The organism is Pseudomonas sp. H26/SER47-MNA-CIBAN-0231, from assembly GCF_040310465.1.
In the GTDB taxonomy this organism is placed as follows: Bacteria; Pseudomonadota; Gammaproteobacteria; order Pseudomonadales; family Pseudomonadaceae; genus Aquipseudomonas; species Aquipseudomonas atacamensis.
In genome coordinates, this window is record NZ_JBEOPW010000026.1 from 1 (window position 1) to 47296 (window position 47296).

The following is a 47296-nucleotide window of genomic DNA, read 5'->3' on the forward strand; positions in this document are numbered from 1 at the left end:
GTGAGCACAAAAGCAAACGCCCCGAACAAGTCGGGGCGTTTGCTGGAACCGCCGTCAGTGCGTTTTCACACAGTCTGCGATCCGGCGGGTTTTTTTATGCCAGCAGAAAAGGTCGCCGCACTACATATGTACCGCCACCGACCCTGCCCTGCCTTTGATACTCGCCGCTCGATGCTTATCAGCCGCCAGGGAGGCGCAGATGAACGACACACCGGTACATGAACAGACGCTGATCCACAATCTCATCGCAGAATTGACCGCCGTACCGGTGGTCACCGCCGCCACGCCGGCGCGCACGCTGGAGGTTCCTCGTCCATGCCTGCTGCGCGAATGGATGGAGCTTTACTGGACCGCCCTCGAACGCCCTGAGTTTCTCGACTGGGCCAGTGGCTTTCACATCGACCTGGATACCTTGCAAATCAAAGGCGACATTCTGCAAGCGCGCACACCAGCGAATGGCACCTCCGACGTACGCACCTTCACCCTGGAGGACGACTCTGGCTGGTGGCAGGTGGCGCCGATGCTGCAATCGATTTCCCAACGCATCGACCCTGCCGGGTTGGGCCTGCCTTATATCGGCGGCAAGTCCGCCAACCCGCTGTATCGCTTTCCACGGCAAGTGGTGCTGGCGTTCTACGGTTACCCGGAACCGCAAAACCAGATTCAGGCCCGCGTCATCCTCACCGAACTGAAGAAAAGCGGGCTGGCTGCCATCGATGAAAACGGCCACAGCACGTCGGCTGTGGTGAAGGAACGCAACGCGCAACTGGAGGATTTCAGGGCGATCGCCGATCGAATCGATGCGGTGTTGCTGGCGAGCGATCCGTTCGAGCAACGAGGCTTTCTCGATACGCCGGTAACGCTTGCTTCGGCGTCTGTTTCCGCTCCTGTCAGAGGCCCGCGCCTGAAATTGGGCGAGCTGCTGCGTCGCTATGAATTTGCGCTGCCGGAAGATGCGGGACAAGCCAGAGCGCTTGCGCAACGCCTGCGACAGCACAGTTGGCCTGAGCTGCCCTACGTCAGTGATTACGTGCAGACCGGCACCCCCATCCGCAGCTATCGCGAAGACTTCGGCGATCTGGAGGACGCCCGGCATATTGTGCGACGCCTGGAAGTTTTGAGCTGGAACAAGGCACCCAAAGCCAGAATCGATTACGAGGAATTCAGCGAGCCCCATCCGCATTCCACGCTCGCGGTGCAGATGGCGCTGGGCCAGGAGCGCTTGCAGATATTCAGCTCCAATGCGGATTTTCAAGCCATCTTGCAACAGCACGGGTTACCCGCCGACAGTCAATTGCTGGTGACCGAGTCCGGCCATGTCGGCACGGCCAGCGCCAAAGGCTGGGTCAACCTGACGACTGAGGTGGAAAAACATTCCGATCTGAAACTTCATCGCGACCAGCTTAAAGCTCAGGCAGGCGAAGCCGGCGGCGCCCTGCGCTCGAGCGGTAAAGTCACCCTCGGGCAGATGTTGCGTTTCTACGAGCTACCGTTGCCAAAAACTGTCGAGCAAGCCCTCTCCCTGGCGAAATGGGACAAGATCAATCTGCACATGCGTCCCGGGCACATGAATCAGTGGTATCTGCTGGGTCAACCCTGGACGAAGACCGAGCGGTTCACCGCGCAGCAACGTCAGAGCATCATCGACACCACCCAGGCTTTTTTGCCCGAAGACTCGCCGCCACTGATCGACTACCTCAGTGAAGGGGTCGACACCGATCTGCCGCTCAATACCCTCAAGGCAAAAGCCGACTACCTGATCAGTCGTATCCTGATCACGTCGCGCGCACGGACGCTGGGCAATCAGTTGGTGAAGAACCTCGGAGCGCCGTCTCACAAAAAACGCCTTCTGGCCACCAACCGCGAACGGCTGTTGCTCGCTGCATTGATTCTCAACCTGGAACCGAGCGCCGGTGAGGATATAAACCGAATCGTCGCCCAGCGCCTGGAGGGCAGTGATTTCTGGGGCGACAGTTATGACGAAGTGCGCCGGTTCATCGACCGGCAACCCCAACTCGCACTGGTCAAGAACAAGACATTGGCGACCCACCTGTTATTGTCCGGCATCTCGCCGGAGTTTCTCCTCCGGGGCATTCCTCGATCACTGCCTTATATGAGTTGCCTGCGCTGGGTGAGGCTGAAACAGGTCGTGCTGTATATCGAAAGACGCCTGCCGGGCGCGGCGCGCTTGATGACCTACGAGCAATTGCGCGAGCTGACGAAAGGCCCGGCGCCGGCTGATTTCTACAAGTTTCTGCGCGAGGAGCCGTGTGCCTCGGTCGTAGTGGACTGGGCGGTTGCACGAGGGCTGATCCAGCGCGATGCCGATTTTCAAGTCACGGTCTATGACGCCGGCACGCTCAAGCAAGCCGATCTGCTCTTTCGCAACCACAATCGTCTGATTTACGATTTTTACCGCCGGGCCTTCCTGTCGTCACCGCCCACCCCCGCCACTATTGCCCTCGCGGATCTGCGCAAGATCTTCGCTGATTCCCCTCACCTGACAGAGAAGGCACTGTTTGTTCCAGCCTCGGACGCTGATACAACCGGACCACATTATTCCCTGAGCCAATTACACATCGCCGGCAAGCTAACGGGTGACATGCAGGGATGGCAATCGAGCAATGCACAATTGCAACTGCCATCGATGATTGCCTCGCTGCCCAGACTGAACAACGTGGCAAGCGCTTTTCATGCAACGCTGGCGGCGCGCCTCAAGCATATGAAGGACGCGCATGTCGCGATTCTCAAGGAAGCATTCTGCCGGTTGCCGTTGGCGCAACGGCTCGACCTCGAAGACAACACGCTGGAATTGCTCGCCCTGCGGCCAGTATCGGCAGCCACGGACAAACTTGCCAAGGCCGGCACGGCGCCGTTTGGCATATTGGCACTGCTGCATGGGCGGCCAACCAGAGTCTTCGAGATTTTCACCAGCAGAGATGAAGTGGTGCTGCGTCGCGATATCGACATTGCATTACTCAAACCCTCGGTGGCGAAAGAAGCGGCGAAAACGCTGCCCCTCGACGCCGAAGCCTATAAAAACGGCTCGCAGCCTCGCTTGAACGCCACCTGCAAGGCGTTCATTACTCGCCTCGATATTGAGGGCGCACCACTGGCGCAACAGGCACGCACCGCCGTGCCCGATACCTTCGCCTCCAACACAGTCAACGCCATTGCCAGCACCGCCGTCCGGCATCTGTTCGATGCTTATGAAGCGAAAGCCTTGCAAGACGCGTTGCGCATGCCCGAACTCGAGGATGCCGCGGCCAGTCACGAGAAGTGGCTGGCGTTCTACCAGAAGCTGAGCCCGCCCAAGCGCTGAGCACTGGCGAATCCGGCGATGAATCGGCTGACGCCTTCGCGAGCAGGCTCGCTCCCACAGAGATGGTGCTGAACTGAAAAATCCTCCGCGCCATCGAAACCTGTGGGAGCGAGCCTGCTCGCGAAGACATTCGACCAGCCAGCATCAAATTGCCTGACCCACCGCCATCGCGAGCAAGCCCGCTCCCACGGGATTCAAGGGAGTCTGTGGGAGCTGGCTCGCCCGCGATGGTGCCGGTGCTAACAGCCTTTCAGAGCTTGCTTGTGCGCATACATCGCGCCATCCGCATCGGCGAGCAGCCGATCAACGGTTTCGTGGCGCGTGGGGTCGTATTCGATCTGGCCGACGCTGAAACGAATCGCGTAACCACGGTGCAGCGTGGCGTTGCGCTCTTCGAGGATTTCCTTGAGCCGCGCCATGATCCGCGTGGTTTCAACGTGGCTGGAGCCAGTCAGCAATGCGACGAACTCATCGCCGCCCAGGCGTCCGACCACGTCGCTTTCGCGAAAGGCAATGCGCAGCACATCGGCGAAGGTCTTCAGCGCACTGTCGCCTTCGGCATGGCCGTACAGATCGTTGATCTGCTTGAAGTCGTTGAGGTCGAAAAACAGTAGCGTCGCCGGCCGGTTCAAGCGCGCGCACGCATCCAGTGCATGCTGGGCCAGTTGCTTGAAACCACGGCGATTGGACAACAGCGTCAACTCATCCATGCTCGCCATCTGCACCGCCATCAACTCTTGCTCGGCCATCTCCGCGAGGTCACGCAGCAGCGCGCGCTCTTCGTCATCAAGATGGCGAGGTTTGGTATCAATCAGGCATAAGGTGCCCATTTTGTTACCGTCCGGCACGGTCAGTGGGTACCCGGCGTAAAAGCGAATATTCGGCGCACCGGTAACCAGCGGATTGTCATGGAAGCGCAGATCTTCCAGCGCATCGGGCACCAGCATCAGCTCGTTCTGCAGAATCGCATGACCGCAGAACGAGACATCGCGGGACGTCTCGCTGACATCCAGACCCACACAGGACTTGAACCACTGGCGATCCGTGTCGACCAGCGTGACCAGGGCGATCGGCACGTTGAACAAGCGCTTGGCCAGCCGCGTCAGACGATCGAAGCGCTCCTCCGGCGCCGAGTCGAGGTTGAGGCCATGCAGCGCGTCGATACGTGCAGCTTCATTGGCAGGTTTTCCGGGCACCAGCATGCGCACACTCCGTAGACAGTCATGCGTTCAGCGTAGCGCTTAATCGTCGGGGCATCACATTTGCGCCACCGGACACGGCCCGCCGGCATCGGCCCAGAGTTTGAATTGCGCGACGAAAATATCGTGCGGCACTGGCACCGGTGCGCGCCCTGCCCCGGGATTCCAGCCCCAGAGCACCAGTTTGTCTTCGCTGACGTGTTTTAACAGCGCGGCGAAATCCCGGTCGCCATTGCTCGCGCGGTCCTTGATCATCGCGCAGAGCTTGTCCGAGGGCAGGCCGATCCAGGCCATTTTGTGCGCCGCCGGCGGCAGGCTCCAGTGCGGCGCACCCGGCGGCGCGTGAGGGCCGTAACTGGCCGGCGGGTTGCTTTCGGCGTGGCAGGTCGCGCAAGGCAAACCGGCGGCGCCCTTGCCGTCCATGCCGCGCACCACGCTCATCGCGTGGGGGATGCCGGCGGCGAACTGCAACGGCGAATCGCCGGGAATGTGGCAATTCTGGCAGCGCGGGCTCTGAAAGACTTTCTGCACCGTGCCAAAGGCTTTCAGAGCTTCCTGATCCTCGGCAAACAGGTCCGAGGCGTAGCCACCGAGACCGAGCAACACGACGGTGCCCAACACAAGATGTCGTTTCATCTCACACCCCCGACAGTTGCAGCGGCAGTTCGCGCAGGCGTTGCCCGGTCAAGGCGAACACGGCGTTGGCCACGGCCGGCGCGGTCGGTGGCACACCGGGCTCACCGATGCCGCCGGGTTTCTCGCTGCTGGGGACGATATGCACTTCCACCACCGGCATTTCGTTGAGCCGCAACACCTGATAATCGTGATAGTTGGACTGCACGACGCCGCCGTCCTTGACGGTGAGTTTGCTGTGCAAGGCCATGCCGAGACCGAAGGTGATGCACGATTCCATCTGCGCGGCGATGCTCTGCGGATTCACTGCAATGCCGCAGTCCACCGCGCAGACCACCCGATGCACGCGGATCGCCAGATTGTCCTGAGAAACCTCCGCCACTTGCGCCACGTAGCTGCCGAACGACTCGTGCACCGCCACGCCCAGAGCATGCCCGTCCGGCAACGGCGCGCCCCAGTTGGCCTTCTCCACCGCCAGATTGAGCACGCCAAGGTGGCGCGGGTGCGCCTTTAGCAACGTTCGCCGGTACTCCACCGGATCCTTGCCCGCCGCCGTCGCCAGTTCATCGATCAGCGATTCCATGACGAAACCCGTGTGGGTATGGCCCACCGAACGCAGCCACAACACATTGATGCCGGTCTGCGGCGAATGCAGGTCGACCTGATGATGAGGCAGATCCTTGATGTACGGACTGTCGGCCACGCCCTCGACCGAGGTGGCATCGATGCCGTTCTTGACCATCGTCGCCTCAAGCATCGTCCCGGCCATGATCGACTGGCCGACCAGCATATGCTGCCAGCTCATCGGCAAACCATCAGCGCCCAGTCCGACCTGCGCCTTGTGCAGGTACATCGAGCGGTAGTAGCCGCCGCGAATGTCATCTTCGCGCGCCCACACGGTTTTCACCGGCAGGCCCGCCGCTTTCGCCACTTGCACGGCTTCGGCGACGAAATCCGAAGTCGGATTGGCGCGGCGACCGAAACCACCGCCGAGGAATTCGGTGTGTATCTCGACCTGTTCGGGCTTGAGCCCGGTAATCTTGCTGGCGACCATTTGGTCCAGCGTCTGAAATTGCGTGCCAGTCCAGATCTCGCATTTGCCGGCGCTGATTTTCACCGTGCAATTGAGCGGTTCCATCGGCGCGTGGGCCAGATACGGCACGCTGTATTCGACCTCGATTTTCTTCGCGGATTTGCCGAAATTGGCCTTGGCGTCCCCCGCCTGCGTAGCGGAAGTGCCCGGCGTCGCCGCCAGTTTGCGGAAACTCTCCAGCAGTTTTTCACTGCTCATGTCGGCCAGCGGCCCAAGATCCCAGTCAACCTTGAGCGCATCACGGCCCAGCTTCGCCGCCCAGAAATGCTCGGCCACCACCGCCACGCCGCTGGGCACCTGCACCACCTTGTGCACGCCGGGAATCGCCAGCGCTGCGGCGCCTTCGAAGGATTTCACCGTGGCACCGAACACCGGGGCGCGGGCGACCATCGCGGTCATCAGGCCCTCGAACTGCACGTCCATGCCGAACCTGGCGCGGCCGGTGATCTTTTCCGGGGTGTCGAGGCGCTTGGTCGGTTTGCCGATGACTTTCCAGTCCTTGGCTTCCTTGAAGGTAATGGTTTTCGGATCCGGCACCGGCAGTTGCCCGGCGGCATCGGCCAGTTCGCCGTAGGTCGCGCGTTGGTCTCCGGCGATGACCACGCCGGACTCCGTGCGAATCGCCGAGGGCGCGACGTCGAAACGTTTCGCCGCCGCTTCCACCAGCATCTGCCGCGCCGTCGCTCCGGCGAGTCGATAACGGTCGAATTCCATCCAGGTCGAGGTCGAGCCACCGGTGATCTGCATGCCGCCAAATGCCGGCAAGCCGTAATCGGCCGCCGAGGCTGGCGAGTGCTCAACGCGGATTTTCGACCAGTCGGCGTCCAGTTCTTCGGCGATCAGCATGGTCAGGCCGGTCCAGATGCCCTGGCCCATTTCCGAATGGCCGAGCAGCACGGTGACGCTGTTGTCCGCCGCGATGCGCAGGAACGCGTTGGGCGCGAAGGTCTTGTTCTGATTTTCTGCCGCGCGGGCAAAGCGATTGGCCCCGGGCACCACGAACGCCACCATCAAGCCGCCGCTTAACAGTGCGCTGCCCTTGAGAAACCCGCGACGCGATACGGGACTGTTCATCGTTCCTCTCCCAGAGAATGACTCAGCCGATTTCGGCGGCGCGTTTGACCGCAGCGCGTATGCGCGGATAGGTGCCGCAGCGGCAGATATTGCCGGAGAGCGCCTGATCGATATCGCTGTCGGTGGGCTTGGGAATTTTCGCCAGCAACGCGGCGGCGGACATGATCTGCCCGGACTGACAGTAACCGCACTGCACCACGTCCAGCTCGGCCCAGGCCTGCTGCACCGGGTGCGAGCCATCACTGGACAAGCCCTCGATGGTGAGGATTTTCTGCCCGTGGGCGACCGCAGTCGCCGGGGTGATACAGGAACGTAATGGCGCGCCGTCGACGTGAACGGTGCAGGCGCCGCACTGGGCCATGCCACAACCGAACTTGGTCCCGGTCAGGTGCGCGACGTCGCGCAGAACCCAGAGCAGCGGCATGTCGGCGGGGACATCGAGCTCCTGATCCTTGCCATTGATATTCAGGGTCAGCATCGGCGGATTTCCTCAGGCTCACGGTGGTGCGAAGGGACGTCGCTGTGATCGCAAAAACCTACGGACGCCCGCGCTTATCCCTTTCAGCAAAGCCTAATTTGCGCTTGAAGCCAGACGTTGTGACCAGCGGTCATGCAGACCCCGGCATTGCTCCTACAGTTGATAACGGCTCGCACTGAGTCGTCGTACCTCTGCGCAAACGGTCCGCGTACATCGCGGTTGTCCATCACAGGTCAGGAGTAACGAATATGGGCTTTGTCACCACTCGAGACGGCGTCGATATCTTCTACAAGGACTGGGGCCCGCGCGACGCGCCGGTGATCCACTTCCACCACGGCTGGCCGCTCAGTTCCGATGACTGGGATGCGCAGATGCTGTTCTTTCTCGCGCAGGGCTTTCGGGTGATTGCCCATGATCGACGTGGACACGGGCGCTCCAGCCAGGTCTGGGATGGCCACGACATGGACCATTACGCCGACGATGTGCTGGCGGTGGTCAATCATCTGGGTACGAGCAACGTGGTGCATGTCGGCCATTCCACCGGCGGCGGCGAAGTGATCCATTACATCGCCCGACATGGTCAGGACAAGGTCAGCAAAGCCGTCTTGATCAGCGCCGTGCCACCGTTGATGGTGCAGACCGAAAGCAACCCCGGCGGTTTGCCGAAATCGGTGTTCGATGGCTTTCAAGCGCAGTTGGCGGCGAATCGCGCGCAGTTCTATCGCGATGTGCCGAGCGGACCTTTCTACGGCTATAACCGCCCGGGCGCCGAGCCGGCGGAAGGGATCATCGCCAACTGGTGGCGCCAGGGCATGATCGGCGGCGCCAAGGCGCATTACGACGGCATCGTCGCGTTCTCGCAGACCGACTTCACCGAAGACCTGAAAAAAGTCACCGTGCCGGTGCTGGTCATGCACGGCGAGGATGACCAGATCGTGCCCTACACCAACTCCGGACCGTTATCGGCGAAACTGCTGCCCAACGGCACGCTGAAGTCGTATCCCGGCTTCCCGCATGGCATGCCGACGACGCAGGCTGAAACCATCAATGCGGATTTGTTGGCGTTTATTCGCGGCTGACAGAGCTGAGGATGTACCCATAGCAGCGGATACCACAAAACAAATTGTGGGAGCGAGCCTGCTCGCGAAAGCGTTCGTTCAGCCACTTACGTATTGACTGACCCAACGCCTTCGCGAGCAGGCTCGCTCCCACAGTTGAAATTGGGTATATCCGCCAGAGACCAGTCGGCTGGAAGGCCGCCATCACTGGCAAGCCAGCTCCCACAGGGGTCAAGGTAGATCCGCTATTCATTCGTATCTTTGAGATAGCTATCGCGAGCAGACTCGCCCCCACAGAAATCGCAAGCGTGCTGAAGGCTGAATCAATCCCCTACCCCTCTGCCCGCCCTTTGCCTTCACGATCACCACGGTAATGCCTGGCCAGCGGAAAATCCGGCAGCCACGATTCACGCCGCACAATCCAGCTCTCATAGGTCGGCTTCAACTGATCCGGCGCATCCAGCGCGCCGAGGTTCACCTCGACCTCATCACCACTGCGGTTGAACACCGAAGAACCACAGCGCGGACAAAAGTGCCGCCCCTGGTACTCATGGGTTTCGCCGGTAATCGTCACCGCGTCTGCAGGAAAAATCGCCGAGGCATGAAACAGCGCACCGTGGACGTTGCGACAGTCCAGGCAATGGCACAGCCCGACCCGGTAAGGCTCGCCAGAGGCTTGAAAACGCACATCGCCGCACAGGCATCCGCCGGTAAATGCAGTCATGGTTCAGCTCCATCGCGCTCGTGGTGTCACGCCCCCAGAGCCTATAACAGTCGGTGCTGCAATGCAGGCGATGTTTCAGATGAAAAAGCTTGATGTGGCGACACTGCAACGGGCATTCGCTGGCCAGAGCTAATACACTCAGGGCGCTGACCTGCCGGGACGATCACGATGAAACACGCCACAGCGAAAAACCCCGAGAAAGCCCCGCGCTTCTGGCGCGACGACGCCCTGCCCTTCATCGAGGCGCGGGCCATCGCGGATGGGCGTGAAGTCTGTTATGCGCGGCATTCCCATGCGCACTTTTCCATCGGCGCAATCACCGCCGGGCGCAGTACCTATGTGCATGAGCAAGCGCAGTATGAAGTGGCGGCCGGCACCGTGGTGCTGATGAATCCCGGCGATGTGCACGCCTGCAATCCGATCGATGATCAGCCTTGGTCGTATGTGATGTTGTATGTCGAAACGCCGTGGCTGACGGATTTGCAGCATCAACTGGGGTTTGCCGGGGAGCTGGAATTCCGGCGATTTTCCGACACGCATCTGGCTGATGCCGAGCTGTTCGGCAAGTTGATGGGGTTGTATGAGGTTCTGCTCGACGACCAGTTGGAGGCGCTGGCGAAACACAGCGCAGCGGTTGAGTTTTTCAGTGATTTGCAGGGGCGCCTGAATCCGGCGGACGAGCCCGTTGCCGAGCCGAATTTCAAGCTGGAGCGCGCCGCTGATTTCATCCGTGGACATTGCACCGAAGTGCTGAGCCTCGAGGCAATTTGCGCGGCGGCGCAGCTATCGCCGTCATACCTGATTCGTGCGTTCAGGCAGCGTTACGGGATGACGCCCCATGCCTTCCTGGTCAACCAGCGCATCCAGTTCGCCCGCGAGCGCTTGCGCAGTGGCCAGTTGATTGCCGATGTCGCGCTCCAGGCCGGGTTTGCCGATCAGGCGCATTTTCAGCGAGCGTTCAAACAACATCTGGCGGCAACGCCGGGGCAGTATCGCGGCTGACTTTTATCTCCCGTACATGCAAACCCCTGCACTCGTCAGCTCCTACAGCAAATCAGGTGATCAGCAGATAACCCGCACTCACCGCCAGCAACAACGCCATCAACCGGTTGAACCAGCGCATCCCCGCTGCATTGCTCAGATACCCGCGCAAAAACGTCCCGGCATACGCCCAGCAGCCCACCGACACATAGCAGATCACCAGATACACCGCCGCAAATTGCCAGACCAGCCGCGCCTCGCCGTCGGCGACAAATGCGCCCATTCCGGCCACGCATGCCAGCCAGGCCTTGGGGTTGAGCCATTGCATCACCGCGCCATAGAGCATCGACGGCGCGCGGCCGGATTCGCTGGTGTTCAACTGGCCGTCATCGCTGGCCAGTTTCCAGGCCATGAACAACAGAAACGCCACCCCGGCCCATTGCACCACGCGGGTCATGAATGGCCACAACTGCAAGACCTCATGCAGGCCCAGGCCCATCAGCACCAGCAACAGCACAAAACCCAGCGTCGCCCCGGCGACATGCCGTTGGCTGGCGCGGAAACCGTACTGCGCGCCTGAACTCAAGGCGACGATATTGACCGGCCCGGGGGTGATGGATGCGGCGAGGGCAAACGCCGCCATGGAAAGAATCAGACTCATTGCACACCTGCTTCAAACGAGGAACGAGGTGGCTACGGTAGCGAGCGGGGGATTTGCGGTATTGAAGAAAATGACCCTGAGGCTGCGAATCTGATCGTTCCCACGCTCTGCGTGGGAATGCAGCCCGGGACGCTCTGCGTCCCATTCAGAGCGTGGGAACGATCGAAACCTACAAGGGGCACTCAGGCCAGGCGCGGCACGGTGAAGCGGAATTCGCTGCCCTGCCCCGGCTCGCTCTCGGCGACGATCTGTCCGCCGTGGGCTTCGACGATGCCTTGGGTGATGTACAAACCCAGGCCCGTTCCGGTCGGGTTGCCTTCCTTCATCGTCCAATAACGATCAAACACATGCGGCAAGTGCTCCTTGGGAATGCCTTCGCCACTGTCACGCACGATAAACACGATCTCGTCGCCCACCGATTTAGCGTGTACGCCGACGGTGCCCATGCGCGGGGTGAATTTGATGGCGTTGCCGACCAGGTTCGACAGCACCTGAAACAGCCGCTCGGGGTCGGCGTGGATGCGCAGGTCAGGATCGGCCTGGAAGGAAATGCTGATATCCTTGTCATGGGCCAGAGGCGACAGCAACGCTTGGGCCTCTTCAAAGATGTGCCCGACCACCAGCGCCTGCGGGGTGATGGAGTAACGTCCGGCATCGATTTTCGAGGTATCGAGCAGGTCCTCCAGCAGCGTATTCATCCGCGCCGTGGCCTGCTGCATGGTGTCGATCGCCGTGGAAATCCGCCGCGAAGTGTGCGCGCCCTCCGAGCTAAAGGCTTTCTGCATCATGCCGCAGAGCATGGAAATCACCGTCATCGGGTTGCGCAGGTCATGGGAAACCACCGCTACCAGATCATCGCGCGCCTGCACCGCCTCCTGTTCACGACGTACCTGACGGGCCAGATCGTTTTCCAGCGCCGAACGGCGCAGATCGTTGGCGGCGAACCGGTCACCGTGGCTCCACTTGGTGGAGATCCCGGCCATCTCGACTTTCCAGATTTCGAACGAGGTACGCGGACGCAGGCGCATCCCGGCGTCGGAGTTTTCCAGATCCAGCGGCTTGCGCGGGTCACCGCTCCAATTGATGTTTTCCTTCACTTCCGGACGGAACCACAGCACGCCGTTGTCCACCGGTTTCGGCAGGCTCATGGCAAGCACACCACTGGCTACCGACTGATACTGCGCCGCCGGCGGGTAAACGCTGGACAGGTGATGGCTGGCAAACACCGGCTCGCCGCGCGCCTGCAACCACTTGTGCAATGCACGGATCGCTTCCGGCTCGGGGCAGTTGCCATAACGGTGCAATTGCTTGTCTTCGATGATCGCGATGCCGCCGGCATTGACCAGCGCCATCAGCGTTGCTGGCTGCTGGGCAAGGCCGTCGAAAACGTTTTGCGGCGAATCGACCATCGCCTGATTGAGCCGCGCCAGCGCTTCGACCTTCTCTTCACGCTGGCGGGTCAGTTCAAGGGTTTCCATGGCACTGATCTGCAGCGACAGAACCTGGCCGATGGTCTGACAAGCCATGCGCAATTCATGCGGCACGTGCAGCGGCTGGCGATTGCCGCAGCTGATCAGGCCCCAGAGCTTGTCGCCCTTGAGCAGGGAAATGCTCATCGACGAGAGCACGCCCATGTTCTTCATGTACTGGCAGTGAATCGGCGAGACGCTGCGCAGCGTGGCGAAACTGAGGTCCAGCGGCGTCTGCGTGTCCGGGCGCAGCTTCGGCACCAGTGGCACCGGCTGATAATCGGCGTTGGGGATGATCCGCAGCCAATTGGTGCGGTACAGCTCGCGCGCCTGCTCGGGAATGTCCGAAGCAGGGAAAAACAGACCGTTGAACACTTCCATCGACGGATCGGACGCTTCGGCGATGACCTGACCGTGGCCCTCTTCCTCGAAACGATAGATCAGCACCCGGTCGTAACCGGTCATCGCCTGGATTTCCTTGACGCTGATGTCGTACAGGGCCTGCAGCGTGGTCGCCGCTTGCAGGCGCTGGAGCATGCGACCCAAGTGAGTGCTGACCCCGGCGACGTTGCGCGGCTGGAAATTCTTCACATGAATTTCCAGCTCGAGAATCAGCACGCCCTGATGGCGGTGCAGCAAACCTTCGAATTCAGTGCCGTTGAGCTCGAATCGCAGCGGCGCCGCCTCGGAAAACGCTGCCTGCTGCAAGGCTTCGAGCACGTGCGCGGTATGTTCGGCGCCGATCAGGCTGTGCAGCGGCTGGCCGATCAAGGATTCGGGCGCGCGGGCCAACAGGGTTGCAACGTTGGCGCTGACCTGAATGATCTGCAGCGCAGGCTCGGTCAGGGTCAGCAGCAGACCATGGGGCTGGATCGCGCCGGGAAAGCGGATCGGCTCGTCGGCACAGTTGGCCAGCAGTTCTTCAAAGGCTTGTGGGTCTTGCGGGTTCATGCCAGTACCTCCTGGCGCTCGAGCCACTGCTCGAAACAGCTGAATGTGGTTTGTGCTGCGCTGACCACGGCCGCGCGTTCGCTGGCCGCCATGGGCCGGTTGCTCAGGTATTCGATGAACTCGCGCCAGCGCCGCCCGGTGGCCGCGCCGTAGACATCGAGGAAGGCAGCGCCATTGTCGGCGTCCAGATTCAGCCGCGCGGCGATCTCCCGACGCAGGATCTGCCCGCCGAGAGTCGCGCCTTCGAGTACGTACAAAACGCCGAGACTAGCGGCGCTGGAGTCAATGACTGGCAGATCTTCACACAGCGGCAAATCATCAGCGGTTGCCCCCAGTGCGCGCAGGTCGGCGCGCAGGGTGTCAGCCTTCAGACGAGGCAGCAGATTGAAATCGTCCGGGACCGCGCCACTGGCGAGCAAAGCCTGTTCGAGTGGCTGATAGAACCCGTAATAGGCCTGCATCAAGCGCTCGAAAGCGGGGGTATCGAGGGTGTCGGAGAAAAAAGGAAGGCGTTTTTCCAGTGCGATGTGCAGTTCGGCTGTGCCGGCCCGCAGATCTTGCAGCACCGGTGGCACATAAACCTCACGGGCCTTTGCTTGCATGTAGATCGCTCTTGGTGGGACCCGGCAGGGGCCATTCTGGGTGGGCTCGACGTGGGGGGAATTTATCACGCCACGCAGCTTTTTCTGCCTGCCGAAGCGTTTTTTCTGTCGAACTGCGACCCTATGACAGGTTCAGAGTGGCGCCGGATCAGAAAAGTTCGACCGACGCCATTATCCTGCCACTGCTGACCACCTCAATCAGCGCCGTCGTTCTGCACCGATGGATCGCCGTTGGCCGGTACGCTGCTGTCGACAACGGGTTTCGAAGGATTGTTTTTTTCGGCGCCGGGATAACCGGGCAGACCGCGGGTATCGTCCGGCGTCATGACATCTTCGTTGTCACGGCTGACATCCCAGTCGGTGGTGGCGTTGGGGTCTTCATCACGCCCGGCCGTGCCGATGGCGAAGCCGTCGTCGTTGGGATTGACGGTTTGGTTAAGCGCTTTGTCGTTGCTGGATGGGTTGCTCATGTGTGCCTCCAGAACACGTTGATCGGACTTGTTTGGAAACGCCCCGGCCGCTCAAGTGCAATGTACAAGACCAACGGTGCATTCGCGGGGCACTGGTCGCCCGGCGTGAACCACCGCAACGGCGGACGGTTCTCAAGAGAAACACTTGCTCGAGCACTGTCATGAGCCACCCGCGATTCGGCATTGAGGAAGAGTACTTTCTCACTGACCTGCAGAGCCTGCGCATGGTCGGCAGTCCGCCGCCACAGGCCATCGAGGCTTGCCGGGCGGCGCTGGGTGTGTGGTTTGCCACAGAGATGTTTCAGGGCCAGATCGAGGTGGCTTCGCCGGTATTCAGCGATTTCGAACACGCCAGTGATTTTCTGCGTGGCAGCCGTCAGGCCTTGCGCACGGCCCTGGAGCCATTTGCTCTGGGCATGCTCAGCGCCGGCAGTCATCCGCTGGCCGACTGGCGCGAGCAGGTTCCGACCGACGAGGAACACTTCCGGTATCTGTTCGAACGCTACGGCCATGTCGCCCGCCGCAGCGTGTTGTCGGGCCTGCATGTGCACGTCGAGGTGGCAGAGCCGCTGGATCGCATCGCCGTGATGAACGAAGTGCTGCCCTGGACGCCGCTGCTGTTGGCGCTGAGCTGTTCGTCGCCGATCTGGGATGGCGCCGCCAGCGGCTTCATGAGCTATCGGCAGACCGCGTGTGACGAGTGGCCACGCATGGGCATCCCGCCGCTGTTTGCCGATCAGCGCCATTACGACGAACACTTGGCGTTTCTCATGCGCATCGGCGCGATCAGCCAGCCCGGCGAGTGCTGGTGGGGCATGCGCCCGGCGGCGCGTTTTCCGACCCTGGAACTGCGCATGACCGACGCTTGCCCTCGGGTCGATGATGCGCTGACCCTGGCGGCGTTTTTCCGCGTATTGGTGGCTCATGCCAGTGCGCAGCGGCGGCCCGGTTTGTTGTACGACCAGACCGCGCGTTCGATGCTGGAGGAAAATCGCTGGCGCGCCAAACATCAGGGGATTCATGCGCGCTTTTTGGTCGAAGGCATCGACGGCGACTGTTCGCTCGCGCAGTGGCTGGGGCTGGCCGAGCAGCGCTTTGCCGAGACGGCGCAGACACTGGGCGCGGCGCAGTTGTTCGAACGTGCCCGGGCGATGATCGACAGCGGCACCAGCGCCGATCGGCAACTGGCGCTGTTCCATCTGGCGTCTGAACAAGCGCAAAACGGCCGCTCGGCTCTGGCGCAAGTCACCGAGCTGCTGCTTCAGGAAACCGCTGGCTGATCGCTCTCGGACGGGCCTTTGAGTTCGACCTGATTGCCGTCCGGGTCGAAACAGTAAAGCGACAAGCCGTAACCCTCGGCGCCGAAACGCCTGGCGGCTTGTTCAACGGTCAGCCCGAACGATTGCAGATGGGCGATGAGCGCGGCTTCGTCGAACGGTTCTATGCGCAGACAGAAGTGATCGACGTTGCGCTTGTGCGCATCAGCGGCGCCGCCGCCCTTGCGCCCGAGTTCGCCCGCCAAATCGACGAGATCGATCATCGACGTACCGGCCCGCAGGTGCACCAGCCCCAGCGGCTGGTTATGCCTGACCACTTCGGCGCCGAACACCTTGGCGTAGAAATCGATGCTGCGTTGCAGGTCGGCGACGCGCAGAACGATGTGATCGATGCGCTGAATGGAAAACGGATGCATGGGTTGGCTTCCTCGAAAGCGGCGACCCGCCCATTGTGCTGCACAAGGGAAAAAATTCACTGTCGATTTTTCGGTGGAGCCATCGACAAAGCGGATTTACTCTCTGGCCATGAACATACCAGCCGCTGTCCTGCCGCCCCACGCCGAAATGGTTCGCGCCATGCTCGAGCGCGACACTGCCTATGAAGGCGTGTTCTTCACCGCCGTGAAAACCACCGGGATCTTTTGCCGCCCCAGTTGCACGGCGCGTAAGCCGAAACCGGAGAACGTCGAATTCTTCGCCCACGCCGACGATTGCCTGTGCGCCGGTTACCGCGCCTGCCTGCGCTGCAAACCGCTGGACGCAGCAGCCATCGCCCCGGACTGGGTGCAGCGCCTGCTCAATGCGGTGGACGCCGATCCCGAACGGCGCTGGAGCGATGCGCAGTTGCTCGCCGAGGGCATCGAACCGCTGAAACTGCGGCGCTGGTTCAAGCAGCATTTTGGCATGACCTTCCACGCCTGGCTGCGCACACGGCGCCTCGGCATGGCTCTGGGCGGGATCAGGCAAGGCACGTCGATCGATCACGCGGCGTTCGACTCCGGCTACGAGTCGCTCAGCGGTTTTCGCGATGCGTTTCAGAAGTCCTTCCACATCACCCCGGGCCGCGCGGCCAATAGTGAACCGTTGCTGTTCACTCGCCTGACCACGCCGCTGGGGCCGATGATCGCCATGGCCGAGCGTCGTGGCCTGGTGTTGTTGGAATTTCTCGATCGCCCGGCGCTGACCCGTGAAGTCGAAGCGCTGCAGAACCGTTATGGCTACGCGGTTGCGCCGGGTCACAACGCCCACTTGCAGCAGATCGAGGTGCAACTGGCGGATTACTTTGCCGGCAAACTCACTCAGTTCAGCGTGCCGCTGCACCTGCCCGGCAGCGCTTTTGCCCGTGAGGTGTGGGCGGCGCTGCTGCAAATCCCCTATGGCCACACCAGCACGTACGGCGCCATCGCGGCAGGCCTGGGCAAACCCGGCGCCAGCCGTGCCGTCGGCCTGGCCAACGGGCACAATCGCCTGTCGATCGTGGTCCCGTGCCACCGAGTGATCGGCGCAGACGGCTCGCTGACCGGTTATGGTGGCGGACAACCGCGCAAGGCGTTCCTGCTCAGGCTGGAAAACGCCGCGCTGCAAATGACTCAACAATTGGCTTTTTGAGCCATGCGATCCAACGCGCAAACAGGGATTTCGATGAGTACGTCCGTATCACCGCAACATGGCTGACACGTATGAGATGGCCAGCGCTTTTCTGGCCGCGATAGACGCTGATTGGCTGCGCCATGTCAGCGCCGTCGGCCCGTGCCTGCATCAGCCACATCCGGCGCGCGATCCCTATGAATCGCTGGTCCGGGCGATTGCCTATCAGCAACTGCACGCCAAGGCCGGCGATGCGATCCTTGGGCGTTTAGTGGGGTTGTTTCCCGGCCAGGCGTTTCCGCGTCCGCAGCAGATTCTGGCTACCGAGGTCGAGCGACTGCGTGCTTGTGGCTTTTCAGCGAGCAAGATCGCGACGATTCAAGGGATTGCCCAGGCGACGCTGGACGGCGTGGTGCCCGATTACCCGACTGCACGGGCGATGGACGATGAAACCCTGATCGAACGCCTGACCAGTTTGCGCGGCGTCGGCCGCTGGACCGTGGAGATGCTGTTGATCTACAGCCTCGAACGCATGGACATCCTGCCGGCGGATGATTTTGGCGTGCGTGAGGGATATCGGCGCTTGAAGGGACTGGAGGTGCAGCCGACGCGCAAACAGATGATCGAGATTGGCCAGGCGTGGAAGCCTTATCGGACGGTCGCGGCCTGGTATCTGTGGCGCGTGGCCAAGGCTTAGACCGCATTATCGTTCTTCGCGAGCAGGCTCGCTCCCACACTGAATCAGCGTTCGGCGCTCTGTTTCCGCGCTTCTGGGGTGAGGGGGAAATCGAACTGGCGCTGCAAATCTTCCGCCTTGAGAATCTCGAACAGCGCCTGCGCCGCCGCCGACAGTTCATTGCCCGGCTCGGTCAACACGCCAATCGCCCGCTCCACAGAATCATTCAAGGTCAGGCAATGCGCGCCCAGCTCACGCATTTGCCCCGCGCACAATGCCGGCACCGCGCTGACCCCAAGCCCGCTGGCAACCATTCGCCCGACCGTCGCCAATTGATGGCTCTCGAATTCCACCGGCAACTTCATTCCGCGCGCCTGCAAATGCTCTTCCAGCATCACCCGCACCGTTGATGGCCGCTGCAGGGTGATGAACGGTTCCTGCAGCAAAGTCTGCCAATCGATGTCGGCGCGACCGGCCAGCGCTGAATCGGCCGGCACCACGGCGACAAAGCGATCGACATACAAAGGGGTGAATGTCATCGACGTGCTCTGCATCGGCGCGAACGCCACACCGAGTTCAACCTGACGATCGCGGACCATTTCCAGCACTTGCTCGTTGATCACGTCGTTGACCGTGACGTTGACGTTCGGATAACGCGCGCGGAAGCTCTTGAGAATCGGCGGCAGCAGATTGCCGGCAAATGACGGCATCGCCGCCAGCGTCACGCGTCCGCGTTGCAGGCTGAAACGCTGGCGCATCTCGTCTTCGGCGTTGTCCCAATCGGCGATCAAGCGGCGCGCCAGCGGCAGCAGGGACTCGCCTTCCGGGGTCAACGCCACGTTACGCGTGTTGCGGCTGAACAGGCGCCCGCCCAGGCCCTCTTCCAGCGCTTTGATGGTCAGGCTCAGCGCTGACTGCGACAGGTGCAGACGCTCGCAGGCCACGGCGAAGCTCAGGCTATGGGCCACGGCGAGAAAGGCACGGATCTGTTTGATGGTCATGGTCGCTTTGCTCCAGTTGCAAGCTGCATGCGTCAAGCTGCAAGCCGTGATGCGATGGCCCTGATCGTTCCCACGCTCCTGCGTGGGAATGCAGCCCGTGACGCTCCGCGTCACTGGACGCGGAGCGTCCCTGGAGGCATTCCCACGCAGAGCGTGGGAACGATCATCGCCGAACGCGTATTAGTGAGCTTTATCAATCAATCAACCGTAAAAATCAACTTAACAAATATATTCCGCAGAGAGACACTCCAGTCATTCGGCTAGCCAGCCGCCCGCAAATAATAAAAGAGGTGCCTATGGCAGGTTTCGACAAGCGTGTGTATTCCTACGAGGAAGCGATGGCCGGGCTGGAAGACGGCATGACCGTCATCGCCGGCGGCTTTGGTCTGTGCGGCATTCCGGAAAACCTGATCGCCGAGATCAAGCGCAAGGGCACGCGTGACCTCACCGTGGTTTCCAACAACTGCGGCGTTGATGGTTTCGGCCTTGGCGTGCTGCTCACCGACCGCCAGATCAGCAAGGTCATCGCCTCTTACGTTGGCGAGAACAAGTTGTTCGAAGAGCAACTGCTCAAGGGCGAGATCGAAGTCATCCTCACCCCGCAAGGCACCTTGGCCGAAAAAATGCGCGCGGGCGGCGCTGGCATTCCGGCGTTCTTCACCGCCACTGGCGTTGGCACCCCGGTTGCTGAAGGCAAGGAAGTGCGCGAGTTCAAGGGCCGCAAGTACCTGATGGAAGAATCCATCACCGGCGACTTCGCCATCGTCAAAGGCTGGAAGGCCGACCATTTCGGTAACGTCGTTTACCGTCACACCGCGCAGAACTTCAATCCACTGGCCGCTACCGCCGGCAAGATCACCGTGGTCGAAGTCGAAGAAATCGTCGAGCCCGGCGAACTCGACCCGACGCAGATCCACACCCCGGGCATCTACGTCGACCGGGTCATTTGCGGCACGTTCGAAAAACGCATCGAACAGCGCACCATCCGCAAATAATTCAGGCCTACGGAGAACAACAACATGGCACTTACCCGCGAACAAATGGCTCAGCGCGTCGCCCGCGAAATGCAGGACGGCTACTACGTGAACCTCGGCATCGGCATTCCGACCCTGGTCGCCAACTACATCCCCGAAGGCATGGAAGTCATGCTGCAATCGGAAAACGGCCTGCTCGGCATGGGCCCGTTCCCGACCGAAGAAACCATCGATGCCGACATGATCAACGCCGGTAAACAAACGGTGACGGCTCGGATCGGCGCGTCGATCTTCAATTCCGCCGAATCCTTCGCGATGATCCGCGGCGGCCATGTCGACCTGACCGTCCTTGGTGCCTTTGAAGTGGATGTTGAAGGCAACATCGCTTCGTGGATGATCCCCGGCAAACTGGTCAAGGGCATGGGCGGCGCGATGGATCTGGTGGCCGGCGCCGACAACATCATTGTCATCATGACCCACGCGTCCAAGGACGGTGAGTCCAAGCTGCTGGCCAAATGCAGCCTGCCGCTGACCGGTGCCGGCTGCATCAAGCGCGTGCTGACCGACCTCGCCTATCTGGAAATCGAAAATGGCGCTTTTGTCCTCAAGGAACGCGCACCTGGCGTCAGTGTTGAGGAAATCGTCGCCAAAACCGCTGGTAAACTGATCGTCCCGGATCACGTACCGGAAATGCAGTTCGCTGCCCAGTGAGGAATTCGCACATGCAAGACGTCGTCATTGTTGCCGCCACGCGTACCGCGATCGGCAGTTTTCAGGGCTCCCTGGCCAATGTATCCGCAGTAGACCTGGGCGCGGCGGTGATCCGCCAATTGCTCGAGCAGACCGGTCTGGACGGTGCGCAGGTCGATGAAGTGATCATGGGCCAGGTGCTCACCGCTGGCGCCGGCCAGAACCCGGCACGTCAGGCCGCGATCAAGGCTGGCCTGCCCCATGCCGTACCGGCCATGACCCTGAACAAGGTTTGCGGTTCGGGCCTCAAGGCTCTGCACCTGGGCGCGCAAGCGATCCGTTGCGGCGACGCCGAGGTGATCATCGCCGGCGGTCAGGAAAACATGAGCCTGTCCAACTACATCATGCCGGGCGCGCGCACCGGTCTGCGCATGGGCCACGCGCAAATCGTCGACACCATGATCAGCGATGGCCTGTGGGATGCGTTCAACGATTACCACATGGGCATCACTGCCGAGAATCTGGTCGAACAGTATGAGATCAGCCGCGAACAGCAGGACGCCTTTGCTGCCGCTTCCCAGCAGAAAGCTGCCGCTGCGATCGAGGCCGGGCGCTTCGTTGATGAAATCACGCCGATCCTGATCCCGCAGCGCAAAGGCGATCCTGTCGCGTTCAAGGTCGACGAGCAGCCACGCGGCGATACCACCGCAGAATCCTTGGCGAAACTGCGTCCGGCGTTCAAAAAGGACGGCAGCGTCACCGCTGGCAACGCCTCGTCGCTGAACGACGGTGCCGCCGCTGTGATTCTGATGAGTGCCGAGAAAGCCAAAGCGCTGGGCCTGCCGGTTCTGGCCAGGATTGCTGCCTACGCCAACGCTGGCGTCGACCCGGCGATCATGGGCATCGGCCCGGTATCGGCGACCCGCCGCTGCCTCGATAAGGCCGGCTGGAACATCGACCAGCTCGACCTGATCGAAGCCAACGAAGCGTTCGCTGCGCAATCGCTGGCCGTGGCCAAGGACCTGCAATGGGATCTGGACAAGGTCAACGTCAACGGCGGCGCCATCGCCCTCGGCCACCCGATCGGCGCATCAGGTTGCCGGGTACTGGTGACATTGCTGCACGAAATGCTCAAGCGCGATGCCAAGAAAGGTCTGGCGACCTTGTGCATCGGCGGCGGTCAGGGCGTGGCATTGGCGCTGGAACGCGCCTGATACGGAGTTCAAGGTTGACGGCGGATCCACGACATCCGCTGTTGGCTGGCAACAAAAAACCCGGTGCGATTTGCGTTGCACCGGGTTTCTTTTTGCCTGTCTACAATCGGTGGTGAATGTTCTGACTCCTTCGCGAGCAGGCTCGCTCCCACATTCTGCAACGCATTTCCCTGTGGGAGCGAGCCTGCTCGCGAAAGCGATTGTTCAGGCGCCAACCACTCAAGGCTTGCGTAACAGATAGGTATCCATAATCCACCCATGCTCCGCCCGCGCCGCTTTGCGCACCCGTTCGATCTCATCGGCGACATCCGCCAGCCGGCCGCTGAGCAGAATCTCATCCGACGTGCCCAGGTAAGCGCCCCAGAAAATCTCGGTCTGCCGATCCGCCACCCGCTGGTAGGAATCCTCGGCATCCAGCATCACCACCAGACTGTCCGCTTCACCCACCTGCCCCGCCGCCAATCGCCGGCCTGTGGTGATTTCTACTGAGCGACCAATCGTGTTCAAAGGTATTTTGTGCTGCGCAGCCAGGGCCTGAACGCTGGTGATCCCCGGTATCACTTCGTATTCAAACTGACAGCGGCCTGATGCCTGAAGCGCCTGAAAAATCCGCAATGTGCTGTCGTATAACGCCGGATCGCCCCAGATCAGAAATCCGCCGCACTGGCCGTCGGACAATTCTTCATTGATCAGCCGCTCGAAGGTCTGCTGCTTGGCGCGATTCAGTGCATCGACGCTCGCCGTGTAGTCGACATCGCCGCGCTCGCGCTCCGGACTGCTGGCTTCGACAAAGCGATAAGCGTGGCCGGTGATGTAGCGCTCGCAGATCTCCCGGCGCAGGTCGATCAGCGTCTGCTTGCTCTGGCCTTTATCCAGCAGAAAGAACACATCGACCCGATTCAGCGCTTTCACCGCCTGCATCGTGATGTAGTCCGGATTGCCGGCGCCAATGCCGATGACCAGCAGCTGTTTCATCAGAATTCCTCGTCAAGGGCCACGCCCGGCAAGCGTAGTCGCCAGATGCCATTGAAGCGCAAGTCGATCATCCCCAGAGGCTCGACGTCGATTGCGTGGAACGCCGCGCCCTGCAGCACCTGCATCAGCGCCGCGCGCATGACGAAAGGATGAGTCACCGCCACGACATGCCCAGGCGCTGCAGCGATTGTGTCCAGCCACTTTGCCACCCGCTGCGTCAGTTGCCTGACTGATTCGCCGCCATGGGGTGCCGCTTCAGGATCGGCCAGCCAGGCTTGCAAAGCCTGGTTTTCGTTGGCTTGCAGATCCTTGATCGACTGGCCGTGCCAGCGTCCCCAATCGCAATCGCGCAGGGCTTGATCAATCTGCGCATCGACGCCAAACCATGCCGCCGTTTGCTGAGTTCTCAACTCCGGGGCACACACCAGCCGCCGCGTTACCGCCAATCGCGCCCTGAACGCGTCGGACGGAACAGCCAGATTTTCAACAGGCTCGTCCGTAGGAAAACGCGCTAGTTTCTGTGCGACGGTTCGCGCATGGCAAATCAGTGTCAAACGGCTACTTGGCACAAGCAGGTTCTCGGTCGAAAGATAAAACAAACAATGGCACATGGCCGATATGCGTCGCATTGTGCCGCAAAACCTCGGCGTTCAGGGTTGTCACCGGCCCGTCGCTGAGCTTGGGATAGGTAATGTCTGACACAGCAATCGGCAAAGGACTACAACAGCGCGCTACTTCGACGTAGCCCTTATTACACGGGCACCTTGCACAGTTTTGGTGCTCGAAGAACCTGTACAAAAATTAGCTAGACATGTAACACCCATTACATAAATACTCGTTTAACGGATTGTGAAACGAATTCGACACCCCATCCAGCAGGAGCCCGGATGCCCCCTCTCAGAGACCTGATCACCGACCCCGGCCTGGACCTGACGCCATCGGAGCGCAAAGTCGTTCGCGCCCTGCTTGATCAGTATCCGCGCAACGGTCTCGGGCCTATGGCGCGACTGGCCGAACATGCCGGTGTCAGCGATCCGACCATCGTGCGCCTGGTGAAAAAGCTCGGTTTCGGCGGTTATGCCGAATTCCAGGAAGCCCTGCTCAGCGACATGGACCATCGCCTGCGTTCACCGCGCACCTTGTTGCAGCCGCGCTCGCAGCAGAACAAGGACGATGCCTGGGCGCATTACCTGGCGGACAGCCAGCGCTTGCTGATCGACACCCAAGCCCTGACCCAGCCTGAAGATGTGCGCATCCTCGTGGAATGGCTGCTCGACAGCCGCCATCAGGTCTACTGTTTCGGTGGCCGCTTCAGCATTCTGCTCGCCAATTACCTGCTCAACCACTTGCGTCTGCTGCGTCCCGGCTGCTTCGCCCTGGAAGACAACGCGCTGCTGCCTGACCGCTTGTTCGACCTGCAACGTCAGGACGTGGTGCTGGTATTCGACTACCGGCGCTACCAGACTCAAGCTTTGCGCGTTGCGCAGGCGGCGAAGAACAACAACGCGCGAGTGGTGTTGTTCACCGATGTCTACGCCTCGCCGCTGCGCGAATTGGCCGACCTGATCATCAGCGCGCCGGTGGAATCGGCGTCGCCGTTCGACACCATGGTGCCGGCGCTGGCGCAGGTCGAGGCGTTGATCGCCTGCCTGACCTTGCGCGTGCCGGACCCGGCCGATCGCCTGGAAGGCATCGATGCCCTGCGCAACGACTTTGCGACTCACCTGCTGGAGGACAAATAAGGATGTTCAGCCTTCCCCACCGCTCGCCTCGGGACCTGCCGTTTGCGACCGACCACACCGCTTTGCTGCTGGTGGACATGCAGCGCGCCTGGCTCGAACCGCAATTCGACCCACACCTGAGCGAGCCGGATGCCGAGTATTTTCTCCAGCGCACGCGCAGCCAGGTGGTGCCCAACCAACAGCGTCTGCTGGGCGCCTTTCGTCAGGCGCAGCAGAACGTGCTGCACACGATTATCGAAAGCCTGACCGCCGACGGTCGCGACCGCTCGCTGGATCACAAACTGTCGGACATGCACCTGCCCAAGGGCAGCGTGCAAGCTCAGGTCATCGCTGAACTGACCCCGACCGAAAACGAAATCGTGCTGCCGAAGACCTCCTCCGGGGTGTTCAATTCAACCAACATTGATTACGTGCTGCGCAATCTGCAAACCCGCCATCTGATCATCGCCGGCATCGTTACCGACCAGTGCGTCGACATGGCCGTGCGCGATGCCGCCGATCGTGGCTATCTGGTCACGCTGGTGGAGGACGCCTGCGCCACTTACACAGCTGAACGCCATCACGCCTGCCTCAACGCGATCAAGGGTTACTGCTGGATCACCGACACCGACACCGTGCTCGGCCGTTTGCAGGAGATGCAGCCATGAGCCCGCGCCTGACGCCTTTACCGATGACCACGCTGGTGACAACCGATCTGATCGGCATCACCCGGGGCCGCTCGTTTCCCAGCGATGAGCTGGAGCATTACCAGGCAGCGGGTTGCGGCTGGGTCCCGGCCAACAGCGCGTTGACGCCGCAAGACATCATCGCTTCGAGCAATCCCTGGGGCGCGTATGGCGACCTGCGGCTGATTCCCGATCTGAGCAGCCGCGTCACTGTCGGCAGCGGCCCGGACGCCAATGCGCCGGTGCTGGATTTCATTCACGCCGACATTCGCGAGACCGACGGCCAGGCCTGGGGCGCCTGCCCGCGCACATTGCTGCGCGATGAAATCGAGCGCTATCACGATGAGTTGGGGTTGCAGGTCAACGCCGCCTTCGAACATGAATTCAACCTGCACGCTGGCGTGGCTGAACACGCGGCGTTCTCTCTCGAGGCGCAGCGCCAAGGCGCCGAATTCGGCGGCTGGCTGCTCAGTGCGCTGCGCGCCGGCGGCGTCGAGCCGGAAATGTTCCTGCCGGAATACGGCAAGCACCAATACGAAATCACCTGCCGCCCGACGCTTGGCGTGGCGGCGGCGGATCGCGCGGTCAACGTGCGCGAAATCACCCGGGAAATCGCCCGGCAAATGGGCCTGGATCTGAGTTTTGCGCCGAAGACCGCCGCCGAAGCGGTGTGCAACGGTGTCCATCTGCACGTCAGCCTGCTCGATCTGGCCGGTCAGCCGATGCTCTACGACGCTGGCACCAGCAATGGCCTGTCGAGCATCGGCCAGCACTGGGCTGCCGGAGTCCTGCATTTTCTCCCGGCGCTGTGCGCGTTCACCGCGCCGACGCCGCTGTCCTACCAGCGTTTGCAGCCGCACCACTGGAGCGCGTCGTATGCATGCCTGGGGCAGCAGAACCGTGAAGCGGCGCTGCGCATCTGCCCGACTGTGACCTTGGCCGGCAAGTCCGCCGCGCAGCAGTTCAACCTGGAATTCCGCGCCATGGACGCCACTGCCTCGCCGCATCTGGCCATGGCTGCGCTGCTGATTGCCGGGCGGCTGGGCATCGAACAGCGTCTGGCGCTGAACGCGGTTACCGATGAAATTCCCGATTCACTCAACGACGAGCAACGCAAGGCCCGGGGCATCGTCGCCCTGCCCGCCTCGCTGGCCCAGGCGCTGGATTGCCTGCGTGACAGTGCAGCCTTCAACGAATGGCTGCCCAAGCCGTTGCTCGACACTTATTACGCCCTGAAAACCGAGGAACTGGCGCTGACGGAACAGCTCTCGCCCGCTGACCTGTGTGAGCACTATGCACGCCTGTACTGAATCCGCCGAGCTTGGGTTGTACACCCGCCCGGTCTACACCCTGAGCCGCGAGGACTCGACGAACCCGTTGATCCTCGTGTGCGAACACGCCAGTCGCTACATCCCCGAGGCCCTGAACAATCTGGGCCTGGACGAGGCGGCCGCGCGCGAACATATCGCCTGGGACATCGGCGCGCTGCAACTGGCCGAACAGTTGTCGGAACAACTCGGCGCCACGTTGCTCAGCGCCAATTATTCACGGCTGCTGATCGACCTCAACCGCCCGCGCCATGCGCCGGACAGCATCCCGCTGCAGAGCGAGATCTACCCGATACCCGGCAATCGCGAGCTGGATGAGGCGACCCGCGAGTACCGGCGCCAGGCGTTGTTCAAACCGTTTCATGCGCGCTTGCAGACCTTGATCGACGAACGCATTGCCAAAGGTCTGCCGGTGCGGGTGGTCGGTATTCACAGTTTCACCCCGGTGTATTACGGCCAGCCGCGACCACTGGAAGCCGGCGTGTTGTTCGGCCAGGCCCAGGACTATGCTCAGCGTCTGCTCGACGGACTGCAAGCGCACCCGCTGAAAGTGGCGGGCAACCAACCGTACAGAATTGATCCCTTGGGCGACATGACCGTGCCGGTGCACGGTGATGCCAGGGGCCTTGAGGCGGTGCTGATCGAGGTGCGCAATGATCTGCTGCGCAGCCCCGAAGCGGTTTCGCGCTGGGCAGGTTACCTCGCACCTTTGCTTTAAACGATGGACCGATAAAACATAAACCGACCGATGGCTGACAAGGAGTTGCGCTTCATGGAAATTGAAGAATTCGGCTACAAGCAAGAGTTGAAACGTAGCCTGACGCTGACCGATCTGGTGGTGTACGGGATGATCTTCATGATCCCCATCGCCCCGTTCGGTGTGTATGGCTACGTCAACGCCGAAGCACCGGGGATGGTGCCGCTGGCGTACATCATCGGCATGGTGGCGATGCTGTTCACCGCCCTGAGTTACGGCAGCATGGCCAAGGCCTTTCCGGTTGCCGGCTCCGTATATTCCTACGCCCAGCGCGGCCTTAATCAACACGTCGGTTTCATCGCTGGCTGGCTGATGCTGCTCGATTACCTGCTGATTCCGCCGCTGCTGTACCTGTATTCGGCGATGGCGCTCAACCATTTGTACCCGGACATTCCCAAGGTCGGCTTCATCCTGGCGTTTCTGGTCAGCGCAACATTCGTCAACCTGCGCGGCATCACCTTCACCGCGCGGATGAACATGCTGTTCCTGCTGGCACAACTGGTGGTGCTGGGCATCTTCCTGTTCCACGCCTGGAACGCCCTGCACGACGGTGGCGGAAATGGTGAGCTGACACTGGCGCCGCTGTATCACCCGGAAACCTTCAACTTCGCCCTGCTGATGCAAGCCGTGTCGATCGCCGTGCTGTCGTTCCTCGGCTTCGACGCGATCTCCACCCTCGCCGAAGAAATCAAGGAAGATCCGGGCCGCAGCGTCGGCAAGGCAGCGCTGATCACCCTGGCGGTGATGGGCACGATTTTCGTCGTACAAACGTGGATCGCCACCGATCTGGCAGCGGGCATGGGCTTCAAATCCGCCGACACCGCGTTCTATGAAATCGCTGAAATTGCCGCCGGCAGCTGGCTGGCGACCCTGACCGCCGTCGCCACGGCGCTGGCCTGGGGCGTCGCCGTGGCAATCACCTCGCAGGCCGCCGTGTCGCGGCTGCTGTTCGGCATGGCCCGCGACGGCAAGCTGCCGAAGGTGCTGGCCAAGGTCCACCCGAAACACAACACGCCGTACCTGAGCATTTATCTGGTGGCGGTGTTGTCGCTGCTGATCTGCTACCTGTTCATCGACGCGGTCGACATTCTCACCTCGCTGATCAACTTCGGCGCCCTCAGCGGTTTCATGCTGCTGCACCTGACGGTGATCAACCACTACTGGCGTCGGCAGAAGTCGGGGCAGTTTGTGCGCCATCTGCTCTGCCCGGTGATCGGCTTCATCATCGTCGCCGCCATCATGTACAACATGGGCGTCGATGCGCAGAAACTCGGCCTGATCTGGATTGCCCTGGGCCTGGTGTACCTGTTCTTCCTCAACAAGCTCGGCGCCAGCACAGCGCTGCCCGATCCGAGCAAAGGCTGACAAGAAAAAGAGCGGCGTCTGACAACAAATCAGGCGACCGCCGATTCAACGCGTGGAAACCGACAGTGATAGTCAGGTTCGGCGAATGGGCCGAACCTTTTGATACAGGAGTACATCCATGCTGGTCTTACGCCCAGTCGAGCAGAATGATCTGCCCCAGCTACAGCGCCTGGCCCGCGAGAGCCTGATCGGCGTGACTTCGCTGCCGGATGACAGCGAACACCTGCGCGAAAAAATCGCCGCGTCGTGCGCGTCTTTCGACAGCGCCGCCACAGCCCAGGGGCCGGAAAACTATTTCTTTGTACTGGAAGATCTCGAACGCCAGCAATTGGTCGGCTGCTCGGAAATCCTCGCCACCGCCGGCTTCAAGGAGCCGTTCTACAGCCTGCGCAACCGCCATTTCACCAGTGCATCGCGAGAATTGAACATCGAGCATGGCGTGCCGGCGTTGTCGCTGTGCCATGACCTCAGCGGGCATACCTTGCTGCGCGGTTTCCACATTGACACCGCGCTGGTGCGTACGCCGTTTTCCGAACTGTTGTCGCGAGCGCGCCTGCTGTTCATTGCTGCACATGCACAGCGGTTCTCCGAGGCGGTGATCACCGAGATCGTCGGCTACAGCGACGAGCAGGGGCATTCGCCATTCTGGGATGCGCTGGGCAAGCACTTTTTCGACCTGCCGTACGCGGAAGCCGAGCGCCTGTGCGGCTTGCAGAGCCGCACGTTCCTTGCCGAACTGATGCCGCAATACCCGATCTACGTGCCGATGCTGCCGCAAGCGGCGCAGGATTGCATCGGCCGCGTGCACCCGGACGGCCAGGAAGCGTTCGACATCCTCGCGCGGGAAGGCTTCGAAACCAACAGCTACATCGACCTGTTCGACGCCGGCCCGACCCTGTATGCGCGTACCGCAAACATTCGCTCGATCGCTGACAGCCAGACCGCCATTGTCCGCCAACAAGTATCAACCGACGCCCGTGGCCGTTACCTGCTCAGCAACGACGCCCTGCATAACTACCGCGCGATTGTCACCGAACTCGACTATCACCCTGATCAACCGCTGCCCCTGACACCCGCCATCTGCGCGGCGCTGAAGGTCAGCGATGGCAGCTCGATACGGCTGGTCGCTCTGTGAGCCGCGTTAGCCATCCGCGCCTGAATCGGTACGCCAAAGGAGTTGGAGCATGATTGTACGTCCGGTAAAAGTCAGCGACCTGCCTGCCTTGATGACCCTCGTTGAACAGGCAGGGCCAGGTTTCACCACCCTTCCCGCCAATGAGGACCGCTTGGCGCACCGGGTGCGTTGGGCACAACGGGCGTTCGCCGAACAGGTGGAGCGCGCCGATGCCGATTACCTGTTTGTCCTCGAGGATGATGAGCAGCGCGTGGTCGGTGTCAGCGCGATGGCCGGCGCCGTTGGCTTGCGCGAGCCCTGGTACAACTACCGGCTGGGGGTGACCGTCAGTTCGGCGCCGGATCTGGGCATTCAGCGGCAGATCCCGACGTTGTTCCTCAACAACGAACTGACCGGCCAATCGGAGCTGTGCTCGCTGTTCCTGCGCCATGACCAGCGCAACGGCAGCAACGGCCGCCTGTTGTCGCTGGGGCGCCTGCTGTTCGTCGCCGAATTTCCGCATCTGTTTGGCGAGAAGATGATCGCCGAACTGCGAGGCAGTGCCGATGAAAACGGTTGCTCGCCATTTTGGGACAGCCTCGGCCGGCACTTCTTCCAGATGGATTTCACCCACGCCGATCACTTGTCCGGCCTGGGCAACAAAGCCTTTATCGCCGAGCTGATGCCGCGCCAGCCGCTGTACACCTGCCTGCTCACCGAACAGGCGCAGGCCGCGATCGGCCAGACTCACCCGAACACCCAGCCGGCGTTGAAGATTCTTCAAGCCGAGGGTTTCACACACAAAGGCTATATCGACATTTTCGACGGTGGCCCGGTCATCGAAGCGCCGATCCGCAGCATCCGCACGGTGCGCGACAGTCTTGAACTGACCCTGAGCCTCGGCACCCCGGACGAGCAGGCGCCGCTATGGCTGATTCACAACCGCCGCCTGGAAAACTGCCGCATCACCGTGGCGCCCGGGCGACTGGTGGGCAACAGCCTGATGGTTGATCGTCTCACTGCCAAACGCCTGCAACTTCAGCCGGGCAATTCAGTGCGCGCAGTGCTCCTGCCCCATCAACAGCATCACGCCGTGGCGGCCTGATATTTCCGGCACGGGAGATTAAACCTTTCAGCCGCCAGTCCTGCCGCGCAAATTCGTCATGATTCTTGACCCATTCGCGTGATAGCCTTTTCATTCTTCGGCGTTGACACCTTTGCTCAAGCCTTTCCATTCCTTATGTATTGGTGGAACTCGTATGACCAGGCTTTCCCATCAAGATTTGCGCCGCAATTTCCGTCAGCTGCTGGCCTCCGACACCTGCTACCACACGGCTTCGGTGTTCGACCCGATGTCGGCCCGTATCGCCGCTGACTTGGGTTTTGAAGTAGGTATCCTCGGCGGTTCCGTGGCTTCGCTACAGGTGCTCGGCGCACCGGACTTCGCCCTGATCACCCTCAGCGAATTCGCCGAACAGGCCACGCGCATCGGTCGCGTCGCCCAATTGCCAGTGATCGCCGACGCCGATCACGGCTACGGTAACGCTCTTAACGTGATGCGCACCATCGTCGAACTGGAACGCGCCGGCGTCGCTGCACTGACCATCGAAGACACCCTGCTGCCCGCGCAATTCGGGCGCAAATCCACCGACCTGATCACCGTAGCCGAAGGCGTCGGCAAGATCCGCGCGGCGCTCGAAGCCCGGGTCGACACGGAAATGGCGATCATTGCCCGCACCAATGCCGGCATTCTGCCGAACCAGGAAATCATCAGCCGCACCCGCCAATATCAGGCGGCGGGCGCTGACGGTATCTGCATGGTCGGCGTGCAGGACTTCGATCAGCTGGAACAGATCGCCGAGCATCTGACCGTGCCGCTGATGCTGGTCACCTACGGCAACCCGGCCCTGCGCGACGACAAACGCCTGGCCGAACTGGGCGTGCGCGTGACCATCGACGGCCACGGCGCCTACTTCGCCGCGATCAAGGCCACCTACGACAGCCTGCGCGAGCAGCGGCAGATCTTCACCCAGGCCTCCGATCTGAGCGCGACCGAGTTGACCCACACCTATACCCAGCCGGAGGAATACATTCTCTGGGCCAAGGAATACATGAGCGTCAAGGAGTGATGCACACGCTGTACCGGCCCCTTCGCGAGCAGGCTTGCTCCCACAGTTGAAATGCGGTCACCTGTGGGAGCGAGCCTGCTCGCGATAGCAACGGCCGCTACACCGCTAAACCGCTAAACCGGCGTCTTGTAAGCCTCTTCCCGCTGCGCCGCCCGCGCCTGAATCACATTCAGAATCGCGCAGCCCTCGCGCATCAGCAGATGAACCGCGCTGGTCACCCGCGTCAGATCACAATCGGAGATGCCCTTGAGGTTGAGGCTGGCGAAAGTGTCAGCCAGATCACGCACGACCACAAACCGGTGCATCGCACAGGCGGCCATGTCGTTGAGTTCAGTGTGGGTATTGATGAAGAGCACCGGGGATTCGGCGTCGTAGGTGTCGATGGGGAGATAGCGCGGCATTACTTGGTCGGTCATAGAGTTCACTCCAGAAAGGTCAGGTTCTGTATTCGACCGGCCAAGATCGTCGCAGAGTTATCTGCGAACCGAGACTATAAGAGCCGCGCCCAACGGCCGCAACCAGAGCTTCTGTCGGACTTTTCGGTATTTTTTGTGCGCCGTCCTCGACTTCCACTTTTCCCACAAAAGCCCCTCACCCTAGCCCTCTCCCAGAGGGAGAAGGAACCGATTGGGGGATGCTCGGGAGCTACTAATGATCGTTCCCACGCTCCGCGTGGGAATGCAGCCCGGGACGCTCTGCGTCCCACACAAAGCCGAACGCGGAGCGTCCGTTGAGGCATTCCCACGCAGAGCGTGGGAACGATCGCTCCTTCACCGCGGCTTCGCCAACTCCATGATCATCCGCGACAACAGATAAATCCGCGGTGCCACACTCGCCACTTCGGCATATTCCTCAGGCGTGTGAATATTGCCGCCGACAATGCCGAAGCCATCCAGCGTCGGCGTCCCTACGCCTGCGGACAGACTGGCATCCGCCGCGCCACCACTGCCCTCCTCGGTCAGCTTGCGGCCAATTTCGCCGTAGATTCCCTGGGCCATGGCCATCAGGCGATCCGACTCGGCCGTTTGTGGCATCGGCGGCAAACCGCGTTGCAAGGAAGTTTTCACTTCGGTCTCGGCAATCAACTTGTCCTGCGATACCCGCGCCAGATCCTTCTCGATGCGATCAAACTCCTCCGGCACTGCCGCGCGCACATCCGCCTTGGCCGTGGCCTGATCAGGAATCACGTTGGTGCGATCACCGGCCTTGAGCACGGTAAAGTTGATGGTGGTCTTCTTCGCTTCATCGCCGAGCTTGCCCAGTTGCAGAATCTGGTGCGCCGCTTCCATCGCCGCGTTCCGTCCCAATTCTGGCGCGACCCCGGCGTGGGCGGCTTTGCCTTTGACTTCGACCAACGCCGTCGCACTGCCCTTGCGCCACACCACCAGGCCATCGGCCGGGCGCCCCGGTTCGAGGTTGAGGGTGACATCGTGCTGTTTGGCGGTGTTCTTGATCAGGTCGGTGGCGACGTCCGAGCCGGTTTCTTCGCTGGCATCCAGCAGGAAGGTGATCTGCGCGTAATCCTTGAAGTCGAGGTTCTTCAGCACTTTCAATGCGTAGATGCCGGCGACGATGCCGCCCTTGTCGTCCATCACCCCCGGCCCGTAGGCACGCCCGTCCTTGATGTGGAATGGCCGTTCGGCAGCCGAGCCTTCCTTGAACACCGTGTCCATATGCGCCATCAGCAGGATTTTCGCCTTGCCGGTGCCTTTGAGCGTGGCCAGCACGTGGTTGGATTTTTCCGGGGTGTTGGGCACCAGTTCGATAGTTGCGCCGAGTTTTTTCAGCTCATCAATGGCGATGTCGCTGACCTGTTTCAGGCCCGGCTCATAACCTGAGCCGGAGTCGATATTGACCAGTCGCTCCAACATTTTCAGGGCTTCGGGCTGATACTGCTCGGCATCGGCGAGCACTTGTTTGTGCGGTTCGGCGGCGTTTGCGGCCGAGAATGCGAGGGACAGACCGAGGCTGGCGGCCAGCAGAGAGCGGGGAAAGGAGAACGTCATGAAGCAGTCCTTGTTTCGTGTCGGAGGGATTCCACCGTAACCGACATCGGCGCGAGGCTCTATAGCGGATGCGACACTCTCCAGACCGACACCGAACAAATTGTAGGAGTGAGCCTGCTCGCGATAGCGTTGTGTCATTCAGCATTTAAATCACTGACAGATTGCTTTCGCGAGCAGGCTCACTCCTACAGTTTCAATCGGCGGGGTGTCCCTCAGACCGAATCCAGCAGCGCCTGCCTCGGCTTGTTGTCGCTGTTGCAGATCACCCGATTGCGCCCACTGGCCTTGGCTTCGTACAACGCCTGATCGGCCTCATCCAGCCAACGCGTGGCGTCGGCATGGCTCGGGTCGTAGGCGGCCAGACCAATGCTCAGGCTGACCTTCAACGCCGGGTTCTGCTCGTAGCCCATCACCGCGAAACGCTCGCGCAAGGCTTCCATGGCCTGAGCGGCGTTGAACAGTGGCAGCTCCGGCAGGATCACGCAGAACTCATCCCCGCCGTATCGCCCGGCCACGTCCGTGGCGCGCAGATTCTGTTTGAGCAGTTTGCTCAACTGGCGCAGGACGATATCGCCAGCGACATGCCCATAGGTGTCATTGATCGCTTTGAAGTGGTCGATGTCGATCAGCGCAATCGCCGCGCCCTGCTGCTGGCGTTTGCAGCGCTGGAACGCGAGGTTCAGTTGATCCTTCCACGCGCCGTGATTGAGCAGGCCGGTCAGGCTGTCGGTGCGACTCAACGCCAATAATTCGCGCTTGTGCCGACCGAGGGTCGAGGCCTGACGAAAGCAGATCCAGCCCAGCGCCAGCGGATACAGCAATAGCAACGGCAAACAGGCGTAGAGCTGCAGCGGCGTTGTTGGCGGGATGAACGCCGGCGCAAACACCACCAGCCCGACGCCGATGCCCAATAGCTGCGCCGCCGACCCGGCGAGCAAAAACCGCCCACCACCGATGGCGACGTTGTTCATTGCCATCATCGAAATCGTGGTTGCGCTGGGCAAGGGATTGAACTGCATGGCGGCGACCCAGAAGCCGCCCATGAATGCGTCGATCAGCAAATTGCGGTGTTCGGCGCGGTATGGAGTGTTGGAGCTTCGCGCCCATAGAAAGGCCAGATGCGGCCAGACCAGGCCGTTGAAGAGCATCAGGCCCCACACCCACAGCGGCGGATCGAGGGCATACATCGCCACGCTGACACACATCAGCCCGAGCAGCAGCCCGAACACCCGCGACCTGTAAAGCCTCCTGGCCAGTGAAAGTCCCTTTCCTCGCGTATTTCCCATAAGGGCCTCGACCGCGCGATGCATGGTTACATCCCGACAAGGATGTGTCCGGAGTCTATCAGGGCGCCGTTAAATAGCCATCACCGGCCAGCGGCCTGAATAGAGCGCTATCAGCGCCGCACGCGCGGCCCAGAGTTGGCTATAAATGAAAGAGGGGAAATGGAAAAACAACTATAAAAAGGGGGCACATGCATACCTACGCTGTGTTGATCATCGGCAGCGGTTTCGGCGGCCAGTGCGCGGCGGTCAACCTGCTCAAGGCCGGAATCGACGACTTCCGCATTCTCGAGCGACGCGACTTCTTCGGCGGCACCTGGTGCCAGAACACCTACCCCGGCGCAGCGGTGGACGTGCCGTCGCCGCTGTATTCGCTGTCATTCGCGCCCTACCGCTGGTCGCAGATGTTCGCCGAACAGGCGGAACTGCGTCGCTACACCGAACAGCTGATCGAGCAGTTCGGTTTACGCGAGCGCGTGGAACTGGGGGCGGATGTCGAGCGCGTCGAATGGGACGAAGCGGAAAAGCATTGGTTGGTGTACACCCGCGCCAGAGGTACTTTCCGAACCCAATTCCTGATCAATGCTTCTGGGCCGCTGAGTCAGCCGGTCATCCCACCCTTTCCCGGGATGGATCGCTTTCAAGGCAAGACTTTTCATACAAATAACTGGGACCACAGCTACGACTATCGCGGTAAACGCGTGGCGATCGTCGGCAGCGGTGCCAGCGCCGCGCAGGTGATTCCGGCGATTGCGCCCCAGGTCGAACACCTGCATGTGTTCCAGCGCACCCCGCATTGGGTGCTGCCACGTGCCGATCGCAAATTCGGCCGGTTTCAGCGCTGGCTGCTTGGCCTGAAACCGGCATACAAACTGCTGCGCTGGCTGATTTACTGGCAATTCGAAACCCGGGTGATCGCCTTCAAATACTCGAGACCGGCGATTCATCTGGTCCAGCGACATGCGCTGCGGTTCCTCAAGCGCCAGGTTCCAGACCCGGTACTGCGGCAGAAACTCACCCCGGACTTCACCATCGGCTGCAAACGCGTTTTGGTGTCCAGCACGTACTACCCGGCGCTGAGCCGCGCCAACGTCACGTTGCACAGCCGCGAGCACGGCATCGCCTCGATCGACGAAAGCGGGATCAACACCGTGGACGGCGAGCATCTCGATGTTGATCTGATCGTCTGGTCGACCGGTTACGACGCCACCGACGGGGTGATTTCCTACCCGGTCAGCGGTAAAAACGCGGTGCAACTCAGAGATGTCTGGGCCGAATACCCGCGCGCCTACCTCGGCACCAGCCTGCCGGACTTCCCCAACCTGTTCATCGTCACCGGGCCGAACACCGGCATTGGCCACACTTCGGCGCTGTTCATCATCGAATCGCAGATGAACTACATCCTCGACTGCATCCGCACCGTACGGGCCAAAGGCGTGCGCAGCATCGAAGTGCGCCGTGACGCAGAACGTACCTACACTGCAATGATCCACCGGGAAATGCAGCGCACGGTGTGGAAGTCCGGTGGTTGCCACAGTTGGTACCAGAGCAGGAGCGGTCATGTGATCGCGATGTTTCCCGGCTTCAGTTTCAGCTATCACCTGCTGACCCGGGCGCTGAAACCGGCCGACCATATTTTGTCCTGAACACGTAAAAGGAAGACGTCGATGCTTTTGCTGTTTGTCGCACTCGCGGTTTTCGTGGCCTGGAGCTGGTTGAGTTACCCGGCGGTTGGCCATTGGCTGTACGACCTGGCCATGGCCAGCGAGGCCAGGTTGTACAAATTGCACAAGATCGAAGTGCCGATCGCCGAGATGACCGTGTCGACCTGGCAAGGCGGGCCGTACGAGGCGTCCAGCGCGATCCTGATGCTGCACGGCTTCAGCGCCGACAAAAACCTCTGGCTGCGCTGCGCCCGGCACTTCGTCCGTCAGTATCGGGTGATCATTCCGGATCTGGCCGGCCACGGTGAGACTGGCTTCAAGGCTGGCGGCGGTTACGACATTGCGGTTCAGGCCAAACGCATGATTCAACTGCTCGACGTCTGCGGCGTGGAGAAAGTCCACGTCATCGGCAACTCCATGGGCGGCTACATTGCCGCGTGGCTGGCGGCGACCTATCCGGAGCGAATCGCCTCGCTGGCATTGATCGACCCGGCCGGCGTCACCGCACCGGAGCCAAGCGACATGGAGCGCCACCTGGCGCGTGGGCACAATCCGTTTCTGATCAATTCCCGCGAAGAATTTCAGCGTTTCTACGCAATGACCATGGAGTCGCCGCCGTGGGTGCCGAAGCTGGTGCTGGACGCCGTCGCCCAGCGCTACGAGCAGCAACGTGACGAGCTCGAAGAAATCTTCCGCGACTTCCGCGCCAGCCCGCCGATGGAGCCGAAACTGGCCGAGATCAAATGCCCTGCACTGTTGCTCTGGGGACGCAAGGATCGCCTGATCGACGTCAGCAGCGTACCGGTGTGGAGCAAGGGCATCGCCAATCTCGAAGTGGATGTGTGGGATCACGTCGGGCACATGCCGATGGTCGAACAGCCGGGAAATACCGCGCGGCTGTACGGGGAATTTCTGGAACGACAGCGATGAACATGGATATTCGCAATGCCCCAGGTGGCGCAACTGATCGTTCCCATGCTCTGCGTGGGAATGCCTCAGGGGACGCTCTGCGTCCAGTGACGCAGAGCTTCACGGGCTACATTCCCACGCAGAGCGTGGGAACGATCAGCCGAGACAGAAGGTTGGCGTTCCCATGAACATTCTTTACGACGAACGCCTCGACGGTCCGTTGCCCGAGGTGAACAAGGGCGAATTGCTCAAGGCCCTGCAACAAGCCCTGCCGGACCTGGACATCCTCTGGCGCGAAGATGAACTCAAACCCTACGAATGCGACGGCCTCTCCGCCTACCGCACCACGCCAATGCTGGTGGCCCTGCCCCGGCGTCTGGAGCAAGTGCAAACCCTGCTGAAACTCTGCCATCAGAACAACGTGCCCGTCGTCGCGCGGGGTGCCGGTACGGGATTGTCCGGCGGTGCCCTGCCGCTGGAAAAAGGCCTGTTGCTGGTGATGGCGCGCTTCAACAGCATCCTGCACATCGACCCCGCTGCACGTATCGCGCGGGTTCAGCCGGGGGTGCGCAATCTTGCTATCTCCCAGGCGGCGGCCCCATTCGGCCTGTATTACGCGCCGGATCCGTCATCGCAGATCGCCTGTTCGATCGGCGGCAACGTCGCGGAAAACGCTGGTGGCGTGCATTGCCTCAAGTACGGCCTGACCGTGCACAACGTGCTGAAAATCGAAGTGCTGACCACTGAGGGCGAACGTCTGACGCTAGGCTCCGAGGCGCTCGATTCAGCCGGTTTTGACCTGCTCGCCTTGTTCACCGGCTCCGAAGGCATGCTGGGGATCATCACCGAAGTCACGGTGAAACTGCTGCCCAAACCGCAAGTTGCCAAGGTCCTGCTCGGCAGTTTCGACTCAGTGGAAAAGGCCGGCCGTGCGGTTGCCGAAATCATCGCTGCCGGGATCATTCCGGGTGGTCTGGAAATGATGGACAACCTGGCCATTCGCGCCGCCGAAGATTTTATCCACGCCGGTTACCCGGTCGACGCCGAGGCGATTCTGTTGTGCGAACTCGACGGCGTCGAAGCCGACGTGCACGACGACTGCCAGCGGGTGCGCGAAGTCATGACAGCAGCCGGCGCCACTGAAGTGCGCCAGGCCCAGGACGAGGCCGAGCGCGTGCGTTTCTGGGCCGGGCGCAAAAATGCGTTTCCGGCGATCGGCCGGTTGTCGCCGGATTATTACTGCATGGACGGCACCATCCCGCGCCGCGAATTGCCCGCTGTGCTGCAAGGTATCGCCAGCCTCGGCGAAGAATATGGCTTGCGCGTGGCCAACGTGTTCCATGCCGGCGACGGCAACATGCATCCGCTGATTCTGTTCGACGCCAACCAGCCGGGGGAGCTGCATCGCGCCGAGGCATTGGGCGGCAAGATCCTCGAACTGTGCGTCAAGGTAGGCGGCAGCATCACTGGCGAGCACGGCGTCGGCCGCGAAAAAATCAATCAGATGTGCGCGCAGTTCAACAGCGACGAGTTACTGCTGTTTCATGCAGTGAAAGCCGCGTTCGATCCGCAGGGCCTGCTCAATCCCGGCAAGAACATTCCGACCCTGCACCGCTGCGCCGAATTCGGCGCGATGCACATTCACGCCGGGCAACTGCCCTTCCCCGAGCTGGAGCGATTCTGATGGCTGATTTCGACGCCGCCAACGCCCTGCTCGATCAGGTCAACGCCGCACGGACCAATGCCACGCCGCTGAAGATTCAGGGCGGCAACAGCAAGGCCTTTCTCGGCCGCGAGGTGGCCGGCGAAGTGCTCGACACCCGCGCTCATCGCGGCATCGTCCAGTACGACCCGACCGAACTGGTGGTCACGGTGCGCGCCGGCACGCCGTTGTACGAGCTGCTCGCTGCGCTGGATGACGCCGGGCAAATGTTGCCCTGCGAACCGCCATCCTTTGCCGACAGCGCCACGGTCGGCGGCATGATCGCCGCAGGATTGTCCGGGCCACGCCGGCCGTGGTCCGGCTCGGTACGCGACTTCGTTCTCGGCACGCGGGTGATCACCGGCCTCGGTCAGCATCTGCGCTTCGGTGGCGAAGTGATGAAAAACGTCGCCGGTTATGATCTTTCGCGACTGATGGCCGGCAGTTTCGGTTGCCTCGGCGTGCTCACCGAAGTGTCGCTGAAAGTCCTGCCGAAACCGCGCCAGTGCCTGAGCATCCGCCTCGATATCGACTGCGCTCGGGCCTTGAGCAAACTTGCCGAATGGGGCCAGCAACCGCTGCCGATCAGCGCCGCGTGCCACGATGGCCGGAGCCTGTACCTGCGCCTGGAAGGTGGCGAAGGTTCGGTGACGGCGGCGCATCAACGCCTCGGCGGCGAGCCGCTGGATTCGGGTTTCTGGCGCGACCTCAACGAACAGCGCCTGAGTTTTTTCGACGAAGGTTTGCCGCTGTGGCGCCTGTCATTGCCGAACAACCTCGGCCCGCTCGAGCTACCCGGCGAGCAACTGATCGATTGGGCCGGCGCGCAACGCTGGGTAAAATCCGAAAGCTCTGAGATTCACGCACTCGCCCATTCCTTAGGCGGCCATGCAACGTGCTTTACCCACGGCGCCACCGATTCGCCGTTCCAACCCTTGGCGCCAACCCTGCTGCGCTACCACCGGCAACTCAAGGCGCAACTCGACCCGCAAGGGCTGTTCAACCCCGGACGCATGTGCGCGGAGGTTTAGCCATGCAAACCACCCTCAGCGAGCAATCGCGAAAATTGCCCCGGGCTGGCGAAGCGGAAAAGATCCTGCGCACCTGCGTGCATTGCGGCTTCTGCAACGCGACATGCCCGACGTATCAATTGCTCGGCGATGAACTCGATGGCCCGCGCGGGCGCATTTATCTGATCAAGCAAGTGCTCGAAGGCGCACCGGCCACCGAACAGACGCAGCTGCATCTGGACCGTTGCCTGTCGTGCCGCAACTGCGAAACCACCTGCCCGTCCGGCGTCGATTATCACAACCTGCTCGACATCGGCCGTGCGGTGGTCGACAGCGCGGTGCCACGCCCCGCCGCCCAGCGCTTGCTGCGCGAAGGCTTGCGCGCGTTGGCGCCGAATCCGGCTGTGTTCAAAGGCTTACTGCGCATGGGCGCGACCTTTCGGCCTCTGCTGCCGCGCCTGCTGGAAAGCAAACTGCCGCAGCGCTTGGGTGTTATGGGGTCGCGCCCTCCTCCTCGGCATGCGCGCCGGGTGTTATTGCTCGAAGGCTGCGTGCAACCGGGCCTGTCGCCGAACACCAATGACGCGACCGCGCGGGTGCTCGATCGCTTGGGCATCAGCGTCACCCCGGTGAGCGAGGCCGGTTGCTGCGGCGCTCTCGACTATCACCTCGACGCTCAGGCCAAAGGTCTTGACCGCGCTCGACAGAACATCGACGCCTGGTGGCCGCACCTGCAGAACGGCGCAGAAGCCATCGTGCAGACGGCCAGCGGTTGTGGCGCGTTCATCAAGGATTACGGGCATTTGCTTGCGGACGACCCGATCTACGCCTCGAAAGCACGGCGGATCAGCGAAATGACTCGGGATCTGGTGCAAATCATCGCCGAGGAACCGCTGGAGCAAGTGTGCGCCGCCAGCGAACGACGCATCGCCGTGCATTGCCCGTGCACTTTGCAGCACGCACTGAAACTCGGCGGCGCCGTGGAAACAGTGCTGACCCGACTTGGCTTCAACCTCACACCAGTGCCGGACGGCCATTTGTGCTGCGGCTCGGCGGGCACTTACTCGCTGACCCAACCGGTGCTGGCGCGGCAACTGCGCGATCAGCGCCTCAACGCCCTGGAAAGCGGCCGGCCGGAGTTGATCGTCACTTCCAACGTGGGCTGTCAGAGCCATCTGGGCAGCGCCGGGCGCACGCCGGTCAGGCACTGGATAGAACTGGTGGATCAGTCGTTGGCAGAATGAAGTTCGTAGGATTCTTCGTTTGCCCGCGTGGGCGAAGGCTGCGATCTTTTCCGGCATCCATTTCGTCACCGTGGCAGGAATTTTTTTCATGACCGTGCAGCCGTTCGTCAGCCCCGACCTGATCCGCCAACGCTTCTCCCGAGCGATGTCCGACATGTACCGCGAAGAGGTGCCGCTGTACGGCGCGCTGATGGAACTGGTGGAAAAAACCAACCGCGAAGTGCTGACACGTCAGCCTGATATTGCCGGACAGCTCAAGCGCACCGGCGAAATCGAGCGATTGGACATGGAACGCCACGGCGCCATTCGCGTCGGCACCGCGAGCGAACTGGCCACCCTCGCCCGCCTGTTCGCGGTGATGGGCATGCAACCGGTGGGTTATTACGACCTGACCCCGGCCGGTGTGCCGGTGCATTCAACGGCGTTTCGTGCGGTGCATGAAGAAGCGCTGCAGGTCAGCCCGTTTCGCGTGTTCACCTCGTTGCTGCGCCTGGAGCTGATTGAAGACGCTGAATTGCGTTCGTTTGCCGAGTCGGTACTGGCCCGTCGTTCGATTTTTACTGAAGAGGCGTTGCGCCTGATAGAACAGGCGGAAACGGCAGGCGGACTGAATGACGCCGAAGCCGCAGAATTCGTCCGACAGGCACTGGAGACTTTTCGCTGGCACCACAGCGCCACCGTCAGTGCCGCGCAATACCAAAAACTCAGCGCTCAGCACCGCTTGATCGCCGATGTCGTTGCGTTCAAAGGCCCGCACATCAACCACCTGACCCCACGCACGCTGGACATCGACACCGTGCAGGAGCAGATGCCTGCCCATGGCATCACACCCAAAGCGGTGATTGAAGGCCCACCGCGCCGCGACTGCCCGATCCTGCTGCGCCAGACCAGCTTCAAAGCGCTGGACGAGCCGATCGCCTTCACCGATCAGCCCGAAACCCGTGGCAGCCACAGCGCGCGTTTCGGCGAAATCGAACAACGCGGCGCCGCCCTCACGCCTAAGGGTCGCGCGCTGTATGACCGCTTGTTGAATGCCGCTCGCGATGAATTGGGCGACTTCCCTAACGAAGGCAATGCCGCACGCTACGAAGCGCTGATGACGCAGCACTTTGCGGAATTTCCTGACAGCATCGAGGGCATGCGCGAACAGGGGCTGGCGTACTTTCGTTATTTCGCTACGGAAAAGGGCATCGCGGCGCACGGACTTGGCGAATCGTCCTTGGAGGACTTGCTGCGCGATAGCTACGTGAAAGCGGAGCCGCTGGTGTACGAAGATTTCCTGCCGGTGAGTGCGGCGGGGATTTTTCAGTCGAACCTCGGCGATTCTGCGCAGACGCATTACGCCGAACACTCCAATCGACAGGCTTTCGAACAGGCGCTGGGGCGTTCGACCATTGATGAGCTGGGGTTGTATGCCGAGACGCAACGGCGGTCGATTGAGGAATGTGCCCAGGTGCTGCTGATCAAACGGCTCTGACGATTCGGCCTTGGAAACAAGGCGGCTTTTGAAACTGAAAAACGTGGGCGGACAGCATGCGGGTCAATGAACTGCAACGTTTTCGTGTCAATGACGAAGAAGTGATCGATGGCGCCTGATATCCTCTGCACCAGGATTCAAAGCCCAGCGCTTTCAAGGACGTTCATGACCATGCAGAATATCGTACGTTACTGGCACGCCGTCGAGTTGCTGCAACCCCAGGCAGCGCCCCAGCTGAAGAAGCGCGAAAGCGATTATCAGCCTTACTACCAGGATCTCCCTCTTACCGCCAAGGTTCTGCCGTGGATGCCGACGAATCCTCTGGCCAGGGAAAATCTTCCGGAAAAACGCGCATGGAGTCACACGCTCTACGCTCACCTTTACGATAATCTGGTTGTAACCCGCCGGCTGGCCGAGTTGTACGGCGCTGATCAAGGGTACAAAGAGCCGCAACGGCGCACGTCAGCGCTGTTCTCGCTCAAGTTCAATCAGGAAGGCATGATGTTGATCGACAGCCTTGTTCTGTCCAGTGAGGCATGGTTTGTCGGTTGCGCCATCAATCATCAGGACTGGACACGCGGCTTCGACGAAACTCAAAAGTTTCTCCGCGAACAGGCCAACAGCCACTTCAGTGGTGTAGCGCAGGCTGATGATCTTCGCAGCATGACTGACTATGTGCGCAAAGTGCTGGGGGTCGATGAATTCTTCTCCGATCAACCGCGCATGCATCGCTTCCGCTCAGCACCGATCAATCCGAACAAGCCCGAACAGGAAGACGATCCACTCAACAGCTTTTTGCTGGAGGACCTCTGCGACGTTGCCGATGCGCTGGCGCGTGGCAAAACCAGCGAGGCGTTGGCTCGTTACCTCAGCCATCACGCCCCGGAGGAGCGCCAGCATCTGGATCAGGCAGATGCTGATCCGGCGCTTATCAATCGCCTCGCACCGTCGCAATATGCCGCAGGCTGCTGGCCTGCCGAACGACATCTAGGGCTGGTGCACTCCCAACAACTGGCAGTCAACAGCCTGTTGCACGAGCTCAGTTTCAAGGCCGGTATCCTGGGGGTCAACGGTCCTCCCGGCACCGGAAAGACCACCTTGCTGCGTGATCTGATTGCCGCGGTGGTGACGCAGCGCGCGGACGTACTGGCGTCGTTCGACAGGGCTTCGCAGGCCTTTACCAAGGATGGACGCGAAGTTGCCAATGACGCTGGACATAACCGGTCTGCCTATACACTCGATGCGCGATTGCTCGGATTCGAAATGGTCGTGGCCTCGTCCAATAACGGTGCCGTGGAAAACGTCACTCTCGAGTTGCCTCAACAGGACAGGATCGATCCTTCGTGGCGGCCCGATGCAGATTACTTCAGCGAACTGGCCAGCCTGACAAGTGGCAAGCCCGCCTGGGGCATGATCTCGGCAGCGCTGGGAAGCAAGGCTAAACGCACGCTGTTTGTGGATCGCTTTTATCACGGAAAACGTCCACCCAAAGATAAAACAGGCGCACCGCTGGAATCGTCACAACCGCAAACGCCGGAGTTGAACGAAGACGAAGCGTTGTACAGCGAAAATCCCTTGCTCGACAGCGCTGAGGTCGATGCCGCCGAAGCAAATGACAAGCCCTCTCCAAAGGGCATGCGCGACTGGTTGTTCGAACAGGCCGCGAACATGAAATCGCTTACCTCAACTGAAAAAGCCGCTCTCTGGCGAGAATCCGTCCAGCAATATCAGAACGCGAAGAGCGCCGAACAGGCGTTGCGTGCGCAAGTCAGTGACATCACCTCGCATATCGAGGCTGTGAACAGCGCCAGAGCGCAGATCCTGAAATCCACCCAGCAACGTCATACCCATCTGGTTGAGCGCCGCCGCCTTGATGAGGAGCAGGCCTTGCTGGAAGTTCGCCAACTCACCCCGGCACGGGAACAGTTGCAGCAGCAACTGCAACGCCTTGAAACGCATCTGACACTGAAACCAGGTTTTCTCGCCAACCTGTTCAGCTTGTGGGGCGCGCAGCGCCAATGGTTAGCTCGACAACGGATGCTCGTCAGCGCTCACGCTCTGGCAAAGGATGCCTACGACAGCATTCAACGTCTAATGCAGCGAATCAGCAGTCAGCTCAGCGAACTCGACCTGCAACTGGCCGCTGATCAAGAGCAGGTCGACCAAGCCGAGCGTGACGCTCGCCATCAGGTGGAAAAGGCTCGCAGCGTTGCTCAGACCGGTAAAGCAAGGCATGTGCTAGCGTGGCTTGACCATGGCGCAATGGGTCGAGGCAGTGACATCGAGCTGCTGGAACCCTGGATCGTCGAAGGCTGGCGTCAGGCCCGGAGCAAGGTGTTCATCGAAGCACTCAAGCTCCACCAGACCTTTTTCAGGATCGAGGCATCACGTCTGGGTGGCAATCTGGGTTTTATTACCAGTTTGCTGACTGGCAGTCGTTACGGCGGAGTGTCTCAAGCGGTCATGCGTTCGGCATGGGCGTCTTTGTTCATGGTAGTACCGGTGCTCAGCAGCACCTTTGCTTCGTTCGCTCGGTCTTTTGGCAGCCTTGGGTGCGGCGAGATCGGCTGGCTGTTGGTGGACGAAGCGGGTCAGGCTACTCCGCAAGCCGCAACGGGCGCACTGTGGCGCGCTCAGCGCGCCGTACTGGTCGGTGATCCGCTTCAGCTCGAACCTATCGTGACCGTTTCAGACGCGGTGCTCGAACATATGCGCACACGCTATCAGGTCGACGCTCACTGGCTACCCAATCGCCAGTCAGCTCAGTCGCTTGCCGATCAAGCCACTCGATGGGGCCGGATGGCCGGTCCAAAAGGGCAAAAATGCTGGGTCGGCCTGCCATTGGTCGTGCACCGCCGTTGCGACAAACCCATGTTCGACCTGGCTAATCGCATCGCGTACGACGGGGCCATGATCTACGGCACTGTTGCTCCTGCTGCCGATAAGGAAACGCCGGCGCGCCTGCTGACCGGCTGGGTCCATGCAAGCGGCCAGTCAAGCGGCAACTGGGTCGACAATGAAGGGCTGGAGCTCGATCGTTTGCTGGGCTTACTCGATGCCAGTGGAGTACCGTCGGACAGTATTGCCGTCATCACACCTTTTCAAGACGTGCGGAATCATCTCAAAGACCGTCTGCCTGGCAAAATTGTGCGAGGCACCATTCACACCATGCAGGGTAAAGAAGCTGCGGTAATCATTCTTGTTCTGGGTGGCAGCAGCGACAATCCAGGTGCCCGGGAATGGGCCGTTTCAAAACCCAATCTGCTTAACGTCGCCGTCACCCGCGCGAGACGACGCCTGTATGTAATCGGCGATCGTAATGACTGGCGACAGCGCAAATTGTTCTGCGATGTCATGGAGCTGTTGCCAGCTCTGCCTTCAATAACGAATGAGATGTTTGCCTGAGCAACAGGCTTGGCGATCATTGCCACCTCGATGCCCAACTGCGCAAGAAGTTGCGCAGTTGGTCGTAATATTTCAGGGCCTGAATCCCCTGCAGCCCAAGCGGTGCAAGCCCTGCAGCCAAGTGCGCAAGAAGTTGCGCAGTACTGCGCAACTTCTTGCGCACTTCCTCCCGATTTTCCCGCTGAAAAACGCCGCGAATGATGACCAACCAGCGTGGCGCCCCCGCCATCCGGGCACCGCGCAAAACCTGGCACGCTCCTTGATAACACTGGGTCACCCACCGGGCGATTTCGCCTCCGGGCACCCTAAATTTATCCGCAAGGAGAGCACCCCATGGCAACACCAGCGTACATGTCGGTTACCGGCGAAAAACAAGGCCTGATCACT

Annotated in this window: 41 protein-coding genes and 1 pseudogene; 26 read left to right on the forward strand and 16 right to left on the reverse strand. The window is 61.1% G+C overall.

Annotation, left to right across the window (positions count from 1 at the left end; genetic code table 11):
* Positions 1 to 222, forward strand: a 222-nt coding sequence (locus AAEZ10_RS25715; RefSeq protein WP_350571533.1) for a hypothetical protein, incomplete at its 5' end; no start/stop codon positions are given.
* Positions 200 to 3322, forward strand: a complete 3123-nt coding sequence (locus AAEZ10_RS25720) for a hypothetical protein (RefSeq protein ID WP_350571535.1) — start codon at positions 200 to 202, stop codon at positions 3320 to 3322. The genes AAEZ10_RS25715 and AAEZ10_RS25720, both read left to right, overlap by 23 nt.
* Positions 3323 to 3561: 239 nt before the next feature.
* On the opposite strand, the gene AAEZ10_RS25725 is transcribed toward AAEZ10_RS25720, so the two are convergent.
* From AAEZ10_RS25725 to AAEZ10_RS25740, 4 genes are read right to left on the reverse strand one after another with little or no spacing between them, the layout of a single operon-like run.
* Positions 3562 to 4524 (reverse strand): sensor domain-containing diguanylate cyclase, encoded by a 963-nt coding sequence (locus tag AAEZ10_RS25725; protein ID WP_071171843.1) that lies wholly within the window; start codon positions 4522 to 4524, stop codon positions 3562 to 3564.
* A 54-nt stretch (positions 4525 to 4578) separates the two neighbouring features.
* On the reverse strand, positions 4579 to 5157 hold the full coding sequence (locus tag AAEZ10_RS25730; RefSeq protein WP_350571537.1) for a hypothetical protein: 579 nt from the start codon (positions 5155 to 5157) through the stop codon (positions 4579 to 4581).
* Position 5158: 1 nt separating this feature from the next.
* Positions 5159 to 7321: a xanthine dehydrogenase family protein molybdopterin-binding subunit gene (locus AAEZ10_RS25735; RefSeq protein ID WP_282387411.1), complete on the reverse strand. Its 2163-nt coding sequence runs from the start codon at positions 7319 to 7321 to the stop codon at positions 5159 to 5161.
* 22 nt (positions 7322 to 7343) lie between these two features.
* Positions 7344 to 7799 carry a (2Fe-2S)-binding protein gene (locus AAEZ10_RS25740; protein WP_007937751.1) on the reverse strand — a complete coding sequence of 152 codons (456 nt, stop codon included), beginning with the start codon at positions 7797 to 7799 and terminating at the stop codon, positions 7344 to 7346.
* 248 nt (positions 7800 to 8047) lie between these two features.
* Between AAEZ10_RS25740 and AAEZ10_RS25745 the strand changes: the two genes are divergently transcribed.
* Positions 8048 to 8878 (forward strand): alpha/beta fold hydrolase, encoded by an 831-nt coding sequence (locus AAEZ10_RS25745; protein WP_350571540.1) that lies wholly within the window; start codon positions 8048 to 8050, stop codon positions 8876 to 8878.
* Between the two features lie 310 nt (positions 8879 to 9188).
* On the opposite strand, the gene AAEZ10_RS25750 is transcribed toward AAEZ10_RS25745, so the two are convergent.
* Positions 9189 to 9581 (reverse strand): GFA family protein, encoded by a 393-nt coding sequence (locus AAEZ10_RS25750; RefSeq protein WP_350571542.1) that lies wholly within the window; start codon positions 9579 to 9581, stop codon positions 9189 to 9191.
* A gap of 55 nt (positions 9582 to 9636) precedes the next feature.
* Between AAEZ10_RS25750 and AAEZ10_RS25755 the strand changes: the two are divergent.
* Positions 9637 to 9714: pseudogene (locus tag AAEZ10_RS25755) on the forward strand (VOC family protein); the annotation flags it as partial.
* A 35-nt stretch (positions 9715 to 9749) separates the two neighbouring features.
* The gene (locus tag AAEZ10_RS25760; RefSeq protein WP_350571544.1) at positions 9750 to 10583 is read left to right on the forward strand and encodes an AraC family transcriptional regulator; all 834 of its coding nucleotides are present in this window, start codon (positions 9750 to 9752) and stop codon (positions 10581 to 10583) included.
* A 52-nt stretch (positions 10584 to 10635) separates the two neighbouring features.
* On the opposite strand, the gene AAEZ10_RS25765 is transcribed toward AAEZ10_RS25760, so the two are convergent.
* The 4 genes from AAEZ10_RS25765 to AAEZ10_RS25780 form a co-directional block, all read right to left on the reverse strand.
* The gene (locus AAEZ10_RS25765) at positions 10636 to 11223 is read right to left on the reverse strand and encodes a LysE family translocator (protein WP_073475320.1); all 588 of its coding nucleotides are present in this window, start codon (positions 11221 to 11223) and stop codon (positions 10636 to 10638) included.
* Positions 11224 to 11405: 182 nt separating this feature from the next.
* The gene (locus tag AAEZ10_RS25770; RefSeq protein ID WP_350571546.1) at positions 11406 to 13643 is read right to left on the reverse strand and encodes an ATP-binding protein; all 2238 of its coding nucleotides are present in this window, start codon (positions 13641 to 13643) and stop codon (positions 11406 to 11408) included.
* A complete protein-coding gene (locus tag AAEZ10_RS25775; protein ID WP_071171835.1) occupies positions 13640 to 14245 on the reverse strand; it encodes a biliverdin-producing heme oxygenase in 606 nt (201 codons plus the stop codon). The genes AAEZ10_RS25770 and AAEZ10_RS25775 overlap by 4 nt, the downstream gene beginning before the upstream one ends.
* A gap of 194 nt (positions 14246 to 14439) precedes the next feature.
* Positions 14440 to 14715: a hypothetical protein gene (locus AAEZ10_RS25780; protein WP_071171834.1), complete on the reverse strand. Its 276-nt coding sequence runs from the start codon at positions 14713 to 14715 to the stop codon at positions 14440 to 14442.
* 161 nt (positions 14716 to 14876) lie between these two features.
* Between AAEZ10_RS25780 and AAEZ10_RS25785 the strand changes: the two genes are divergently transcribed.
* Positions 14877 to 15995, forward strand: a complete 1119-nt coding sequence (locus AAEZ10_RS25785; RefSeq protein WP_350571549.1) for a carboxylate-amine ligase — start codon at positions 14877 to 14879, stop codon at positions 15993 to 15995.
* On the opposite strand, the gene AAEZ10_RS25790 is transcribed toward AAEZ10_RS25785, so the two are convergent.
* Positions 15977 to 16408 (reverse strand): VOC family protein, encoded by a 432-nt coding sequence (locus AAEZ10_RS25790; RefSeq protein ID WP_071171832.1) that lies wholly within the window; start codon positions 16406 to 16408, stop codon positions 15977 to 15979. The two genes, AAEZ10_RS25785 and AAEZ10_RS25790, sit on opposite strands and share 19 nt — an antisense overlap.
* Positions 16409 to 16517: 109 nt before the next feature.
* On the opposite strand from AAEZ10_RS25790, the gene AAEZ10_RS25795 reads away from it, so the two are divergent.
* Both AAEZ10_RS25795 and AAEZ10_RS25800 read left to right on the forward strand, forming a co-directional pair.
* A complete protein-coding gene (locus AAEZ10_RS25795) occupies positions 16518 to 17600 on the forward strand; it encodes a bifunctional transcriptional activator/DNA repair enzyme AdaA (protein ID WP_350571551.1) in 1083 nt (360 codons plus the stop codon).
* 58 nt (positions 17601 to 17658) lie between these two features.
* Positions 17659 to 18276, forward strand: coding sequence for a DNA-3-methyladenine glycosylase family protein (locus tag AAEZ10_RS25800; protein WP_110645841.1), 618 nt, complete (start codon positions 17659 to 17661; stop codon positions 18274 to 18276).
* Between the two features lie 44 nt (positions 18277 to 18320).
* On the opposite strand, the gene AAEZ10_RS25805 is transcribed toward AAEZ10_RS25800, so the two are convergent.
* Positions 18321 to 19256, reverse strand: a complete 936-nt coding sequence (locus AAEZ10_RS25805) for a LysR family transcriptional regulator (RefSeq protein ID WP_110645842.1) — start codon at positions 19254 to 19256, stop codon at positions 18321 to 18323.
* A gap of 296 nt (positions 19257 to 19552) precedes the next feature.
* Here AAEZ10_RS25805 and AAEZ10_RS25810 point away from each other — a divergent pair, with 296 nt between their 5' ends.
* Genes AAEZ10_RS25810 through AAEZ10_RS25820 form a run of 3 tightly spaced genes read left to right on the forward strand, consistent with a single transcriptional unit; the run spans position 19553 to position 22134 of the window.
* A complete protein-coding gene (locus AAEZ10_RS25810) occupies positions 19553 to 20251 on the forward strand; it encodes a CoA transferase subunit A (RefSeq protein WP_016774135.1) in 699 nt (232 codons plus the stop codon).
* Between the two features lie 24 nt (positions 20252 to 20275).
* On the forward strand, positions 20276 to 20941 hold the full coding sequence (locus AAEZ10_RS25815) for a CoA transferase subunit B (protein ID WP_016774134.1): 666 nt from the start codon (positions 20276 to 20278) through the stop codon (positions 20939 to 20941).
* 11 nt (positions 20942 to 20952) lie between these two features.
* Positions 20953 to 22134: an acetyl-CoA C-acetyltransferase gene (locus tag AAEZ10_RS25820; RefSeq protein ID WP_350571554.1), complete on the forward strand. Its 1182-nt coding sequence runs from the start codon at positions 20953 to 20955 to the stop codon at positions 22132 to 22134.
* 219 nt (positions 22135 to 22353) lie between these two features.
* Here the strand turns inward: AAEZ10_RS25820 and cobF are convergent, their stop codons facing one another.
* Together cobF and AAEZ10_RS25830 are read right to left on the reverse strand one after the other, a co-directional pair.
* On the reverse strand, positions 22354 to 23109 hold the full coding sequence (gene cobF / locus AAEZ10_RS25825; RefSeq protein WP_243243293.1) for a precorrin-6A synthase (deacetylating): 756 nt from the start codon (positions 23107 to 23109) through the stop codon (positions 22354 to 22356).
* Positions 23109 to 23720, reverse strand: coding sequence for a histidine phosphatase family protein (locus tag AAEZ10_RS25830; RefSeq protein WP_502947710.1), 612 nt, complete (start codon positions 23718 to 23720; stop codon positions 23109 to 23111). The genes cobF and AAEZ10_RS25830 overlap by 1 nt, the downstream gene beginning before the upstream one ends.
* A gap of 276 nt (positions 23721 to 23996) precedes the next feature.
* Here AAEZ10_RS25830 and AAEZ10_RS25835 point away from each other — a divergent pair, with 276 nt between their 5' ends.
* From AAEZ10_RS25835 to AAEZ10_RS25870, 8 genes are all read left to right on the forward strand, one after another.
* Positions 23997 to 24851: a MurR/RpiR family transcriptional regulator gene (locus AAEZ10_RS25835; RefSeq protein ID WP_073475345.1), complete on the forward strand. Its 855-nt coding sequence runs from the start codon at positions 23997 to 23999 to the stop codon at positions 24849 to 24851.
* Between the two features lie 2 nt (positions 24852 to 24853).
* A complete protein-coding gene (locus tag AAEZ10_RS25840; protein ID WP_110645847.1) occupies positions 24854 to 25498 on the forward strand; it encodes a cysteine hydrolase family protein in 645 nt (214 codons plus the stop codon).
* The gene (locus AAEZ10_RS25845; protein WP_130929345.1) at positions 25495 to 26826 is read left to right on the forward strand and encodes a type I glutamate--ammonia ligase; all 1332 of its coding nucleotides are present in this window, start codon (positions 25495 to 25497) and stop codon (positions 26824 to 26826) included. The genes AAEZ10_RS25840 and AAEZ10_RS25845 overlap by 4 nt, the downstream gene beginning before the upstream one ends.
* Positions 26810 to 27562: an N-formylglutamate amidohydrolase gene (locus tag AAEZ10_RS25850; protein WP_282386986.1), complete on the forward strand. Its 753-nt coding sequence runs from the start codon at positions 26810 to 26812 to the stop codon at positions 27560 to 27562. The genes AAEZ10_RS25845 and AAEZ10_RS25850 overlap by 17 nt, the downstream gene beginning before the upstream one ends.
* Positions 27563 to 27616: 54 nt before the next feature.
* The gene (locus tag AAEZ10_RS25855; RefSeq protein WP_110645849.1) at positions 27617 to 28966 is read left to right on the forward strand and encodes an APC family permease; all 1350 of its coding nucleotides are present in this window, start codon (positions 27617 to 27619) and stop codon (positions 28964 to 28966) included.
* A gap of 118 nt (positions 28967 to 29084) precedes the next feature.
* Complete coding sequence (locus AAEZ10_RS25860) at positions 29085 to 30101, forward strand: arginine N-succinyltransferase (RefSeq protein WP_339100109.1); 1017 nt, start codon at positions 29085 to 29087, stop codon at positions 30099 to 30101.
* A gap of 49 nt (positions 30102 to 30150) precedes the next feature.
* The gene (gene astA / locus AAEZ10_RS25865) at positions 30151 to 31185 is read left to right on the forward strand and encodes an arginine N-succinyltransferase (protein WP_122708313.1); all 1035 of its coding nucleotides are present in this window, start codon (positions 30151 to 30153) and stop codon (positions 31183 to 31185) included.
* Between the two features lie 154 nt (positions 31186 to 31339).
* The gene (locus AAEZ10_RS25870; protein ID WP_016774123.1) at positions 31340 to 32209 is read left to right on the forward strand and encodes an oxaloacetate decarboxylase; all 870 of its coding nucleotides are present in this window, start codon (positions 31340 to 31342) and stop codon (positions 32207 to 32209) included.
* Positions 32210 to 32322: 113 nt separating this feature from the next.
* On the opposite strand, the gene AAEZ10_RS25875 is transcribed toward AAEZ10_RS25870, so the two are convergent.
* The 3 genes from AAEZ10_RS25875 to AAEZ10_RS25885 form a co-directional block, all read right to left on the reverse strand.
* Positions 32323 to 32625 carry a hypothetical protein gene (locus AAEZ10_RS25875; RefSeq protein ID WP_071171821.1) on the reverse strand — a complete coding sequence of 101 codons (303 nt, stop codon included), beginning with the start codon at positions 32623 to 32625 and terminating at the stop codon, positions 32323 to 32325.
* Between the two features lie 354 nt (positions 32626 to 32979).
* Positions 32980 to 34215, reverse strand: a complete 1236-nt coding sequence (locus tag AAEZ10_RS25880) for a M20/M25/M40 family metallo-hydrolase (protein WP_130929342.1) — start codon at positions 34213 to 34215, stop codon at positions 32980 to 32982.
* A 212-nt stretch (positions 34216 to 34427) separates the two neighbouring features.
* The gene (locus tag AAEZ10_RS25885) at positions 34428 to 35501 is read right to left on the reverse strand and encodes a diguanylate cyclase (protein ID WP_350571561.1); all 1074 of its coding nucleotides are present in this window, start codon (positions 35499 to 35501) and stop codon (positions 34428 to 34430) included.
* Positions 35502 to 35689: 188 nt separating this feature from the next.
* Here AAEZ10_RS25885 and AAEZ10_RS25890 point away from each other — a divergent pair, with 188 nt between their 5' ends.
* From AAEZ10_RS25890 to AAEZ10_RS25920, 7 genes are all read left to right on the forward strand, one after another.
* Positions 35690 to 37144 (forward strand): flavin-containing monooxygenase, encoded by a 1455-nt coding sequence (locus AAEZ10_RS25890; RefSeq protein WP_350571563.1) that lies wholly within the window; start codon positions 35690 to 35692, stop codon positions 37142 to 37144.
* A 21-nt stretch (positions 37145 to 37165) separates the two neighbouring features.
* Positions 37166 to 38092, forward strand: coding sequence for an alpha/beta fold hydrolase (locus AAEZ10_RS25895; RefSeq protein ID WP_056784590.1), 927 nt, complete (start codon positions 37166 to 37168; stop codon positions 38090 to 38092).
* A gap of 163 nt (positions 38093 to 38255) precedes the next feature.
* Entirely contained in the window at positions 38256 to 39755 is a 1500-nt protein-coding gene (glcD, locus tag AAEZ10_RS25900; protein WP_350571565.1) for a glycolate oxidase subunit GlcD, read from the forward strand.
* Positions 39755 to 40804 carry a glycolate oxidase subunit GlcE gene (gene glcE, locus AAEZ10_RS25905; RefSeq protein WP_350571567.1) on the forward strand — a complete coding sequence of 350 codons (1050 nt, stop codon included), beginning with the start codon at positions 39755 to 39757 and terminating at the stop codon, positions 40802 to 40804. Before glcD ends, glcE begins: the two co-directional genes overlap by 1 nt.
* Before the next feature lie 2 nt (positions 40805 to 40806).
* Complete coding sequence (gene glcF, locus AAEZ10_RS25910; RefSeq protein ID WP_350571569.1) at positions 40807 to 42027, forward strand: glycolate oxidase subunit GlcF; 1221 nt, start codon at positions 40807 to 40809, stop codon at positions 42025 to 42027.
* Between the two features lie 88 nt (positions 42028 to 42115).
* Positions 42116 to 43504 (forward strand): 2-oxoadipate dioxygenase/decarboxylase HglS, encoded by a 1389-nt coding sequence (gene hglS / locus AAEZ10_RS25915; protein ID WP_350571571.1) that lies wholly within the window; start codon positions 42116 to 42118, stop codon positions 43502 to 43504.
* 165 nt (positions 43505 to 43669) lie between these two features.
* On the forward strand, positions 43670 to 46909 hold the full coding sequence (locus tag AAEZ10_RS25920; protein WP_350571573.1) for a DEAD/DEAH box helicase: 3240 nt from the start codon (positions 43670 to 43672) through the stop codon (positions 46907 to 46909).
* Positions 46910 to 47296 lie beyond the last annotated feature (387 nt).

What these genes read in the sequence shown, in the direction of transcription:
- AAEZ10_RS25720 (WP_350571535.1), top strand. Translation starts at nt 200, where the DNA reads ATGAACGACACACCGGTACATGAACAGACGCTGATCCACAATCTCATC.
- AAEZ10_RS25725 (WP_071171843.1), bottom strand. Translation starts at nt 4,524, where the DNA reads ATGCTGGTGCCCGGAAAACCTGCCAATGAAGCTGCACGTATCGACGCG.
- AAEZ10_RS25730 (WP_350571537.1), bottom strand. Translation starts at nt 5,157, where the DNA reads ATGAAACGACATCTTGTGTTGGGCACCGTCGTGTTGCTCGGTCTCGGT.
- AAEZ10_RS25735 (WP_282387411.1), bottom strand. Translation starts at nt 7,321, where the DNA reads ATGAACAGTCCCGTATCGCGTCGCGGGTTTCTCAAGGGCAGCGCACTG.
- AAEZ10_RS25740 (WP_007937751.1), bottom strand. Translation starts at nt 7,799, where the DNA reads ATGCTGACCCTGAATATCAATGGCAAGGATCAGGAGCTCGATGTCCCC.
- AAEZ10_RS25745 (WP_350571540.1), top strand. Translation starts at nt 8,048, where the DNA reads ATGGGCTTTGTCACCACTCGAGACGGCGTCGATATCTTCTACAAGGAC.
- AAEZ10_RS25750 (WP_350571542.1), bottom strand. Translation starts at nt 9,581, where the DNA reads ATGACTGCATTTACCGGCGGATGCCTGTGCGGCGATGTGCGTTTTCAA.
- AAEZ10_RS25760 (WP_350571544.1), top strand. Translation starts at nt 9,750, where the DNA reads ATGAAACACGCCACAGCGAAAAACCCCGAGAAAGCCCCGCGCTTCTGG.
- AAEZ10_RS25765 (WP_073475320.1), bottom strand. Translation starts at nt 11,223, where the DNA reads ATGAGTCTGATTCTTTCCATGGCGGCGTTTGCCCTCGCCGCATCCATC.
- AAEZ10_RS25770 (WP_350571546.1), bottom strand. Translation starts at nt 13,643, where the DNA reads ATGAACCCGCAAGACCCACAAGCCTTTGAAGAACTGCTGGCCAACTGT.
- AAEZ10_RS25775 (WP_071171835.1), bottom strand. Translation starts at nt 14,245, where the DNA reads ATGCAAGCAAAGGCCCGTGAGGTTTATGTGCCACCGGTGCTGCAAGAT.
- AAEZ10_RS25780 (WP_071171834.1), bottom strand. Translation starts at nt 14,715, where the DNA reads ATGAGCAACCCATCCAGCAACGACAAAGCGCTTAACCAAACCGTCAAT.
- AAEZ10_RS25785 (WP_350571549.1), top strand. Translation starts at nt 14,877, where the DNA reads ATGAGCCACCCGCGATTCGGCATTGAGGAAGAGTACTTTCTCACTGAC.
- AAEZ10_RS25790 (WP_071171832.1), bottom strand. Translation starts at nt 16,408, where the DNA reads ATGCATCCGTTTTCCATTCAGCGCATCGATCACATCGTTCTGCGCGTC.
- AAEZ10_RS25795 (WP_350571551.1), top strand. Translation starts at nt 16,518, where the DNA reads ATGAACATACCAGCCGCTGTCCTGCCGCCCCACGCCGAAATGGTTCGC.
- AAEZ10_RS25800 (WP_110645841.1), top strand. Translation starts at nt 17,659, where the DNA reads ATGGCTGACACGTATGAGATGGCCAGCGCTTTTCTGGCCGCGATAGAC.
- AAEZ10_RS25805 (WP_110645842.1), bottom strand. Translation starts at nt 19,256, where the DNA reads ATGACCATCAAACAGATCCGTGCCTTTCTCGCCGTGGCCCATAGCCTG.
- AAEZ10_RS25810 (WP_016774135.1), top strand. Translation starts at nt 19,553, where the DNA reads ATGGCAGGTTTCGACAAGCGTGTGTATTCCTACGAGGAAGCGATGGCC.
- AAEZ10_RS25815 (WP_016774134.1), top strand. Translation starts at nt 20,276, where the DNA reads ATGGCACTTACCCGCGAACAAATGGCTCAGCGCGTCGCCCGCGAAATG.
- AAEZ10_RS25820 (WP_350571554.1), top strand. Translation starts at nt 20,953, where the DNA reads ATGCAAGACGTCGTCATTGTTGCCGCCACGCGTACCGCGATCGGCAGT.
- cobF (WP_243243293.1), bottom strand. Translation starts at nt 23,109, where the DNA reads ATGAAACAGCTGCTGGTCATCGGCATTGGCGCCGGCAATCCGGACTAC.
- AAEZ10_RS25830 (WP_502947710.1), bottom strand. Translation starts at nt 23,720, where the DNA reads ATGTGCCATTGTTTGTTTTATCTTTCGACCGAGAACCTGCTTGTGCCA.
- AAEZ10_RS25835 (WP_073475345.1), top strand. Translation starts at nt 23,997, where the DNA reads ATGCCCCCTCTCAGAGACCTGATCACCGACCCCGGCCTGGACCTGACG.
- AAEZ10_RS25840 (WP_110645847.1), top strand. Translation starts at nt 24,854, where the DNA reads ATGTTCAGCCTTCCCCACCGCTCGCCTCGGGACCTGCCGTTTGCGACC.
- AAEZ10_RS25845 (WP_130929345.1), top strand. Translation starts at nt 25,495, where the DNA reads ATGAGCCCGCGCCTGACGCCTTTACCGATGACCACGCTGGTGACAACC.
- AAEZ10_RS25850 (WP_282386986.1), top strand. Translation starts at nt 26,810, where the DNA reads ATGCACGCCTGTACTGAATCCGCCGAGCTTGGGTTGTACACCCGCCCG.
- AAEZ10_RS25855 (WP_110645849.1), top strand. Translation starts at nt 27,617, where the DNA reads ATGGAAATTGAAGAATTCGGCTACAAGCAAGAGTTGAAACGTAGCCTG.
- AAEZ10_RS25860 (WP_339100109.1), top strand. Translation starts at nt 29,085, where the DNA reads ATGCTGGTCTTACGCCCAGTCGAGCAGAATGATCTGCCCCAGCTACAG.
- astA (WP_122708313.1), top strand. Translation starts at nt 30,151, where the DNA reads ATGATTGTACGTCCGGTAAAAGTCAGCGACCTGCCTGCCTTGATGACC.
- AAEZ10_RS25870 (WP_016774123.1), top strand. Translation starts at nt 31,340, where the DNA reads ATGACCAGGCTTTCCCATCAAGATTTGCGCCGCAATTTCCGTCAGCTG.
- AAEZ10_RS25875 (WP_071171821.1), bottom strand. Translation starts at nt 32,625, where the DNA reads ATGACCGACCAAGTAATGCCGCGCTATCTCCCCATCGACACCTACGAC.
- AAEZ10_RS25880 (WP_130929342.1), bottom strand. Translation starts at nt 34,215, where the DNA reads ATGACGTTCTCCTTTCCCCGCTCTCTGCTGGCCGCCAGCCTCGGTCTG.
- AAEZ10_RS25885 (WP_350571561.1), bottom strand. Translation starts at nt 35,501, where the DNA reads ATGGGAAATACGCGAGGAAAGGGACTTTCACTGGCCAGGAGGCTTTAC.
- AAEZ10_RS25890 (WP_350571563.1), top strand. Translation starts at nt 35,690, where the DNA reads ATGCATACCTACGCTGTGTTGATCATCGGCAGCGGTTTCGGCGGCCAG.
- AAEZ10_RS25895 (WP_056784590.1), top strand. Translation starts at nt 37,166, where the DNA reads ATGCTTTTGCTGTTTGTCGCACTCGCGGTTTTCGTGGCCTGGAGCTGG.
- glcD (WP_350571565.1), top strand. Translation starts at nt 38,256, where the DNA reads ATGAACATTCTTTACGACGAACGCCTCGACGGTCCGTTGCCCGAGGTG.
- glcE (WP_350571567.1), top strand. Translation starts at nt 39,755, where the DNA reads ATGGCTGATTTCGACGCCGCCAACGCCCTGCTCGATCAGGTCAACGCC.
- glcF (WP_350571569.1), top strand. Translation starts at nt 40,807, where the DNA reads ATGCAAACCACCCTCAGCGAGCAATCGCGAAAATTGCCCCGGGCTGGC.
- hglS (WP_350571571.1), top strand. Translation starts at nt 42,116, where the DNA reads ATGACCGTGCAGCCGTTCGTCAGCCCCGACCTGATCCGCCAACGCTTC.
- AAEZ10_RS25920 (WP_350571573.1), top strand. Translation starts at nt 43,670, where the DNA reads ATGACCATGCAGAATATCGTACGTTACTGGCACGCCGTCGAGTTGCTG.